The sequence below is a fragment of the Trichothermofontia sp. genome (genome assembly GCF_053493415.1).
This window is the reverse complement of sequence record NZ_JBRCAD010000189.1, coordinates 1-44,613: the sequence shown is the minus strand read 5'-3', so window position 1 is coordinate 44,613 and position 44,613 is coordinate 1. Positions and strand designations below refer to the sequence as shown.

Here is a 44,613-nt window from a genome sequence, read left to right as displayed (position 1 = left end):
GACCACCAGTGAGGGTTCCAGGGGTTCGCTATAGTTCCAGAACTGCTCAATCGCGGGTAAGGGGGGCGCGGCTGCGATCGTTGGCGCTACGGGGGGTGCGGCATCGGTAGCCGTTTCCCCCTGGCTCCTGAGTTGGCGCAGGGCAGTGAGAATTTGCTCACGGGTGCGTCCGCGTAGTTGAAACAGCACAAAGGGATCTTCACTAAAGCGATCGCCTAGGAGGTAGTAGACTGCACCAATGTGCTTACAAGGGTTGGCCTTGTCGGGGCAAGAGCAGCGGCTACGAATTTCGGAGAGGGTGAAGGGGAACAGGGAGAGGCCGTTTTGGGTAAAGACTTCCTCGATATTGGCGGGCATTTCCCCCGCGAGGAGTTTGGCAGCAAAAATCGCCCGCTTGGACATGCTTTCGATCACATAGCCCCATTCCTCGTCGCTGAAGGGGTTGAGAAACAGGGACACCTTGTAAGGATCGGGTTCAGTTCCCTGGACATCGGCCAGTACCTTCGGGCCAACAAACTCAATCCGCAGGACATGGCCTTCGCGGGCATAGTTGCGGGCACGTTCCAAGCGTTTTTTGAAGCGATAGGAATTGAGCAGATCCACCCACTGCTGTACCCACCAGGGCTGATCTGGGGCGGTTTCTGGGGGGGAGGGATTGGTGACCATGCCAAATTGTCTTAAGCGGGTGTGCAGGGGTTAGTGGTATGTATTCGCTTATTTTAGAGGGATTGGGGGGCGGTCTGGTGTGACGTGATCGATCGCTGTTTGTGCCCGTAGACTGAGAGCCGCACGATCAAGGGTTTGCTGAAGTTGCGTCAACTGTTCGGTGGCGCGTTGTCCCTCCCCGCTCGTGAATAAGCCTTGGATCAAAACGGCCCAAGCGAGGGCAATCTCACTCGGATGGTTCACAATTTGGGCATTTTCAAGGGCAAATTGGGCACGATCGACCGCCAACGCTGGTTGCTCCCGGTTTAAGTCAGTCTCAGCCAGCCCAATTAAGACGTAAGCCAGCATGCGTTTTGCATCCAACTGTTGCAACGTCGCGATCGCCTGCGTGATCTCGGTATCTGTTTCTGAATCCCCCAATTGATAATGGGCCAAGGCCATCAACGCCTGTGCGATCACCGCCTCACTGCCTTCCCCTTGCATTTTTGCCGCCACGGCCTGCATTTCCTCACCATAGGCTAGGGCGGCCTGGGGTTGCCCCGTCTCCAACTCAAGCATGGCCAAATAGCTGAGATAGGTACACTCGCGCCAGTGATCCTGCTGGGCTTGGGTCAACCGCCATGCCCGTTGCAAGTACGATCGCGCCTCTGGATAGCGGCCATAGTGACGGGCCACACAGCCCAACCCACTGAACAGATCGCACAGTTCTAGGCCAACCCGGTTTGCCAATGTCTGGGCCTCCAGGAGCAGCGCTTCTGCCCGTCGCATATCCCGGCCAATTTCCGCCAAACACGAACCGCTATAGGCCAACATCTGGGCCGCGATCGCAGGACTCGCCACCCGACTCACTTCAGCGGCCTGGAGGGAATGCTGATGCACATCGGTAAAGTTACTGCGATCGAACTGCAAGCTCATTAAGGTTTCCAGGGCGATCGCTGCGGCCTGGGCTACCCCCAACCGCTTGGCCTCATCCAGCACCTGCTGCACCTCATACTCCAACTGCATTGCCCGATCGCCCGTCACCCCCGCCAGGAAACCCACCCGCAGCAAACTGGCTTGGAGAACCAGGCGCGTCTGGGGCGGTAGCCCTTGGCAATGGTGCAGCCCCTGTTGGGCAAGCGCGAAGGCTTCCGCATAGGCAAATAATTTCAGACACCGTTCTGCTGCGGCAAGGGCCGCCGAGGCTGCTAGGGCACGATCGCCGCCCAAGGCCGCGTGGTGGGCAATGGTACTGGCAAGACTCTGGTCGGGGGGGGCCTGCTGGTCGAGTTTATGCGCAATCTGGGCGTGGATAAGTTGCCGTAGTGGTTCCGATAGCTGGGCATAGACCACCTGCCGCACGATATCGTGGGCAAAATCATAGCCCCGTTCGGTCTCCCCAGCCGTGCTGGGCCGAATAATCGCCTGTTGCTCCAATTGGGCGATCGCCGCTAGTAACTGGGTCGTTGGATAGTCGGCCACATAGGCCAGCATCGAAGGTTGAAAATTACGGCCCAAGGCAGCAGCCCACGGCAAAATTGCTCGCGTTGCACTATCCAGTTGCTGGAGGCGATCGCGAATCAGGGCTTCAACTGTAGGGGCCGGTTGATTAGGGTTCCAGGTGCCATCGGTACCGCCTTGACGCGATTCGCCTGGGGCAATGCTCCGCGATCGGGCAATTTCCAGGGCAAAAAGAGGATTCCCGCCGCTATCGATAAACACCTGGTTGACCACCGATAGGGATAAAGCGGCGGCGGGGATTGCCTGGGTACTGCGAATTAACGCGGCAGTTTGCTCGCGATCGAGAACCTGCAATTCCAGGGTTTGCAACCATTGTTCCCGGCGTAGCGCTTGGATGACTTGTGAGACCGCCGCATGATCAACTAATTCCTGCGGGCGGGCGGAAAAGGCAAATAAAACGGGCAAGGGCCGCAGTAAACGGATGGCATAGTGCAGCAGGGCAGCGGAAGCGTCATCTAGCCACTGGATATCATCCAGAAACACTAACAGAGGTCCCTGAGCTGCCCATTGTTTGAGCAGATGGACGACGGCATCAAATAAATGACTCAGGTCAGGCGATGCGTGGGGCGGTTTGCCCACTTCGGGTAGTAAAAAGCCGAGTTCAGGGGGAATGTCTGTGGTTGCGGTCATCGCCCCCGATCGTAACGCATCAATCCAAACGCCATAGGGTCGCATCTGCTCAGCCGCAAAACCATGTCCCCACAGCACCTGGGCATGATGGGTGGCCGCTAGACTGCGTAGTTCTTCCAGGAGGCGGGTTTTGCCAATCCCAGGTTCGCCGCATAAGAGCAATACTTTAGGTTGAGCATCTAGGGAGCGATCGCCGGAAGTTGGGTGAGGCATTCCCGGTAAAACGGTACTGACCCATTGCTGAATCAAACCCCATTCGTGTTCGCGGCCCACTAGGGGTGATGGGGCTGAACGGGAGATAGGGGCTGGTAGCGATATTGACGGAAGCGTAGGCGCAAGGGGGCGATCGACAAGGGGGCGATCAACATTAGGCGATACGTCAGGGATTTCCGCCTCCATCAGGAGGGCTTCATAAAGCTTGCGGGTGGCCCCACTGGGATCAACCCCTAACTCTTCCCGTAACATTGTCAGGCACTGGTGGTAAACCTGTAATGCCTTGGCCCGATCGCCATTCAACCCATGTAAGCGCATGAGGGTGGCATAGGTCGCTTCATTGAGGGGATCAGCCCGGAGACGGTGTTGGGCATAGGCGAGGGCGGTGGGGTAATCGTGTTGGGTTTCAGCGACCTGGACGAGTTGCCCTAAGGCCCAAAGGTAGCGATCGCGCAGACGTTCGCGATCGGGCTGTAACCAATCCTCTTCCCAATGCGGGAGCAGATGACCCCGGTAGTGTTCCAGGGCTTGTGCCAACTGGGTGCGCAGGGTTTGGGGATTCGCCGGTTGTTCGGCAGCTTTGGTAGCGGTTTCAAACTCAATGACATCGAGACTAAAGTTCCGGCTGGGTAACCATTGCAACGTTTTGGTATCAACTTGAAGATAGTCGTCTGCGTGGGGCAGGCTATGGCGTAGGCGGCTTAACTCTTTGCGCAAATTAGCCCGTGCTTGCTCGTCGGTTGAGTCTGGCCACAGGTGAAAGGCGATCCGTTGTCGGGATTGGGCGGTTTGACGATTCAGAAGCAGGTAGGCCAAGAGAGCCTGCGATCGTCCGCTACTGAGGGTAGTCACGGGACGATCCTCAAATACGAGGGAAAATCCCCCCAATAGTCTGATCCTGAGTAAAGACATGATGAGGGTAGATCCAGAACTATGGGGCCGTGTTCCTTATGCCTTGTCGAGTTTGTGGGGCATGAGCAGGAGGGTATTTAGGGTTTGGGATCGGGTAGCTTTGCCGTGTTATTCGTTACCAGATGCGAGGTCGCAAGGATTCGTCATTCTCTCGCGTATTGGCAATGCACCCGGTGCGTCCCATCATCGGAAACTCGGTGAGTTGGTCTACCGCTACTTGAATTCTGCGCACGAGCTGAGTGGCCGGTTGCACGTCTGGGCCGAGTGACGCGCTGTGCTTGCCGGATGATTAGCGACTCAAATTAGATCCATCAATAATCAATCTGTCAAGTACTTGACAATAAACTTAACAATGCGTTACATTGTGTAACAACAGGACAGACAACACCCCTTACTCACAGAGGCAACGACGATGTATACTACCCAACTCGACAACGGCATTCTCAACAACTACGCTAAAGAGCCGGAAATGTACTATGCCACGTACCCCTCGGCGTTCCAGCAACAACGGTATGCGCTGCAAGGCGGTCTGGCGACGTTGTTTGTGACGGCCCTGGTGCTGTTCTCTTTTGGGATTCACTAAAGGTTTTCGCTGATTTGACTACTCCTTATTGGTTTCTCCCTATTTCGGTTTTTGGAATTGAGGCTTGATTGCTCTGGCTGTTTCAGTCAGGGCTTTTTTGTTGGGCATGGCCGGTCTTGTTACGACTGGCAGCAGGATGGGGATGGAAGCTGGCTGCCTAGGCTAAAGATCAGCGCCATGCCTGCTGTGCGACTGGTTATTGTTGAGAGGGGGTATTGATGCCAATCCGTATTTACCGGTGGCTGAAACCTGGGTGTACGAACACCTAGGCCAAGTAGTTGGTTTCATGGCGTTGCTTGGCCAAACGGTCGGTGGGTTCTTTGTTGATCCGGCCATGCAAGGCCGAGGAGTAGGTCTTGCCCTGATGGATTATGCGGTGCAGCTTAAAGGCGCACTAGCCGTGGATGTTTTTGCGCAAAATACGATCGGGCGGCATTTTTATAATCGCTACGGTTTTATCGAAATGGGGGGCAGCCAACATCCTGAAACCGGCATGACTTTAGTACATCTACACTATGGTAAACCTGTCTGTCCGAGCGAAACTTTATGTTTGATGTACTAGTAGCTCGAACAGTAAATTCTGCAACGTTCGTAGTGCTGGCTTTAGCCGGCAACGACTAAAGTCGTTACTACCAACGTTGCGAAACTTTATGTTTGCTGTACTAGTCGTGCGCAATCTCCTGCGATCGCAGCTTACTGGGCTTGAAAACGATCGAGTAGTTCGGCCCGCGACAAAGAGCAAAGGCGTATAGTCTTCGGATCGATCATGGCGGTTCGCAGCAGGCTTGGCAAGTGGTAAACCCCCGTAGGCCAATCGGGTTGTGCGATCGCCCCCAGTCCGGTGAGTTGGGGTTGGGTGATGGCACTGGCGAGAATCCACAGTTGCGGCAGATCTGTCTCTAGCAACGCGGCTTGCTGCTTTTTGGCCTGTCCTTGCTGCTGGGCTTGGATCAGGAACAAGGTCAAACCGAATACGCGTCATCAGCGTGTAAGAGACCGACTTAAGGACAGCAGTTACGCTTGGATAACCATAAAAAAATTTTTTTCAAAAAACATTTCGTAGGGGCGGGTTGCACCCAAATCGATGGGGAAAACGCAAAATCTACCTGAACCCGCCCAGCCTCAGGATACCGATGGTTAACCCAAAATCTAAAAAAACGCGATCGTCTTGATGTACCGCGCTCTCTAGGCAGGGCAGGTTTATCAAGATTGATTTGCCTCGTTGAAATATTCTGGAAAACCTGCCCCTTGTATGTTGAGGATTAGGTAACCCGTCTGCCCCTGGGTAAAGAATACCGCTTTGTATTGATGTCAGTAAAGCGACCCGCGATGTCCATATCCTGCCGCAAGCCCTGGCCTGCCAGTCTCCGAATGCAGTCAACGGCATTGGCCCGGTCACTGCGGCGCGTTGTTTAGCCGAATTGCCGGAACTTGGCACCTGGAGCGATCAACAGATTGCTCGTTTAGTGGGGGTTGCCCCCATTAACCACGGCCGAACGGCCAAGGCTGGCCGTCACTTTGCTATGCTTACGATTGCGGCGGCAAAAACTTTCCCCAGTCTCTTGACTTTCAACTGACTTTCAACACAATCGCTACAGCGTGCCCCCACATTTGTTATGTTTTCCTGGCCATGCTTGACCTCACCAAACTGGCGCAACAACTCCAGGGCCTCAGCCAACACCTGTCCCAGGAGGCCACCGCTGCCCAGAAACGCCTGGATTTAGCGCTGCGATTCTTGCAACAGGCCCGCGATCGCCAAGCCGAACTGGTGCAAACCCATCAGGAATGGCGCGATCGCCTTGCCTTCACCGCCGCCGTGCCCGTCGAGCCATTGACCACTCAGGTGGCAATTCAGCCCCCGCCCCCTCGCCATACTGTGATCGCCACCGACGGCTCCCAGATTGCCCCCAGCCACCACGAGATTGCCTATTGTTATTTACTGAATATTGGCCGGGTCGTATTGCACTACGGCCAGAACCGCCAACCGTTGCTCGATAGCCTACCGGAGGTGTTTTACCGAGCCGAGGATTTGTACCTGTCCCGCCAGTGGGGCATTCGCACTGAGGAATGGATGGGGCATCGCCGCACCGTCTCGGAAGTGACGGTTTTAGCAGAATTGGCCACTGCACTGACGATGGTTGAGTCGGGGAATGGGGTTGGCGAGCAGGCTATCAAGTCGGGGAATACCGATCGCGTCCTCAACTCTCCTGATCAAGCGAGTAACAACGAGAAAATTCCACCCCGCCTCGCAATGGTCGATGGGTCGCTGATCTACTGGTTTCTGGACCCATTACCGGCAGAAGCCCGCGCCCTGATTTTGCCGCCGATCCTGCGGGCCTGGGAGCAACTCCGTCAGCATCGGGTTCCCCTCATTGGCTACCTGAGTGCTTCCCGGAGTGGCGAAAGTACGAATTTCCTCCGCCTACAAGCCTGTCCCTATCCCAATCCCGACTGTTTTAAGCATTGTTACCGCGAAGCCGAGTCTGCCAATCCCGCGAACCGCGTTCGCGCAGCGTCTCCCCAAGAGCATCGCCAACTTGCCCTGCCCCTGAAGCAACAGCCCCCCTGCCATTGTTTTGATCCCCTGCGGGACACGGCCCTCTGGGCTGCCCGCCTTCAGCCGGGACAACGGGGACCCCTGTGGCGCAGTTCAGCACGGATTTTGGAGCAGTATGGGGCGCAAACGATTTATTTCTGCTATGTCCATGTGGGGACGGAAATTGCCCGCATCGAGTGTCCCGCCTGGGTGGCGGAAGATACCGAGTTATTCAATTCGGCCCTGAGTTTGACGATCGCCCAGGTGCAAAAGGGCTATGGCTATCCCGTCGCCTTGGCCGAGGCCCATAATCAAGCGGTGGTGCGGGGGGGCGATCGTAGCCGGTTCTTTGCCCTGCTGGAGCAAGAAATGATTCGGGCGGGCCTGCGCAACATAGGAACGTCCTACAAGGAAACCCGAAAGCGGGGCAGTATTGCCTAGGACAGCGAGTAATCCTACGATCGAATCTGCACCGGCATCACCAGGTAGGTCATTTTCAAGGCCCCCAGGGGCGTCACGATCGCGGGACTGGTGGCTTGATTGCACTGGAGTTGGATTTCCGTCGAGGGCAACGCCTTCAGCGCATCCTGCAAATACTTCACATTGAACGCAATCTCCAGATCCTCCCCTGACACCTGGGCCGGGATCTTCTCCTCCCCGCTGCCCACATCCGGCGCTTCCACCGACAGCGTGATCTCCTGATTCGTACTGTCGATCGTCACCTTCACCACATTGTTCTTCTGATCCGCCAACACCGCAATCCGCTCCAACGCCCCCACCAACAGCTTCCGCTCCACCGTAATCTGGCGGCTAAACTGCTGAGGAATCAATTGACGATAGTTGGGATACTGACCCTCCAAGGTCCGCGTCGTGAGGTACTGATCCCCCCACTGGAACACCGTCTGGCCCTGATCAAAATACAGCGCGATCGGCCCATCCGCCTTACTAGCGTCAACCATCCGCTCCAGGTCCCGCAGCGCCTTCGCCGGAACCGTCACCGCAAACTCATCCACCGGCGACTTAGCCCCAGCCTCATCCTCCGGATTTTCCGTTTCCACCACCGCCAACCGATGGCCATCTGTGGCCGCAAACTCCAACCCATCCTGCAATACCTTGAGGTGGACCCCCGTCAACACCTGCTTGGTTTCATCCGTACTGGCCGCAAACAGCGACCCCTGAAGTCCCTGCACCAATGCCTCCGCCGGTAGCGGCACCGCCTCCCCCGTCTGCATCAGCGGCAACTCCGGGAAATCCTCCGCCCCCAAGCCCCGCACCTCATAGTGGCCAAAGCGAGAGGATAACCGCGCCGTCGTCGGCTGGTCACTGTCGATTTCCAGCGTAATTTCACTATCAGCAGGCAAGCGCGACACAATATCGCCCAACAACCGGGCGGGGAGCGTAATCTCCCCCGGAGCCTCTACCTGAGCCGCAAAACTCGTTTGAATCCCCAAGCTCAGGTCAAAGGCCGTCAAACTCACCCGTTGGGTCGCCGCATCCGCCGCCAACAGCACATTCGCCAACACCGGATGGGTAGGCCGCGACGGCACCGCTCGACTCACCAGGGACAAATGGGTGCTGAGGTCACTTTGGGAACAAACCAGTTTCATGGGGACTCTGCCTAGTTCAAGACGTTGAGGGCAAGGGAATTGGCGAAAAGGACTGGGGAAAAGGCTGGGGAAGTTGGGGAAAACGCGCAGCGCGGGCGGGCGGAATGTTTCGTCGTCGTTTAGTTGGTATTTGTGCGATCGGGTTACTTCGCTAGAGAGAACTGGACTGAGATCCTAGCATCCCCGTTTCACTCATTCCAACCTTTGTACGGTTGTACGGTTTCAGTTTGTCTTGTGCGCGTTTAAAAGATCGCTGCTGTTTTTTTTAAAAAATTAATCTAGTAGTAGTAGGGCCTGTGGAAACTGTGGATAAAAATTTGAAACCCTTACACTGTCAATATTACAGACGATCTCAGCCTGTGGAAAAACTGTGGAAAACTCAGCGACTTTTCCACAGCGTATTTATACCTAGGTAAGTTTCCCACAACTTTGCCCCGTTTTCCCCAGGGTTTTCCCCAGGGTTTTCCACAGAAAATTGGGGGTTTTCCACAGGCTGATCCCCCCTTTACGTTTCTTGACGAGGAATTGTCACAAGATTTAACTCAAGGCCGGGAGGGAAATCAGTCTGGGGTAAGCTGGATGGGCTAGCCCAATTTTGCTGAGGGGGAGGTATTATCCCCATGCGCGATCGCGACCCGAATCTGGTGGATACAGCAGCCCTATTTGACGCGGTAAAACAGGAGGATGTGAACCGTGTACGGGCTTGTGTGGCAGCGGGGGTGTCGGTCAACGCCATCGATCAGAAGGGCACTACGCCCCTTATGTTTGCGGCTCAGCAGGGAAATTTAGCCGTGGCACAGACCTTGATTGCTGCCGGCGCGGAGGTCAACCAGGTGCGATCGACCTTTGGCCTGACGGCCCTGATGCTGGCTGCTGCGAATTACCAGCCCCAGATGGTGCAGTTGTTGCTGGATAAGGGGGCTGAGGTTAATGTTCAGAGTCAGGATGGGAGTACGGCGGTGATGGTGGCGGCGTTACGGGGGGACGCCGCGTCGGTGCAGCTTCTCGTGGCGGCAGGGGCCAAGGTCAATGGCTGGGATAAACAGGGGGATACGGCCCTGAATCTGGCGATCGCTAAGGGCCATACGGCGGTTGTCTCGTTACTCCTGGCGGCGGGGGCAGACCCGAACCAACTCAGTGCTCAGGGGTTACCCCTTAATCTGGCGGTGGAGATGGGAAATTTGGATTGTGTGCGCCTGCTCTTAGATGCGGGGGCTGATCCCCATGCGGCTGACGAGGAGGGGGAAACGGCGTTGCATCTGGCGGCCCTGGAGGGGCAAACCGCAAGCCTGGAATTGCTCTTGAATCGGGGGGCACCGCTCCATTGCCGTAATTATTTGGGCGATACGCCGTTGCTGTTGGCGGCTGTCCAGGCGCACCGGGCGGTGATGACGTTGTTGTTGAGTCGAGGGGCTAATGCGAACGATCGCAATCTGGATGAGTCGGTGTTGGTGATCGTGGCGATGCAGGGGCACTCGGATTTAGTTAAACTACTGCTTGAGCATGGGGCTGATCCCAATTTGCGCCTCAAGCAGGGAAAAACTTTGCTAATGCAGGTGGCGGATCTGGGGGATGAGGAGATGGTCGCGTTGCTCTTGGCCCACGGGGCTGATCCCAACCTTCAGGATGAGGCGGGGGCAACAGCCTTGATGTGGGGGGCACATCGGGGGCATGTGGCGGTGGTTAAGAAATTGCTAGCTGCCCATGCCAATGTGGCGTTACTCAATCAGATGGGGTATACCGCACTGAAGTTAGCGGAATTTAATGGGTATGAGGAAGTGGTGCAACTCTTAAAGGCGTTTGGCGCAGTTGGGTAGGGCTTTATCGCCCTAGTACAGTAAACATAAAGTTTCGCAACGTTGGTTAACGACTTTAGTCGTTGCCGGCTAAAGCCAGCACTACGAACGTTGCAGAACTTACTGTTCGAGCTACTAGTGGTGATAGTAGTGACGCTAGCGTTACGATATCTCGTAGGTTATCGATCGCTGTCTATGTCTCCCATTACTGCGGTTAGCAAAGCCATTACCAACCTTAATGAAGCCTAGTGTCAATTTAATTTGACGTTAACGGCCAACCTGCTAACGTTTGCACTCTAACCTTTGCCATCAATCCTCGCCCAATACCTATGAATGCCTATACTCTCGACTTCAGTCCAAGTGGTCTGCGGTTAGGGTGGTTGCTGAATCCCCGCGATCGTCAAGCTGACATCTACCGCCCCCAAGAACCGCCAGCAATTCTGATCGCTCCTGATTGCCTCACCGGAGAGCTGGTCCGCCCTGGCTTTATACTCAACCTTGCTTGGCTTTGGTCTTAATATCCCCATTCTAAGCGACCTAAACTTGCTTTAAGGTTAACTCGATATACTACGGATAAGCCGATCATCCGATGGTGTTATTTCAAGGATAAGGGCATGGTAACGCGATCGACCTCGAATTCCTCTCCATCTGGCTTTTCGGAGTCGGGTGCGATATCTAAGACGGTATCTAATGCGACTAACGATCGGGGTTTCCCTACGGTCTTTAATTTCCCGGGTAGTCGTGAGCGGGAAATTATTCAGGTGTTGGCCCGTAATGGTTGGCTCTATATGCAGCAGTTGCTTACGGTCGGTAAGGCGGATCAGGAAACGATCCCACCGCCGGAATTAGTGTGTCAAATTTTGGTGGAATTGGGTCCCGTTTATGTGAAACTGGGTCAACTTTTGAGTACCCGGCCTGATCTATTAAGTCCTGCCTATGTGACGGCACTGAGCCGCCTACAATCGGAGGTGCCGCCAGTTAGTTGGGCACAAATGGAGCGACAAATTCGCCAGTATTTACCCCAATCTCCCACAGATATCTTCACCGAAATTGATCCCCAACCGCTGGCGGCTGGCTCGATCGCCCAAACCCATAAAGCGGTACTTAAGAATGGGCAACAGGTTGTTCTCAAGGTACAGCGACCGGGGATTGATCAGGTGGTTGCGAGTGATATGGCGGTGTTGCAGCAGTTGGCCGATCGCCTGAGTGGGACGGATTTTGGGCGACGCTATGGGGTAGCCAGTTTAGTGGAGGAATTCAATCTGGCCCTGACGAATGAGTTGGACTTTACCCAGGAGGCGATGTATACGGATCAGTTGCGACAGAATCTAGCCAAGGCCAGTTGGTTTGACCCGAAAAAAATTTGTATTCCCGTAATTTTTTCGGAATATTCCAGTAGTCAAGTCTTGGTGATGGAATATTTAGATGGAGTGCCAATTTTACAGGCGGAATTGACCGGCAAAGAGTATGGGGGAAGTGTTAAGAGGGAACGGGATGCGATTACCAGTTTGGTGTTTCGGGCTTTTATTCAACAATATTTAGTCGATGGTTTCTTTCATGCTGATCCCCATCCTGGTAACTTGTTTTATCTCAAAGATGGCCGAGTGGCGGTGTTGGACTGCGGCATGATGGGCAGCATGGACCCGCGTTTGAAGTCGCTGCTGGTAGAATTGATGTTGGCGATCGTGGAGGTAGATTCGGAGCGGTGTACGCAACTCACGACCCAAATTACGTCGCCCCTTGATCCGTCGGTGCCGATTAATTTGAAGCAATTACAGGAAGAGTACGATCGCTTATTGCGACGGTATTATAATTTACGCCTAGAAAATGTCGATATGGGGGAAGCCTTGAATGCGGTTCTCCAGGCAGCGCGACGCAATAATTTAGCCTTTCCGAGTAATATTGGCTTACTATCAAAATCGGTGACCAATTTAGAGGGAACGGGGTTATTGTTTAATCCTGATTTGAATTTATTAGCGGAAATGAAGCCCCTTTTGCCGGATATGATCTGGCAGCAATTACGGGGATCGAATATGGCCTTGCTTCGCAGTGCCTTAGAGTTAAAGGGGTTATCCCTGGAGTCGCCCCGTCAGTTTGGCTTTTTGCTCAGTCGCCTCAGTTCCCAAACGTTGCAAGTAAATATGATGGTTCAGGGTTTAGACGGGTTACGGCGTACGATCGATGATGCGGCGAGCCGTCTATCCTTTAGTTTAATTCTGGGATCATTGATTATGGGAGCGGCGTTCATTTCCAGTGGTCAGCAAACCCCCCAGTTGCAATTGATTACCAATATCTTCTTTGCCGTGGCGAGTATTTTGGGCCTGTGGGTGATCATTAGTACGCTGCGATCGGGCGGAATGCGTTAATGCTAGAAACATTGCTTTTGTAGGGGCAGGTTGCGTCAGAAATCCTAGGTAGAGACGATAACCTGTATGAACCTGCCCTCTTAGACGTCAAATGCATAACCCTAGGGGATGGGCGGGTCTATGAGAATTTATGCATTGACCCCAAAACTGTAGAGACGATAACCTGTATAAATCTGCCCTCTTAGATGTCAAATGCATAACCCTAGAGGATGGGCGGGTCTATTGAAATTTATGCCTTTATCCAAAAATTTTGGTGCGACCCGCCCCTACAGTTGGTCTTGGAGTTAATATGATCTCCTCTAAGGAGAAGTCCCTTTATCAAGATCATCAACCGCATCTGTCAGGAAAATTCGCAAATCTGATCCTGATCCCTCTATCCGAAATTGTGGTATTGTTTCTAGTAAGTTTACTAGACGAGAGCTAGGACAGTATTGCCTTGCAATTGATCGAATGGGAGTTTTGTAGTTGGCCAGGAAATACCGAGATAATTGATCAATGGAAATACCCTGATCTTGACTACCTCTAGCTAAATACCGAATGAGTATGACTAATGCCCGTTCCAAATCGCTTTTTGAGTCAATCTGAGATGGCAAATCTTGGAGGAAGGAAACATCTCTCTGCCGAAGCTTGGGGATAGGTCGAGTGTTTGATTGATCTTTAGAAGCAGGAGGATGGGTATGTGATTGACCAAATTCTGTTCGGATCATTTTTGCAATGTGGTAGTCAACCTTCCAGCGCCGCTTGACTCGATAGGATGATGATTTTTGGGGTGAGATGGGTGAAGGATACGGTACTGTATCTTGCATCAAGGCAATGTAAAAATCAGTGAAATCTGGCTTTTCATAGATAGAAAATAGCCGACTTTCCCGCAGAAATCGCTTAATAGCTCTAGGATTGCATTGCGAACCCAAGCAGTCTTCAAGAGATGCGCCAACTTCTAAGAAGAATTGTTGCTCCACCCTTTCCCAACTGATCCAGGGATTACCTAGATTCTGAATAATTCTGGTTAGTTTTTCAAGAATCTCGTCAGTTGACAAACGTTCAAACGGATCTGAACTGTTGTCGTCCATTGTGGGTTGAAACCTGAAATCAATAGCGAGACTAATTCATAAGTTAAACGCAATGAATTAGCTCTTGAGAACTCATCATAAGCGAGTCAGAACTGGGATGGAAGTGAGTTAAACGTGTGGCTTACCTCACCGAAAAAATACGGAATTGTACTGATCGCGATCGCCTCAAGACCTTATACATCCCATCACACAGCCTGATGTTCGGTTCTCACACCCACAGCCGAACGATTAAAATCCCAAATCAGCCTTCGCGGACTCCGCTGCCTTGAGTACCGCTGTTGTTGGCATCTCCTCCCAAGGCACATCGCCAATCTCCGCATAGAAAGTTTCATCATAGGGACGGGTTTGCACCACCACGGGCATGGGCACGGCATGACCCAGGACAAGAGCTTGCTGTTTGGAGTCCAGTTTTGCCAGGACCGATCGCAGATTTTGTCCCCCCGACACCCCGGTAAAAATCGCCTCGATATCCTTTTCGTCGTTCAAGAGGGCCGTAATCCGCGTCCCCACCTGGGACATGACCTCGGCATCAATGCCCGATGGCCGCTGATCGACCACCAGTAGCGTCACAAAATATTTGCGCATTTCACGGGCGATCGTACCGAAAATCGTTTGGCGGACGGTGGCCGGGTCCAGAAACCGATGGGCCTCTTCGATCGTGATCACCAATTGGCGCGGGCGATCGCTGGGATTTTTGGTTTGTAAAAATCGCTCACTTTTGCGCACATAGGCATGGTGAATGCGACGAGCGATGACGTTCGTTGCCAGCATATAGGAGAGCATATTGGATTGCGATCCAAATTCGATCACCACATGCTTACCTGCTTCCAAACTTTCGAGGATTTGACCAATATAGTTTTGGGTACTGGTATTACGAATATATTTCAAATCATCTAAACGATTGAGTTTTCGTTGCAAAGCCATGATGGAGGACTTACTGCCCATTTTGGTTTCACAAAATTCCTGAATTTCACTATTAGTCATGGCCAATAAGCGCGTAATCCAATTTTTGCCAAACTCGTTGCGTAGGATAATCGCATTTTCTAGACTGGCTTCTGAGAGGTTGAGTTCATCTCGAACCAGCATCAAATCTTCGACCTCAAATTGGTCATAACTGATATATAACTCCTGGGCATCGCGCACGCCACGTCGCTGGGTGGAATCGGGATCAAGGGTGTAGATCTGCACCTGACCGGGGAAGAGTTGCCGTAACCCCTTAACGGTACTGAACTGTTTCCCCTCACTGGCGGCTTCCCAACCGTATTCGGAATGCATATCAAAAATTAGGTTTACGGCTGCCTGTTTGCGGATAATCCCCGATAGCAACAAGCGCGTTAAAAAGGATTTACCGGTTCCGGATTTACCAAAGACCCCATTACTGCGTTCAACAAAGCGATCGAGGTCTAAACACACGGGCACATCCATATCGATCGGTTTCCCAATCGCGAAATTGCGGCGATAGGGATCATCCTCCCAGCCAAAGACAATGCGAAAATCCCGTTCGCTGGCCTCGAAGACCTGACTGAAGTGATTGGGGATGGTTTTAACAGGCATTAACTCGACTTCAACGCTGGTTTGGGCCGCATAGGCGGCAAGGGTAGCCTGCTCTTTTTTCGTCGATCTTTTGGTTTTTTGAGGGGCGATTACAGCTTCAATAGCGGCATCTGTGGCCACCGTATTTGAGAGCATCAGCATAGGGGCCAAATTAATCGTGCCATAGGTGCTGCTCCCGGCGAGGACTTCCCGCAGGAAGTTATTGTTAGGGTCGGGGGGATTGGCTAGAATGCGTTGGCTGGTGGTGCCCAGAGCGACATCGGTCATCAGGCAAAAGAAGCGCGATCGCGTCCCCTGGACGACTAAAAATTTGCCTACCCGCACATCTTCTACGGAAACGTCAGCATGAAGTCGGACTTCTAATCCCTGACTGAGGGAACCTTGAACAACTAAACCGAGTGGCTTTTCTGCTTTCATAAACGCTAGCCTAGCAGGTTTTTGCAATCAGATCAGTCCCCCTCCATCAGGGCACGTGGCCGCGATCTGCGGACGAGCGCGTCTTCCCCTGTACCTCCCATTAACTGCTGCGCTCCCCCTAAGCCCAAAATCCAGACCATCACCACCAGCCAGTGAATGAAGACCGGTGGCCAGAGTGATCCGGTTAAGCCATAGGCAGCGGTACAAACGATACCCAATAGAGTTGTCAGGCTTAAAAAGATCGGATCAAAAAAGGTGGGATAACCTGCTTTATAGGTGGAGTAAGCGGCTAACGGATGATAGGCAACAAACAATCCCAAACTAAGCGCTGCCCACGCTAACCAGGAGAGGAGGGGCACCCCTTCTGTGATATGGGGAATTAAACCAATGCGGAACAGGATTTCCTCCCCCAAGCTGGGTAGAAAAAAGAGACCGATCGCCCGCAGTAACCAGCCCCGCACGGTAAACGGTACGGGCTGCCGCCTGAGGAACCCCGATCGCCACCCCACGGGTAACGCGATCGCGCTATACAGCAACAACCCCACCGCCGCGATCGTCCAGGTTTGTGGCGTGAGGGGACGAATCCAAGCTTGGGTCAGCCGATCGAGAGCCGTACCCAGCCAGGGAAGCTGACCAAAGAGCAGCGTAGGCGCGATCGGCTCAATATTGGGGTCCCAGCCACCGACCTGGTTGGGCCGTAAAAACCACAGGTCTGCCCCTTGCTCCAGGAGTAGGCGACTGATCTCATCCTGTGCCCGCCGTGGCATCATTGATTGCCAACTGAGCAACCCCATCACCAAACGGCTATCACTCACAAACCCATTGCGAGCATTGACCCCCGCCAGGGTCTCAGCATTTTGTCGCCAGTCGGGTCGAACGGTGCCATAGGGAGCCAGCTTTTCAACCAGAGCACGGCCAAGGCGGACCAACTGCTGAAAGTCCTGGGTGGCTGGGGCATCCGGATGGGCCGCCAACCATTGGAGCAGTGTCGGATCACTTTCCACCTGGTGCTGCAAACGGGCCAGGGCAATAAACAGGGCTTGGCTGGAGTCCTGCACACAGGAGGTTGCTGGGGTCACGGCTGCCACGCCGGTGCCATCCCCCGTGCGATAGCGGGCCATCATCACCTGGGCCTGGATCAACAGTTCCCGCAACAGTGATAGGGAGGTGTCGTTAATGACAATGGGGTGATTCATGGCTGCCAGCTTGACCACAATATCGGCCACCGGACGGCTACCCAACCAACCCCGCTGGAGGTTGCCCATGTAGTTCTCCCAGGTGTGGGTTGCGGCAATGATGCCGTTGGGGTTATGGGCATAGACCTGCTGGTAAGTGATCGCGAACTGAAGTTCCTGGGTAAACGGATCACGGATGACCTCAGCCAGACCAAAGGAAAAATGCCCCGTGACCGTTGCCCCTGGTGTTGGTTCACCCTGGAGACCGCCAATACCGCCAAAGCTATGGATGACGAGGGCCTTGTCCCCTTCCTGCCAACGGGCGATCGCCGCCGCTGGTGGCTCTGCCTGGGAACTGATCAACACCGACTGGGCTGTGCCCTTGCGCTGGGGGGTATCCTGCCAATTGCCCCGCCGGATGTATTGCAACCCGGCCCGTTGTCCGACTAAGACCTGATCGGGGTGCAGGCGAAACAACGATCGCGGTCGCAATGCCTCAACCGTAAAAAGACCCTGGGCATCGCGGGCACCATAGATATACCACCCGGCTTCCCCTAGGGGTGATTCTGCCAATTGGTTGGGGGTAGACAGGAAACGATCGCTGCGATCGCGCGGTTGCTGGGGAATACGCACATAGCCTTCGGGGCCGTCAAAATCTTGCGAGGCTGGGTTGTAGTGGCGGACACGGAAAATTTCACTCCCACAGGTGGGCAGAGTGGGGCAATCGTTGGGCGGGGGATGATTGGGCTGCTCGACGGGGTCAAGGATCTTCACCAGCGCATAAAAGCGCCCTGTCACCAGGGTTGGCTCCCGTTCTGTTTCCAGGATGACTTCCCCGACAGCACCACTCCGTCGCACGGTTAGATTGGCGAGACTAACGATCACGTCATCATTGGGACGGGCACCCGCCAGGGATTGGAGGGGACCCACCTGACGGCGACCATTCAGGCGCGCTGGCACCACGTTACCTAAACGGGCACTGCGATCGGCGGCGGCGGTCAATTGCACATCCGTCGTGACGGCCTGTCGGTAGACCTGGGGACCGGGACGTGCCACCCATTGCAAGCGCACGGTTTTGCCCTGAAGATCCTGGGCTGATTCCGGAACCTGGTACAGTTCCACCCAAACCCAATCGTTCACCTGATTGGGATGGCGCTGTTCTGGGCTGGGCAAGATTAACCGGCCCACCCATTCGCCCGTCGGTCGGTAGTAGGGAGGACCCAGATCCTGGGCCAGTGGGAAAAAGTTGGGGCGGTTGAAGGGAGCCGCCAAACTCAGGGCATAACTAGAGGGACGCGGTGGCAGAGTTGGTCGAGGGACAAGGTGCCAAAGAACGATCGCCAAGAGGCCGCCGAGAATGGCTAATCCAATGAAGTGTAGTATCCGATGACGTTGAAGAAGCTGGAACACGCCGACTGTCTACCCCACTCATGTTTGCTCCAGCCTAACAATAAGGGGTGGGACGGTGGCTGTCGAGGGTCAGTCGATCGTAGATTGAACGTGGGATCGCTGTCTCGGCGTTCTCAGGGGCAGACAAGAGCCGTCGATGACCAATTCGGGGATTGCCGTCTCGGCGTTCTCAGGGGCAGGCAGGATGCCTACCCCACAGTTGTCTTGCGATCGACGACGACGGGAGTGGGCTACCTAGCGATACTCATCCCCACAGTCACCAATCAGGCGATAGAGATCCTGAGATTTCTCCAAGACCGCTGCAATGCGATCGTAATCCTCCGTATCCAAACTGAAATTAAACACTTGGGCATTTTCCGTCAAATGCTCGGATACGCCTAGTCGTACCCCGACAATGACCCCCGCCACCGCTGGTTGTTCCAACACATACCGCACGGCCACATTGGGAATTGTTACCCCATGTTTCTGGGCAATTTTCTGTAAGACCACCAGTAACTTTTGGAACAGTTCCCAATTGCCCCAGGCATCGATCATGTTCTTGTACTTGCGCAGGGATGCCGTATTCAATTTGGCCCGATTGGGTTCCGCTGCGCCCACATATTTCTCCGACAGTAACCCCCCGCAGAGGGTGCCATAGGCTAATAACTTCACATCGTATTGTTGGCAGAGGCTAGCCATTTTTTGCAGGGGACGCCGATCGATTAGCGAGAACTGTACTTGATTGGAGACGATCGGAAAGCCTTGATCCAAAATGGTCTTGGTGTGTACTGTATCAAAATTGGTTAGGGCAATCTGTTTAATCCAGCCCTCTGTCTTCAGATCGGTGAGGATACGCAACGCTTCCAGATAATTACGATCGCTATAATCCCACCAGTGAAATTGCAGCAAATCCAGCGCCTCCACTGCCATCCGTTGCCGCGATCGTTGGATATTTTCCTCCACAACCCGCCGTGTCATGGGCATAGGCCGGGGTACCCATTTGGTAAATGCTTGTACCTGCTCCAGTGCCCCCTCCCCCCGTTCGGCCCGCAGGCGCCGCCGAAACTCGCCAATAAAATCCTCCGCTGGACCATAGTGATCCGCCAGATCCCAGGTTGTAAAGCCAGCTTCAACGTAGGGAAACATCGCCGCGATCGCGGGTTGCGCCGCGATCGGACCGTGGGCACCGGAGACTTGCCACATGCCATTTAGGACTCGACAAATGGTGAGATCGTCCGTTAAGGGAAAGTGGCTGGATTCTGGCAGAGACATGGCATCTGAATGTCTGAGGGTTTGGGTGTCTTAGTGGGTGGGTGAGGGAGTAAATGTTTTATCTACAGGTTGCCTAGCTGTGGTCTCAGTCGGTGGTGACCTTGCCCTAGATAATAACCGGAAAATCCCGATAAAATTTAGCAGCCCGCTGGGAGGGAGCATGGGTCTATCTGTCCACTATCGGGCAACTGCCATGCCCGATTGCCCATCTTGCAAGGACAACTGAACCATAAGGACAACTGACCATGTGGACTGCGATCGCTCAACACATTACCCAGGTAACTGGAACGCCTTTGCCCCAGCCGCAAGCGCGATCGCTGGGGGGAGGCTGCATTAATCAAGCGTATTTACTCAGCCAGGGAGAAGCACGATACTTTGTCAAGCTCAACCACGCCGCCAAGATCGATATGTTTGATGCCGAGCAATTGGGACTAGCGCAACTGTTGCAGACCCAAACGATTCGGGTGCCACGACCGATCGCCTGTGGGGTGACGGGGGCGCAGGCTTACTTGGTGCTGGAATACCTGGACCTGGGTGGAGCGGGGACCCCGGCAAGTTGGCGAACGATGGGCCAACAGTTGGCGGCCCTGCACCAATGGCGATCGTCCCCAGGGGAAGCCTACTTTGGCTGGGACCGGGATAATACCATCGGTGACACGCCCCAACCTAACCCCTGGACACCGAATTGGACGACTTTTTTCCGAGACCATCGCTTGGCCTTTCAGTTTCAGTTAGCGTCGCGTCGGGGGGGGCACTTCCCGCGTCAGGCGGAACTATTAGAGGCGGTTCCCCAACTGCTGGCGGATCATCACCCCCAACCCTCCCTTGTCCACGGTGATCTCTGGTCGGGTAATGCGGCGATTACGACTGAGGGTGAACCCGTGATCTTTGACCCGGCAACCTATTGGGGCGATCGCGAAGTCGATTTGGCCATGACTGAGCTATTCGGACGTTTTCCAGCCCCATTTTACGAGGGTTACAACGAAGTCTTGCCGATTGCCCCCGGTTATGATCGTCGGCAAGTCCTTTACAATCTGTATCATCTTCTCAATCACTTCAATCTTTTTGGCGGGGGCTATGGCTCCCAGGCTAACCGCATGATTGATCAGCTTCTCAACCGCCGTTAGGGGAAGAACGGGGCACCCGGATTATTTTTTTGCCAAATTGTTTAAAATGAGTAAACAGACTACCGGTTAAAAAATAAGTTTCTGTTATTATTTGAAATATCTGAGGGTTGCACAGCTTGCCCATCAGGGGCCTCTTACCTAAAAAAGCCCCAATCCGCATTGCGAATCAGGGCGTTAAAATCAGGGTGCATCTACCACTCCACTCTTCTGATTGCGCCACTTCTATCCGGAAATCCCCAGCAAAAATATTTTCAACAGGCGGCAACCGTAATGGTTGCGACAAAGTCGATCGCGATTCCAGGGCAGTATGGTGGCAGTGAAACCGGGATGGCCTGCGATCGCGGCTGAAAGCAGGTAGTCGCCTTGCCCCTTTCGCCGGTGGAGACGCTACGCGCACAGGAGAATGCCGAAGGTTTATCCGTCTTACCGCCTGATGATTGGCTTGACACTCGGGGTGGGGGTGGGCGTATCGGCCTGGCTGGCGGTTGTGGTGAATCAATGGGAACTGGCGCGGCGGCAACAGCGTTTTCAGCGCCAGATTGAAAACCTGACCACGGCCCTGCAACGCAGCCTCAACCGCTATACGGATGTGCTGGCATTTTTAGGCGATTACTATGCGGTGCAGTCCCCCGCCATCGATCGTGCGACTTTTGCGGCCTTTGTGCAGCGATCGCTCCAGAATCATCCTGGTATTCAAGCGCTGGAATGGGCACCCCTAGTGACCGATCAGGAACGTTCTGCCTACGAACATCGCCTCAAGGCGGAAGGGTATCTGGGTTTTCAAATCACGGAACTGGGCCGCGATCAACGGTTACGGCAGGCGGGGGGGCGACCTGAGTATGTCCCGGTCACCTATGTGGAACCTTGGGTGGGGAACGAGTCAGCCCTAGGCTATGACTTGGCTTCGGACCCGATCCGGGCCGCGGCGATCGCCCAGGCGCGGGAGACGGGCACCCTTCAGGCCACCGGGCGGATTCGCTTAGTCCAGGAAAAACGTAACCAGTTTGGTTTTCTCGTTTTTCAACCGCTGTATCAACCGATTGTCGCGCCCTCGAAAAACACGCGATCGCAAAATAGTTGTGGGGTCGGCATCCTGCCGGCCACCCAGATAGCCGAGACGGCTAGCCCACGTTCAATGTGTGATCCACTGATTGCACTAACCCTAAGACCGGGTGATCAACCAGGGCCGAGTTTACGTCGTGTCTCCGCAGGAGAGTCGCAGTTTACGGGCGTTTTAGTCGGTGTCTTTCGGATTTCCGATGTGGTGGAAGAGTCCTTGCAAGGGTTGCAATACGAGATTGACTTTAGCCTTTACGATCGCAGCGCTCAGGGGCGTTCTCAATTTTTGGGACGATACGAGGCCAAGCAGAAGCAAGTGACCACCGGGGAAGCCCCTTTCGCCTTGAACCCAAGGCAATTATCCCTATGTCCCCAGCCCGCCACCTGTACCCAGGTACTCGTGGTGGGGCAGCGACAGTGGACGATCGAGTTTACGCCTTCCGCTAATTATGTGGTTGATACCCACTATGGCGCGATCGCAATTTTGATCGTTGGGCTACTTTTCACCTTGGGATTAGTGCTATTTTTACACCAATTAAATCGGGAATTAGAGCAAAGTCAAAGCTTAAGCCAACTCCGCAACCGCTTCTTTTCGATGGCTTCCCATGAGTTACGCACACCCCTCAGTACAATCCTGGTTTCGAGTGAATCGCTTCAGCTTAACTATGCGGCTCTCAGTGATGACCAAAAGCAAGCCAGTATCCAACGGATCTATGGCACTGCCAAACGGATGCACCAACAGATTGCCGATCTTTTACTGTTGACCAGAGCCGAGGTTGGTAAATTAGACTTTCACCCTGAACTCCTGGAGGTGGAACCGTTTTTGCAAGCCATCCTGGAAGAACTACAACTCGGTATTACCCAAACCATTACAGTTGATGGAATAGCCGGCGTTACCAGAGCCTTTCTGGATAAAAAACTCCTACGATCGCTGGTGACTAATCTCCTTAGCAACGCGGCTAAATATTCTCCCCCCCAGTCTGAAATTAAAGTCTCCTTGACGAGCGATACCCAGGGGTTGACCCTTCAAATCGAGGATCAGGGTATCGGGATTCCTAAGACGGAGCATATCCATTTGGGTAATGCTTTCTTCCGGGCCAGTAATGTGGGCACGATCACGGGATCGGGATTGGGTTTAGCGGTGGTCAAAGCCAGTGTGGAATTACACCAAGGGGCGTGGACGATCGCCAGCCAGGAAGGGAAAGGCACGACTATCACGATACGCCTACCGTTGGAATAGGCGAATTATTTGCCACTCCAATGAACCAGCCGTTTTTCCAAAACCAGAAAGAGCATATTGAGGAAATAACCCAAAAATCCAGTGACCAGAATAGAGGCATACATATCCTGGACATTCAGAATCTGTTGTGCATCAATAATGCGTTTACCCAAGCCTTGCTCAGTGCCAATAAACATCTCTGCAACAATCACAATCACTAGCGCAATACTAATCCCACTCCGGAGGCCAATAAACGTTTGTGGGAGACTCTCTAAGAGCAAAACATCCTTAAAAATACGCCAGTGATTGGCCCCCATCACCTTCGCAGCTAGGATACGGGACTGCTTAGCATTCATTACCCCATAGGCACTGTTAAATATAATCAATAACAGGGCACTAAAGGCGGCAATCACCACTTTTGAGAAATCGCTAATCCCAAAAAAGAGAATAAACATGGGAATTAGGGCACTGGCCGGTGTAGAGCGGAAAAAGTCGATCAAAAACTCAACGCTGCGATAGAGCTTTTCCGAGCTACCCAACGCAACCCCCACGGGAACACCAATAACGGCTGCCAGTAAAAAGGCGCTAAACGTGCGTAACACCGTTGCCCAAAAGTCGGGGAGCATGGTGCCGCTAAACATACCGCGCACTAGGGTACCCAGGGTGGCGATCGGGGTGGGCAAAAGGACCGGGTTTACCCAACCCGAAACGGCAATTAACCACCATACGCCAAACAAGACCAATACGCCCACCAGGGGTAAGCCGCGATCGAGCCAATCGCTTAGAAATTGCCAGCCGGAACGGGAGCGATCGGAACGTACAATTGTAGCCATTATTTCCGCATCTCCTGACGAAAAATATCTAAACAGTGACGGCTCACCTCAATGAATTTGGGCGAGGTCAGGGTATCGGGGGTACGGGGACGGGGAAGCGTAAAGGGAACGGCCTCAACCAAATGGGTGGGCCGTTTACTGAGGAGCAAAATCGTATCTGCTAAAAAAACCGCTTCTTCAAGGTTATGCACCACCATCAGCATGGGAATACCCGTTGCCATGAAAATTTCCTGAAGCTTATCGCGCACAAAGAGGGTTGTCTCGAAATCTAGGGCTGAAAAGGGTTCATCCAAAAAGAGGACCTCCGGATTAGCCACTAGGGCACGTAAAATAGAGACTAATTGTTGCTGTCCCCCGGAAAAACTATAGGGATAACGCCGCAGATCCAGGCGAATATTGAAGGTTTCAATCAGTTGGTTAATGCGATCGCGACAATCCCGATCAGATACCCCCTTGATTCGCAGGGGATAGGCAATATTATCGTAGGCACTCAGCCACGGAAACATGGAATCTCGATAATTTTGGAAAACATACCCAATGCGGGCACGGCGGATCGGCTTACCATGAATCTGAATATCCCCACTATCGCAGGGAATCAGGCCACTGATCATATTGATGAGGGTAGACTTACCACAACCATTCGGCCCAAAAATTGAAACCAACTGATTATTGGGTAGATCCAGATTAAAGTTCTGGTAAAGCGGTGCCCCTGCAAAGGATTTACAGAGATTCTTGACCGAAATAAACGACGCTGGCGGCGCGATCGTGGATAGTGTCGTCGGACTATTCATCACTAGAACCTGGTGATTTTGCGCTGACTCACCCGTGCTCCTTTTGAGGAAGGGTTGGGGAGGATGGAAAGGCTACTGCTTTGACAACTATAGACGCTACTACAAACTTAGAGACGCTTGTCGAATCGTCAGAGCGCTATCGCTGATAGTTGCGGTTTTAATCGCGATCGTCCTTTTGAAAAGAGCTTCTTAAGTAGGCCGATAGAGAAGTTCAGAAACATCCACGGATTTGGCAAAAACCTCTTTAGCCGTCATGAAGTCAAAAAATTTCTGAAAATAGGCCACATCTTCTGGCTTAAATTCGTCGTACAAGGTATATCCCACTAGGGGAACCTTATTGACCAATTCACCTTCGATCGCGGTGTAACCGACCAAATATTGACGCACCTCATCCGGCTGATTACGGATATCCGCGATCGCCCGCCGATAGGCTTGGGTATAGAGTGCGGTTGTGGCTGGATACTGGGTCAAAAACTGACTGCTCATGGCGGCGGCTCCCCCAAACCAGGGGGCACGGGGGTCACCCAAAATATATTTCGAGACAACCCCATTCTCTAAAACGCGGGTAATTCCCTTCAGGTCGCCGACGGTTCCCGTTGGCTCTAGGGTATAGGCGGCATCAATCTGTCCAGATTCGATCGCAGCCACATGTTGCCGAATTTCCAATGGTTGGACTTGGGGATCGCTGACCCCTGCGGCTTCAAGAATGGCCTCGGCGATCGCCAGATTTTGCGCCCCTGGTCCGGTTGCAAACGTCTTGCCTTTAAGATCGCTGATGCTTTGAATGGGGCTATCCTTCGCCACAATCACCTGATCAAGCACATACTCAACGTTGCTAGGGTTCGCAGCCAGGATCTTAAAGAGGCCCGGTGAGGTAATTTCTGCCAGGCCCAAGACCCCACTGGCGACGCCATTGCCGGTGCCTTGAATCCGTCCGGCGATCAGGGCTTCTGCTGCCTGGTTCGGGGAAGCAAACTTTACCACTTCAACATCTAGGCCGACTTCCTGAAAATAGCCCTTCTTATCAGCGACAAAGAGGGGTAAACCAGAGGCTACGGGCCAAAACCCGATCGCGATTTTACCGGGATTCTCACTACTGGTCGCGCTAGGAGAGCTGGTTGTAATTTGCGTTTGGGATTGGGAACAACCATGAGCCGCGATCGCCAGCGCAGCCCCAGCACCCAACCGGAGAAAATGCCGTCTCTGAATTTTCATCACTTTAACCTTTACAACGAGGTAGAATTAGGATTAAAATTGCATCAAATGCTACAGATTTTGTTTGCAATTACGATTAACCGTTAATCGCTAGGTAAACCAGATAGGTGAAACGGTGAAACAGATAAGTGAACCAGAGTGTCCATAAAGGGTATGCCCTAGCCTAGAAGAGCCAGGGAGAAATTTCCGGGGAAACTTTGTGGAGAAATCGGGGAAAATATCCAGGTTCTCTGAACATTTGTCTGGGTGGCAGACAGGCTACCTACCCCACAAGAGCTAGTCAATCTAAAATCCCAAAATCTAAAATCTCATCTAGCAGGCAGGCTGCCTACCCCACAACGGTCTTTTTGATCGATGGATACCCTTGACCCGTTTAATCTCATTAATCTAACGGCTTCATCCGATAGCCAATACCATGCACCGTCTCAATCAAATCCTTAGGGGCACCCGCCGCTTTCAGTTTGGCCCGTAAATTTTTAATGTAGGTTTTGATCGTGTCTTCTTCCGGCGAATCTTGCCACGTCCAAACCTGTTCAATAATGGCGCTGCGACTCAAGACCAACTTGCCATAGCGTAGAAGGGCTTCAAGCAAGGCAAATTCCTTTGCCGTGAGGCGAATGGGCGATCGCCCGTAAGCAACCTCATAGCTACTCGGATTGAGCGACAGATCCCCCCAACGCAGGATCGAGGCACTGCTGCCTTGACCCCGCCGCAGCAGGGCGCGAATTTGCGCCAAAAGCTCCTGCAAGTTAAACGGTTTCACCATGTAGGCATCGGCTCCGGCATCTAACCCCATCACCTTATCAACGCTGGTATCACGGGCTGTCAACATCAGGATTGGGACAACATACCCACGATCGCGCAACTGCTGGCAAAGCCGCATCCCATCTACCTTGGGCAACGTCACATCCATAAGGACTAGGTCATAGACAAACTGTTGCAGCTTTTCCCAAGCTAACTCCCCATCGTGTGCCCAGTCCACGACGTACTGTTGCATCATGAGCGCTTCGGTCAACGATTCTGCCAGTTGGCGATCGTCTTCGACTAACAGAATCCTCATCCCTGGATCAGGTGCCTTAGTCCCGGCTAATAGTAGGGTTAGGTCAATGCTGTTGGGATCAGCTTACCACCTCTCCTGGCAGTCCTCAGGGCAGGTCCTGCGCTCCCGGTGAGCGATCGCCTGAACCTGACGCCAGTCCCCTTCACCGTTAGGGGGATTGTGGGGTAGGCGTCCCGCCTGCCCGCCGCCGCGATCGCCGCCTTGTTCTAACTGCTGAGAATTTGAAGACAGGTTAAGAAACTACAGGGAAAATGTTACCCCTCGGCCCAAGCAAGTGTGACGCCGTGCCTGCTTGCCTACCAAAACAGGTCAGCAGAGGCAACTATTGATGAGGTTAGCGATCGCGCGTAACTCAGCCCAACTCCTTACCATGCTTGCAGTTCTATACCTCACCTCAATCCAGCCGACCAACGAATCCTTATCCCAAGCAACTCCATTCCGTACCCACACCTATGAAATATTTACATTATGTTGCAACTCTTAATGTGTTAGCTCTCAATTGCGGGATACGCCTTGGTAGACTGGGAAAGATGCGCAGTGTTCTTTACCTTTGGGCAAAGGAAACAGATGGTAGATTCTCTCAAGAAAACCGGTTTAACAGAAACAGCTTCGGCTCAAGAATCCTTCCAAGAACTCCGGCCTGGGATTAAGGTCCCTGCCAAGGAGACGATCCTGACGCCCCGCTTCTACACTACCGACTTTGAAGCGATGGCCGAAATGGATATTTCCGTCAACGAACCGGAACTGCGGGCCATTCTCGAAGAATTCCGTGCCGACTATAACCGGCACCACTTTGTCCGGGATGAAGAGTTTAATCAATCCTGGGATCACCTGGATGGCGATACTCGGCGGCTATTTATCGAATTTCTGGAGCGCTCCTGTACCGCTGAATTCTCCGGCTTCCTGCTCTACAAGGAACTCAGCCGCAAGCTCAAGGATAAAAACCCGGTTCTGGCCGAGTGTTTTAGCCTGATGTCCCGTGATGAGGCTCGTCATGCGGGCTTCCTCAACAAGGCGATGTCGGATTTCAACCTGTCGCTGGACTTAGGCTTCCTCACCCAAAACCACAAGTACACGTTCTTTGAACCCGAATTTATCTTCTACGCCACCTACCTGTCGGAGAAAATCGGCTACTGGCGCTATATCACCATCTATCGCCACCTGGAAGCCCACCCCGAAGATCGCATCTATCCCATCTTCCGCTTCTTTGAGAACTGGTGCCAAGACGAAAACCGCCACGGCGACTTCTTCGATGCGATCATGCGGGCACAGCCCCAAATGCTGAACCAGCAACGCACCCTCTGGCAAAAGCTAAAGGCAATTCCCAAGAGCCTGTCACCGAAGGCTTGGAGCCGCTACTTCATGGTGATTCTGGTGCCGCCGAAGCTCTGGTGTCGGTTCTTCCTGCTGTCGGTGTTTGCCACCATGTACCTCAATGATGTGCAACGGGCTGACTTCTACCGGGCGATCGGTCTCGATGCCCGCGAGTACGACAAGTACGTGATCGAGAAGACCAACGAAACCTCAGCACGGGTATTCCCAATTATCCTGGATGTGGATCATCCCGAATTCTACGATCGCTTGGAAACATGCTGTGCAAACAACGCCAAACTGGGTGAAATTGCCAACTCTGACGCTCCGGCCCCCGTCAAGGCGATACAGAAGCTACCGCTCTACCTGTCGAACCTAAACCAACTCCTGCGGCTTTTCCTGATCAAGCCCATCGAATCCCCCGCGATCGGCAGCGTCCAATAGTCGCCCGCTCAAGGCTCCCATCTCTTGTGGGGTAGGCATCCTGCCTGCCCCTAATCATTTGCTTGTAACCTGCTCGTAGTAACGACTTTAGTCGTCACTACAACCGCATGCTAGTGTCAGCTAAGCGCGATCGCGGGGAGTTGCGTCCTAGAAACTTGAAAAGGCAGCACAGAAACCTTCACCCTGTGCTGCCTGCATTTTTTGATTGTCTTTGGTTTTGTGACTACTCTCGCTTCGGTCAGAGTTGCGCCCCTGAGATGCCGAAAGGGTCTTACCCCCATCAACATACCAAATTTCCATACCAAGCCATAAACCAACCTTCTCCCCTCACGGGGAGCAGCGGCTAGGGCAGTTAAAGTGTGGGAACGGCCAGCTGCTTGCAAATACCTAAGGGCTACTTCCCAACCCCTAGGACCTGGTTCTTGAGGCTATTGATCTCGCGCAGTAGCTCTTCCCGGTTGCTGGCCCGGAGCAAATAGCGCCAGGTAAACCAGGCCGCATAGCCAATCCCAATTAGCTCAAACGTCGGGGCGAGTAGGGGCACGTCATTGAGCGCATCCAGCACGGCCAGCGTGACCTTCACAGTGATAATCGCTGTCAGGATCAGGGCGATCGTGACGATCGGTCGCCGATACTCCCCAAAGAATTCACCCACGTACTCAGGCAGCTCCGATAGGATCGCTTTTACCTGATCCCGAATTTGCTGCCACTGGTCTTTGCTTCCAGCAGCGGATAGTTTAGCCAATGTTCCTGGCTCCTCAACACTCACGTCTACTTGCTTTTTTTCGGTGTCAGTGCCGACACCTTCGGTCATCTCAGGATTCATAGCTCACTTCCGAATGACGACTCAGATAGGGACGACTGGTGTCACCACCAGTCCAACTACGTCATGAAACACCAGCATAACGCGTCTCATGCTTCAAGATATACCCTCACTGAAACTACGGCAGAACTTCTGAAATGGCAAGATCCTAGTGAACAACCCCTAACCTAGCGGGGTTGCAAAACCGTGTGAAGGTCGAGTTCTCGATAGGGCATGGCCACCAGACTCGTTGGCGCTTGACCCAAATTGAGGCGCTTTTGGCGTAGCAGGGCCACCATGACGGAGGCCGTCAGACAACCTTCGAGAACATCACCGGTCAGCCGTGCCAGGGGAATGTGCCAAGGCTGAGTACCCAGAACACCGAGCATCCCCGCTGCGAGCTGTACCAGTAGCCAACTGCTGATCCCCGCGATCGCCGTTACCCCAATCCAGATCCCGGCCCGGGGCACCCAGCGTCGTAGCACTAACCACTGGGCTAACCCCGGTAAAATCGTTGCAATACCGGTCACACCGCCGCCGAGTGTGGTGGCTACTAGCCACAGGCGAGCACGGGGTAGAAAGGGCCGCAGCACCCACCATTGGCAAAGCGCGATCGCCCCTCCCAGTAGGAGCATTCGTAGCGGCATGACCCCCGGATTATGCCCCCCGATCCAAGTCAGGCACTCAGCCGCCAGCCGCCCAACTAACCGCCCGACTAGGGTCGCGAAAGTCCACTGTAACCAAAAGCCGAAACCAGGTAATTTTCTGGACATGGGTAAGCAACTTACAGGGGGACGGGGCCACATCACCTCTAGTCTAATCCACTTTTCCCCATCCACTCAGCGCTGTCAGAAAATTGCTCAACGCTCCACATAGCCCTGTAGATTTTCTGGCTCGAATTTGCGTAAAATTCCCGTCGCTTTTTCAGTGAGCAGAGGGGTTCCTTTGACCACCACTAAATACCGACCTGCATTAAGGTGGTTGCGATAGGGCAAGGCATCCCCACTGCCTAAAATCAGTCCGGCTCCCCCACCTGCAAACAGGCTTCCTAGTGCGCCTGACAAGGCCCCTAAGATGCCTCCCACGATATGATTGCCAATTTCACCTGCCCAGGCAAAAGTGTCTAAATTAGTAATCAAACTAAAGGTTACCCCCGCTGCAAACCCGAAAGGAATTAGCCAGAAAGCCATTAATTTTGCCTGTTTTTGGGCCTGCTCAATGGGATCAAGTAGACCGAGCTCATCCGCACTTTTATAGCCGCGACCCACAATACTAATTTGCTGCATGGGTAATTCGGCAGCTTCCAGGGCGGAGTAGGCTGCCTCAGCCTGGATGCGATCGCGGAGGACAGCAACAAGATAATTCATACGCAACCGTGACGCTCTGACAGAATCTAACCGAAATAGACGTGACCAAAACAGACGGGCTGCCAGCGATCGGCGATTTAAGGAGCCGATGCTGAGAGTTCACCCGACTGAGACTCCATCCTAGCGCTATTCTGAGTCACCACTGGCGGGTTGGCCCTTACCTCTTTCGAGGTTGCTCCATCCGGATACTTGGCCCTAGGCTACGCGGAGAAGGCCTCGACTCAGACCCTCGAACACCTGATCAACTAGGCGCTTCTCTTCCGCACTGATCGACTCTTTGTCCAACAACGCAGCCATGAGTAGGGCTTGGTCAGCGCGGTTAATGCGGTGGGTCAGGAAAATCTGTTCAACGATTTGAGAGAGGGATAGGCTTTGCATGGGGGGGACGCACCCGTGGTTTGCAGTTTGATGATCCTAGTATCGGCCTGATCGTGGGGAATCGCCGTGATAGGGGAGGTCTTCCCTTGTGATTCGTGCGCTCTCGGTGCGTGATGGGTCTAACCCAGTAGGGGTGACAGCGATCACGGTCCAGACCCCCTACTCCTAGGGCGCGGGTGCGCAAACGTGGGTGCGCAAATGCCGTCAAGACTGGGCGCCCGGTAAATTATTGCAATTTGTATCAATTGGGACGGCCCCTGTCTGATTTCTAGAAGAAGTGGTACAGTGTGCCCAAAAATTCCCAATCCCAATCCCAATCTACTCCCATGTCTGAAGTTGACGATATTAGAACCTATCTGCGCGAGATTGGCCGTGTGCCCCTCCTCAGCCCAGAGCAAGAAGTGATCCTGGGCAAACAAGTCCAAGCGATGATGCCCCTGCTGGACAAAAACAGTCCCACGCCAGAGGAAAAACGAGTCATCGATCGCGGCCAGCGGGCCAAAGACAAAATGGTACAGGCCAACCTGCGGCTAGTGGTGGCTGTGGCTAAGAAGTACCAACGACGGGGCTTAGAACTGTTGGATCTGATTCAGGAAGGCAATTTGGGCCTGAGTCGAGCGGTCGAAAAGTTTGATCCGATGAAGGGCTACCGCTTTTCCACCTATGCCTACTGGTGGATTCGCCAAGCCATGACCCGCGCGATCGCCCAGGACTCGCGCACCATCCGCCTACCCGTCCATATCACCGAAAAACTCAATAAGGTGAAGAGTGTCACCCAGACCTTAACCCAGGAACTTGGGCGCAAGCCGACCCTGCCCGAACTTGCAGAGGCACTGGAGGTGAGCCAGAAGGACCTGGAGGGCCTGATGACCCACCAACGCCGTTCCATCCCAATCTCCCTTGATCTGCGGGTTGGAGCCGATCAAGATACCGAATTAGGGGATTTGCTAGAGTCTGACCAGGCTTCTCCTGCGGAAGTGATGGATTTCACCCTCATGCGGGAACAGATTTCTGTCCTGCTGGAAACCCTCACCGAGCGGGAGCGCGAAGTGGTGATTGCTCGCTTTGGCTTGCAAGATGGCAAACGCCGATCGCTCGCCGACATTGGCGGACATCTCCACCTCTCGCGAGAACGGGTACGCCAGTTGGAACGCAGTGCGCTCAACAAGCTAAGGCGACAACTCCCCAACCCCGAACAGGTCCGCCTAGGACTGGCCGGGTAGGTCATTCTTTTCGCTTCAATTGTGCCTCAGGGTGCCCCTTGTTGAGGGCTTCCCTCAGGTTGGGCTTCAGACAAACACTACCCTAAGCAGGGCTTTGCCTGATGCTAGTTGCATGAGTATTAATTCCCAATCTACTCATAGGGCTAGACAAACCCTATTTTTAGATTATCATAGACGACTGCTTTACGGTCTGCTCACGGTGTCAAAGTGAGGGGGCGGTTTTGTGGTTTGACAGAATCATGGGCAGAACCTGGATTTGACAGGAATACGACTAGGGGCATTAGGGCAGTTGCATGACCGATCGATAGTGGGCTTCGAGTTGTCTGACTGTTGGCGACGAGCGGGCGTAACTCCACTGGCTCTGGTCTGACAAGGCTTGGCGGAGCGCTGCGGTGTCCACGCGGGTTACCTGTCCCTGGGTGACAACGGGTTCGCCTGCCACCCACGCGGCCTGTACCACTTGGGTGGGACGACCATAGACCAGGAGGCCGATCGCATCGGTGTGGGGAAGTAACGACAGATTTTGCAGGTCATATAGGACCAGATCGGCTTGTTTACCCACGCTGAGGGAGCCGAATTCAGCCGCCATGCCCAGTCCCGTTGCCCCCCCTAGGGCGGCCATTGCGATCGCCTGGCGGGGGGTGATCCAGTGGCGATAGTCGAGGTCGGTGGTGTTGTGCAACAGGGTGCCTATCTTGATCGCTTCTAATAAATCCTGGCCGTCGTTGCTGGCGGCACCGTCACAGCCAAAGGCCACATTCACGCCCGCTTGTCGATACCGTAGGATGGGGGCAATCCCACTCCCTAGGCGGAGGTTACTGAGGGGATTGTGAACAACGGTGGCGCGGGTAGTGGCCAACAGGTCAATATCGGCCTCGTCGAGCCAAACGCAGTGGGCCAGGGAGGTGCGATCGCCCAAAAAGCCAAGGTGTTTGAGATGGGTGACAGCACTGTAACCGTATTTTTCCTGGGCGAGGAGCTGTTGGGCTTTGGTCTCCAGGAGGTGGGCATGGCGGCAAAGCTCGTAGCGATCGCTCAGGGCTACACAGCCCGTAATCAGGGCATCGGAACAAAGTTGCAGACCCGTGGGGGCTAGCATCAGGTGAATGCCCGCAGTCGGGTTATGAAATTGTTCAATGGCAGTTTGGATGAGGTCCAGGATGGCTTGGGTCGAGTAAGGATTGGCGGTGGAAAGGGGCGCGCCATGCCCCTGGGGGAGACTAGTGGCCAGGGGCTGATCCTGAATGAGGGGGCCAATAAAGGCGCGAATGCCAACGTCTTGATAGGCTTGTATCGCCGCTGCGATCGTGGCTAATTCTTGGCCAGGGATCAGGACCAGGTGATCCACAACGGTCGTGCCCCCGGATAACAAGGTTTCTACAGCAGTAGCGAGGGCACCCCAGTAGATTTGCTCCGGGGCCAGGGGGGCAAAGTCATATAACTCCGCGATCCAGAGTTCCAGGGGGCGCGGGGGGATGCTGCCCCGTTGCCAAATCTCGGAGGAATGGGTATGGGCGTTGACAAACCCCGGTAACAAGAGTTGGTCACGGCCATCCACGGGTGTGCCGATGAGGGGTAACTGGGGCGCGATCGCGTGAATTCGACCAGCAACAACTTGTACATCGAGCGTGCTATAGCCAGCTTCTGTGGGCACGAGGGCCTGCTGAATTGTAAAGTCCACAACTGTTGAGTCCTTTTTGAGCTTGCAAAGGAAGATAGCAACCGTACTTTCAGCAGTGTCTTTTCACCCGTCGCTTACGGGGGTGATTACTGGAGTGCCTTACCCGCTTGTTAAAGTGTCGATGCTGTTTTCCCAATTGGCTTCATCAAAGGGCACGATCTCAAACTGGGGGACGACATCTCCATCCAAACAATGGACATTGACATCAAACTGGTCCGGGTGCGATCGTGGGCGATAGAACGCGTGGATGCCGCAGGTCCGACAAAATAGGTGTTTGGCAATCCCCGTATTAAAGGTATATGTGCTTAGATTATCTCCCCCTTGCAGGAGGGTGAACTGTTCCGGTGGCACAATCAGGTGTAGAAAGCCTTTCTTCCGGCAGATCGAGCAGTTGCAGTCGTAAACGCGGCGATCGTCGGCCACGGTCACTTGGAAGCGTACAGCTCCGCAGTGACAACCACCGGTATAGGTACTGGGTGTATGGGGCATAGTGAAGGATGGGGGCTATTGAGTGTAGGATAGCTGTCTGGGGTGTTGGGGGGGCAAGCAGGATGAGTGCCCCCCCAACCGTTTTACGTCCGCGTCGTGTTTCCGTAGGCGAATCGACTGCGTTTGAAGCCTACTGCGGTAACGACTGAATAAACGTCTGCATTCGCGTCAACAACGCTGGCTGAATTTCATGGCCCATCGTCTCGTAGGTTTCATATTCTACCGGTACGCCCCAAGCTTGCAGGGCATGGTAAGCCTGTTCGGCAGCGCGGAGGGGCACCACCTGATCCTGACAACCGTGGAGTATTAAGACAGGGGGGTAGGACACACCAGTCGGGCGATCGGTCGGGTGCAAATAGCCACTAAAACAGACCAAGCCTGCTAAGGGCAAATCCAAACCCACATCCAGGGTCATCGCTCCGCCTTGGGAGAACCCACTGAGGATCGTCCGTTCTAGGGGGATGTGGGTTGATCCTTCCAGGGTTTGCAGCCAGTCCCGCAGTTGCTCCCGACTTTCGGGTAAACCCTGGTAATCTGGACTTTCTAGGTCGTACCACATCTTGCCGGCGAAGCTATAGGGGTGGGGATAGGGTGCTTCTGGAAAGATGAATTGATAGTGGGGCAGGTTGGTGAGGGGGGCGATCGGTACTAAATCCTGGGCATTGGCACCCCAGCCATGCAACATCACGATCAATCCTTGGGCGGGCTGATCAGTTTGGGGGGGAATCGTAATCGATTGGAAAGACAGAGGGTAACTCCTGCGAGGGGTTTGACGGTAAAAGGGGACTGAGCTGCTGGAAGAAGGCTGATGGGAACTGAGCCGAACCATTGCCGCATTCAAGCCTAACCGGTTTAAAGCGGTGCTTTGATTGATGACCTAGAGACCAGCGATAAAGGTGGTCATCCCTATCTACGATATATTGAATGTGCGATCGCTGGCGAGGCTGAAAAGCGATCCGTTCAAGTGTGATAGCGCTAACAAGACGCCGACCCAACTCGTCCATCTGCCTGGGGGGGTACGATGCCCTGGTTCGTCAAGATTGAAGCCGGTATTGTGGACAAAGCAACCTTTGATCAGTATGTCCCGGCCCATAAACAGTATGTGCAAACCCTGATCGATCGCGGTCACCGGGCCAAAACCGGTTATTGGGGTAATGCCCGTGGGGGAATGCTCCTGTTTGAGGCGGCTTCGATGGCGGAAGCTGCGGCGATCGTGGCCCAAGATCCCCTCATCCAAAACCAGTGTGTGACCTATGCCCTGTATGAGTGGCGGGTAGTGGTGGGGGATCTCTAGCCAGGGGCAATTTGGGGGACATTAGAATTGAGACGGGTAGCTCTGGGGGGAGCCGTCAGGGCGTTTTAGCGGGGAGTGCTGTTCAGAAATCGTGGCATTGGGGTCGGGGCGGTGAGGATACTGGGCCATTGGTCAGCACTGTTTGTATCCAGCTAAATAGGGGGGGTAAGTAACGATTAAAGCGATCGCCTTGCAAATAGAGGGCATCAATCATGCAACTGCCACAACTTGGCGCCGTGAGCATGGCTTCAATCCGTGCCCACTCAACCCCGGCCCACGGTAAGTGTCCGATCGGGGCTGCCAGGGTATGGGTCAGTTCAGGTTCGGTTAGCCACTCAGGGGCGACAAAGTTATTTGAGTCAGGTTCAGAACGTCGCCAACCCACGCGATCGCCAAAGGCTTGTGTTGCGGCTACGGGATCGGGATATTGGGCGCTGACCTCTGCCCACAGGTGTTGTTGAACGCGCCAACCAAAACGACCGCCACTGGCCTCTGTCCAAAGGTGATCTAACTGCTGCATCAAGTCGAGTGGAATATTCGTGGGTTGGGGTGCCCCGAAAATGTCCCCGTTGGGGTGGAGGAAGGGGTGCAGAATCCTGCGGGTGGCTGTGTCTGCTGCTTGCCAGTTTTGATTTTTGAGATGGACAGCGATTTCCCGCAAATCATCGCCTGGACTGGGGCTGACTTGATTAGATTGTGGGGTTGCTTTTGGCTCCTCAGCAATAACCGGAGTTGGCCCCATGCTGGCTGCCAGCATGAGAACAATGGCGCTCATAATGGGCTGGGTTAGCATCCATTCACCTCGTCTGCAATCAAAGAAAATTTTTATAGGGATAGTTGCTGGATGAGGGTATCAAGATGGGGTAAAAATTCTTCGAGATCGGCTGCATTCCTGAAGGAACCCGTCATCTCTCCCCCGTTTACCCCCGTCACGAACACGTAAACCATTTCGCCATCCGTTGCCATATAACCGACCGATCGCTCAAAGAGGTCACCACTGGGATGGGTTGTTGTGTGGCCATAGCGCAGCCCGGATAGTGGGCCGACGGCGATCGCTGTTGGGGGGATTGCTGTGACCGTGAGCGTGGGATCAGCCCCCTGTCGATCCTGTTGAATAGCCGCCATGTGGTCAGCGACTAAGGTCTGAAGGAATGGGATTTCTGCACCGGTCATGGGAGGACGGCTGCCTGGTTGCTGCACGGAATGGACGGGATAGCGGATTGCCGCGATCGTGCCCAGCAGTTGGCCATTGGCTTGTACACACAACAAGACAGGGTTATCACAGGGAGACACCTGCCAGCCTGGGGGAGCCGAGGGGGTGCCCAGGATGGTACTCCAGTTCAGGCTAGGTTGGGGGGATTGGCTCAGGACCGGGGTGATGTTCCCGGCTGGTAGGGGCGCTGGCTGGGGAGCCATTGGCAGGAACACTGCACAGGCTGCCAAGGTGTTGCTTAGAACTAACAGGCCTGCCAGGAAGGGCATCGACATTGCTATCGGCATAGGTTTTCCCAAGTTGGGGAGGATGATTCAGGGTGAGGTTTACGCTTGCGACCTTAGCCCGGTGAGCGAGCGGCTGACTACCTCCGGTTGGGTGTCGTTGTGGGGGATAGTGCGTCATCCTATGGGGTGAGGTCATGACAGGCGGCTTGCTTAGTGATCGAGGGGTTGCTTGATTGAGTAACGCACCCCTGTATCACAGACAGATCACCGCTCAATGGCGGGTATGGGTGTTGCTAGACCGAGCTTTGCCCATGACTGCTGGTAATCCGCATATTCTTAAGAGGTAGATTGCAGTCCCGCGATCGGGCTTCTCACAATAAGGACTATGACCTACACACGACGATGAGTGAAGCGATGCTTGACAGCTCGCGCATCTGGTTAATGACGGGGCGACTGGCTGCTTCGCTTTTTTCACCCTAAGACTGTCTTGACTTTTCTGCACTACTAAGGAGAAGACCGTGAGGATTGTCATGTTAGGGGGGCCAGGGGCCGGTAAGGGAACCCAGGCCCAGCGTCTATCCCAGCAATTTCAGATTCCGTGGCTATCGACGGGAGATATCCTGCGCCGTGAAATAGCAGTCCAGAGCCAGTTAGGCCAACAGGCCCAGCCCTATCTAGAGCGGGGTGATCTTGTCCCCGATGAACTCATGATTGCCTTTATCCGCCACCGATTGCTCCAACCGGATGCTACCCACGGCTGGATTCTGGATGGCTACCCCCGAACCGCCTTCCAAGCCGAGGAGCTAGACTTCCTGTTAGATGAACTGGCGCAACGGCTGAATTGGGCAGTACTGCTCGAGGTTGCCGATACCCTGTTGATGCAACGATCGCTGTCCCGATCACGCCTGGATGACGCACCCCGTATTATCGAACGCCGGATGCAGACTCTCGTTGAGCAAACCCTGCCCATGCTGGACTATTACGAACAGCGGGGACGGCTCCTCCGCGTCGATGGCAGCCTGCCCCCGGATCAGGTCCAACAGCAACTTCTGGCCCAGCTTGTGCTGAACTAGTACCGTAAACATTCGGACCGGTATTGGCCGTCCAGGGGACTGTGGGGTGGGCCTAACCGCTCAGTCTCCAGGGTTGGCTGCCAGGGACTCTAGGACGGCGAGGACAGCTTTCGGCTGTAACTTATCCTTAAACCACACCGTTGGCACCGGAATTTGGGTCGGGTTAATCCCCGCTTTCTCTAGGTTCAGGCGTTCGGAAATGGCGAGAATCAGGCAAACCTGACCCGCTTGTCGCACCTGGGAAAATTTCTTGCGCAAATACTCCGGTCGCCAATAGCCCACAATTTCCAGCAGGACCGTGCGCCCGTCGGGGTGTACTAGACGAAAGTCGGGAATCATGACGCTGCCTGGGATCGGAATCAGGTCAACTTCGCGTTCGAGTCGCCAATCGGTTTTTAATTGCTGCCAACGATCGACAAAGGCTGCTTCGAGCATACTGTCGTAGGGTTTTCCGGCAGGGTAGTGGCTCACGAGGCCACAGTCGGCGGTGAGGCTAAAGCGTCCGGTACGGGGGCGCTGGTTATAGGTATCTCGGGTTTGTAGCGTTGCGTGGAGGTGCCATTTGCGCACATGGAGAAGGGCAGGCAGCAGCTTGGCGATCGCCAGCCCATAGCGGGTACTGGGTTTGAATAAACTGGTCGGACCATCGATCGTGATCGTGAAGCCGTGGTCCGCATCTCCCTCAATATAGGCCATGAGTTGGAAAAGTTTCAGGTAGCGAAACAGGAGCTTATATTCCCCCGGATCATTACGATGGGCCGTAATCGTTACCTGGGTGGCCCGGTAAAAGATCCCCTGTACCTGGGAGAGGTTATACCGCTGGAGCAGGGTATCTGCCGCCGGGGCCTCAAAGTCTGTCAAAATCCGATTCTCTGGTAAATCAGCATACAGACCCGTCCGCACTTGGTCACTGAGCACCTCCTGACCTAGCTCGGCACTGAGGGTGGCGGCCAACTGATCGAGGACGATCGCCGTATTGGGGAGACTTGGCACCGTAGCCGCCGCTTGGGCAAAAACCCGTTGGCGCAGGGCCAGTGGATCGAGGGGACTGACGACGGTAAAGGTACAGAAACCAGATTTCAGCAAATGGACTAGCCCTCGCTTGAGGCGATAGTCGGGGCTGCTGCCTTCTAACTCAGCCAGTTGACGATCGAGGTCCTCCTGGGATTGACCCTGGCATTGCTGAAAACACGCGATCAAGGTTTGGGCGATCGTCCGGTGTTTCGTATCCAGGGAGAGGCGTTTGGGGACGATCGTTTCCCCGGCATAGCGATATAGCAACAGTTCCGAAGGCAGCATTGTGGGCGTAGTCCCTCGCCTAACGCTGGGACGGTTGACCGGGCAGGGGGGGTAGGCCAAATTGTCGCCAGGTTCGGTGGAAACTGCTGGGCTGGACTAAGGCCCAAATCAGGGCGAAGGCCAGGACCGCACTCGTCATGGCCGTGGTCAAGGAGAACACCTGCGCGATCGCGCTCGGTTGGGTGGGGGTGAGGCGCTGCTTGATCTTGGCTGTATTGGTAACCAATGGGGCCTGGGAGCGGGCCGGACGGCGGGATGGGGTCATGGTACTGCGGCCCCGTCCGGTACGGGACGAGAGGAGTTGCCCTTGCCACTCCGACTCAGGGGTGGGCAGCGGGGTTTTAGGGGTTCCCATATTCAGCATCCCGGCCTGGACGGACTCGGTTTGGAGCATTCCCTGGAGTTTTTGCACCACATTCGGGGGGCGCTGCTGCGATCGTGCCCACTGAAGCAGACTAGCCACTGGAACCGTGCAGAGATTAGGCTCCTTGAGATGATCCACCCGCCGCCGCAGGTTTTGATCATTCGAGACCACCACCACCAACTGGTTTGGAACCGTTTGGGCTAGCCCATAGGCCGCCGCCGCCGTTTCCAGCAATAGGCGAGCCTTTTTGCTCAATTCTCGACCACTACGGGTGCCTTGCAGGTGGGGATGACTAGCGGTTGCCGTTGTCACCTGCCACCCACTGTGGCGATAAAACCGGCGGAACTCACGGGCGGTTAATTCCTGGGCTGGCTCCACGGCGCGATCGCAGAGAAATTCCAGCTCATCCAAAACCACTTGCGGTAGATAGCAGGTTCCCACCTTAGCGTAGTCTTGCCATTCACGGGTTTTGCCCGCCAGTAGGGCACTGGTATCGATCAGTAAACAGATAGAGGGCAGGCTTGGCATAAAATTCGGTGTCCTTAAGCATCCCTGAGCAGCCAGCAGGGTATCGAGTGATCCCAATTTCCCGGTCCAAGCAGGGCACAACGCCTAGCTGACCGTCGGCGATCCAGCGCAAGCAGTTGGGCAAGACAAGGCGCTAGGTCAAGTAAATACACGCTAATGAGGAGTGGGGATAGGGCAGTCAGCGACCTAGTGCTCGCAGGGCTACGCTGCTAACCGGCAACCCAGCGATTCTCAGTATGACAGTCACTTATCTATCTCGGCTTACACCCCGATCGCCGCCTATCCTGAAAAAAGGATAGCTCTCTTCTGAATTTTAAGTTAGGGGTTGGGGCGAGGGCAACCCCAGGGAGTGCCCCCTGTACGGTTGGGAGCGGGCGATGTTATAGCCATCGTCATTCAGGTTAGGACAAGGGGCGTAAGCCCCTTGTTGATCACAGCCTTGGCCATGTCCGAATGCGTGTGACTACCGCTATCGCACGGGCTTGAAAAGCCAAGCAGTGGGGGCGTTGACGACTACAGTCGTCACTACACCCTGAGAGGCTGGGGGGCAAGCGGGCCTCACCAGGGGCTACCAATGACGGTAAAGGCGGCCCAATAGTACGGATGGGAGAGGGCCGCATTTTCAAAGGCGGCCACTTCGGGGGGCAGCGAGACTTGCAACTGTTGTTGAATCGGGTCATTACGGGTTAATTTAGCCCGACCTGTGAGCATGGCCACCTGGGCTTGGCGCAGGGCTTCGGCCTTAATCGGTGCTTGCTTGAGATCGGCATAAAACTGGCGCATCAGGACCAACGTCGCCACGTCACTGACATACCAAAGGCTGGCGATCGCCGACTCCACCCCCGCTTCGACAGCCAACCCCGCAAACCCCAGTTCCACCTGGCGATCGCCGAAGGCCGTGCGACAAGCACTCAGCACCAGCAACTGGACGGGGGGATGATCCAGATTCAGCGCCGGGATTTGATTCAAGCCCAAGCGTTGATCCCAAAATTGGATATAGGACTTCTCCAAGGCGCCTGGCTGAAATTCGGCATGGGTGGCGAGGTGAACGATCGCAAAGGGCTGGCGCTGCCGCTGCCGGACTAGGGTATTGGGGGTAAAGTCCTGGTTGAGAAAGACCACCCCCGGCCATAGGACTTGGGCGATCGCGCCTAATTCCAGGGGCACAGCCGGTAGGCTACTCTGTTGGGAAAATTCTGATGCCCCCATTGCCAATACCTGCGCCGATCGCAAAGGGTGATAACCCGTCGCCAGGAGGTTAAACGCAGGAATTAGGGAAAAGTTATAGTTTTCGACTAAAAACTGCTGCCCATCATGGAGCACCGCAAAGGGGACCGTGCGCAACCCCGGCCCCACGCACAGCAGTAGGGTATCAACTCCCTGGGCCTCCAGTTCTGCGGCAAAGGGAGCAATAAGCCAGTCATGCAATTGCTGAGCCGGTGGCAGGTAAACATTGGGCGAAGAGGCGGGATCAACAACCTCCAGGCGGAGGGTTTGCAGGGTGTCGGCCAGGGTCTCGGCATCGGCAGCGGGAATCGTTTCGTGCAGAATTTTGCCAGCGGGCGTCACCAGAATCGTTTCCAGGTGATCCGGGCGTGAGGCCGCATAGAGGAGAGCCGGGGTTTGGCCCGTCTGTTGCTTCAGTTCAGCCAGCTTACGGGCAATATCCGCCGGTCCCAGACTGGGGCTAGGGAGGATGCGACTCAACTGCTGATCGTACTGCTCAGTCCACTCCTGCTCGATCGCCTGAATGGCCTGTTGGCTGCCTTCTCCCCGTGTGGTGGGTTGGGGCACGGGACGCGGTTCCCGGGGCGGACGGGGCGGACGCCCATATTGTTTCGGGGACGCCTGGGGTAACGGCAGCAACAGACTGGGTTTGGCGGGGGCAGGGACGATCGTCGCCGTAGGCTGGGCTAACATCACTGCCGAGTTGACCCATGCGGTGGCCCTTGGCAGCGGACTGAAGGCTAGCGCCAACCCCATTGCCAGCCCTACGGATAGGGGTGGGTGGGGCAATTTGATGACCACGGACCTTTTCATCAATAATGGCCTTCTCATACAACAACGGCCTACTGAATAGGAATGTGCTTACTTTTAACACCCATCCCACCGGAGCAACCGGAATGAGGCGGACGACAGCCGGGGAAGTGGTATCCAGCTTAGGCCGTGTGTGCAACTCTAATCACCGGGTCCCTGCCAGGAACACCGGGCAATGTGCAACACTAGACATTGATACCGCTGACTTACCTGCTGGAAAATTTCCCCACAGAGCTTATGACCTGGGGCGCACTGTTACAACCCGACCTGGTTTTGGGAGGGACTATCCTCCAACTGAGCCTCGATCGCTTGAGCCAATATCAACTCAAGGGCTTGATCCTGGACGTAGACGATACGTTGGTTCCTTTCCAGTCTACTGATCCCTCGGATGCCTTACAAGCTTGGATCGCGTCCCTACGCCCCCACCTCAAACTGTGGTTGGTGAGCAATAACCTGAATGCCGCCCGCATTGGGCGGATTGGGGAAGCCCTCGATATTCCCTACTCCCTGGGTGCCACGAAGCCGTCGCGACGGAAGTTACGGCAGGCCGTGCAGGCAATGGATTTGCCCGTGGAGCAGGTCGCAATGGTGGGCGATCGCCTGTTCACCGATGTGCTGGCGGGGAATCGCTTGGGCATGTTTACCATTTTGGTCGAACCAATGGTTGATCCGGGGGAAGCCCTGCGCCGCTCGCCGATGCGATCGTTTGAAGTGTGGCTCTCGCAACGGCTAGGGGTTTCCCTAAACCTAGAAGCTGGCTCCCTGTCTGGCCTCGGCAGCCATGATTGAGGTGGAGCGCTCCTAGCGATTGACCCTAATGCCCCGGAAGATTAACACTACCGCACTTCCATATTTCGTTGAGTGAGGTACAGACCAGGGGCTTATGCCCCTGGTTGACCAGGCTTGACCGGACTGCATGCGGGAGGGAACGGCTGTAAAGATTGCGCTTGGGCCTTGACGCGGGGCATGACGCCTGAAGCCTAAGTGGGGCGGCAGGGGTGTGATGCCCCTTGGGTTCACCGTCGCCAGATCGCATCCGCAACCCGACAGACCGCCTGCATGGCTTGGCAGTCGTGGATACGAATCAGATCCGCGCCACCCGCGATCGCGGCACAACAGGCGGCAGCGGTTCCCCAATCCCGTTGTTGGGGATCGGGTTCATTAAGAAGGTGGCCAATAAAGCTTTTCCGCGAAGGGCCGATCAGGAGAGGATAGCCAAGAGCGCGTAACTGGGGCAATTGGCGCAGGATGTGTACATTTTGTTCAACGGTTTTGGCGAACCCGATCCCTGGGTCAAGGATGAGGTGGGAACCCGGCATCCCAGCGACCTGGGCGGCTGCCACCTGGGTTGTTAAAAACATCGTGATCTCACCGATTAAGTCACGATAATCCGTTAACTGTTGCATAGTTTGGGGGGTGCCTCGGAGATGCATCAGGACGATCGGCACCTGTAAAGCCGCAGCGGTGGCCAGCATCTGGTCGTCAAAGGTGCCCGCCGAAATGTCGTTGATGAGATCAGCCCCAGCGGCGATCGCGGCCTGGGCCACACTGGCACGGGTGGTATCAACGGAAATTGGCAGACTGAGCGGTTCATAGTCCCCCCAGCCCGATCGCAGGGCTGTTATCACGGGGATCACCCGCGCTAGCTCTTCGGCTTCAGTAACGGTCACCGCCCCCGGTCGGGTCGATTGGCCGCCAATATCGAGGATATCGGCCCCTGCTGCAACCAGCCGGTGGGCTTGGCTAACAGCGGTTTCCAGAGAATTAAACTGGCCGCCATCGCTGAAGCTATCTGGCGTGACATTCAACACCGCCATCAGGTAAGTGCGTTGGCCCCACACGAAAGTACGATCGCGCAGCGACAGGCTCGGTAGGGAGGGGGGGGCGGTAGGG

38 protein-coding genes and 1 pseudogene are annotated in these 44,613 nt (G+C 54.6%); 14 read left to right on the top strand and 25 right to left on the bottom strand.

The features are described from left to right. Together ACWIUF_RS16760 and ACWIUF_RS16755 are read right to left on the bottom strand one after the other, a co-directional pair. Nucleotides 1-666: SWIM zinc finger family protein (locus tag ACWIUF_RS16760; protein WP_448573667.1), on the bottom strand; the 666-nt coding region annotated here is incomplete at its 3' end. 48 nt (nucleotides 667-714) lie between these two features. Next, nucleotides 715-3,861 (bottom strand): ATP-binding protein, encoded by a 3,147-nt coding sequence (locus ACWIUF_RS16755; protein WP_448573666.1) that lies wholly within the window; start codon nucleotides 3,859-3,861, stop codon nucleotides 715-717. Nucleotides 3,862-4,333: 472 nt separating this feature from the next. Here ACWIUF_RS16755 and psb34 point away from each other — a divergent pair, with 472 nt between their 5' ends. Together psb34 and ACWIUF_RS16745 are read left to right on the top strand one after the other, a co-directional pair. Further along, nucleotides 4,334-4,504, top strand: a complete 171-nt coding sequence (gene psb34 / locus ACWIUF_RS16750; RefSeq protein WP_448573665.1) for a photosystem II assembly protein Psb34 — start codon at nucleotides 4,334-4,336, stop codon at nucleotides 4,502-4,504. 238 nt (nucleotides 4,505-4,742) lie between these two features. Further along, entirely contained in the window at nucleotides 4,743-5,066 is a 324-nt protein-coding gene (locus ACWIUF_RS16745; protein WP_448573664.1) for a GNAT family N-acetyltransferase, read from the top strand. Between the two features lie 131 nt (nucleotides 5,067-5,197). Here the strand turns inward: ACWIUF_RS16745 and ACWIUF_RS16740 are convergent, their stop codons facing one another. Then, a complete protein-coding gene (locus ACWIUF_RS16740) occupies nucleotides 5,198-5,470 on the bottom strand; it encodes a hypothetical protein (RefSeq protein WP_448573663.1) in 273 nt (90 codons plus the stop codon). A 407-nt stretch (nucleotides 5,471-5,877) separates the two neighbouring features. Between ACWIUF_RS16740 and ACWIUF_RS16735 the strand changes: the two are divergent. Continuing rightward, nucleotides 5,878-5,992, top strand: a pseudogene (locus ACWIUF_RS16735) (transposase); the annotation flags it as partial. A 142-nt stretch (nucleotides 5,993-6,134) separates the two neighbouring features. Further along, entirely contained in the window at nucleotides 6,135-7,481 is a 1,347-nt protein-coding gene (locus ACWIUF_RS16730) for a DNA double-strand break repair nuclease NurA (protein ID WP_448573662.1), read from the top strand. Between the two features lie 14 nt (nucleotides 7,482-7,495). Here ACWIUF_RS16730 and dnaN read toward each other — a convergent pair whose 3' ends face one another. Next, entirely contained in the window at nucleotides 7,496-8,647 is a 1,152-nt protein-coding gene (dnaN, locus tag ACWIUF_RS16725) for a DNA polymerase III subunit beta (protein ID WP_448573661.1), read from the bottom strand. A gap of 620 nt (nucleotides 8,648-9,267) precedes the next feature. Between dnaN and ACWIUF_RS16720 the strand changes: the two genes are divergently transcribed. The 3 genes from ACWIUF_RS16720 (at nucleotide 9,268) to ACWIUF_RS16710 (ending at nucleotide 12,809) form a co-directional block, all read left to right on the top strand. Further along, the gene (locus ACWIUF_RS16720) at nucleotides 9,268-10,464 is read left to right on the top strand and encodes an ankyrin repeat domain-containing protein (RefSeq protein ID WP_448573660.1); all 1,197 of its coding nucleotides are present in this window, start codon (nucleotides 9,268-9,270) and stop codon (nucleotides 10,462-10,464) included. 308 nt (nucleotides 10,465-10,772) lie between these two features. Continuing rightward, complete coding sequence (locus tag ACWIUF_RS16715; protein WP_448573659.1) at nucleotides 10,773-10,961, top strand: Uma2 family endonuclease; 189 nt, start codon at nucleotides 10,773-10,775, stop codon at nucleotides 10,959-10,961. A 96-nt stretch (nucleotides 10,962-11,057) separates the two neighbouring features. Then, a complete protein-coding gene (locus ACWIUF_RS16710) occupies nucleotides 11,058-12,809 on the top strand; it encodes an ABC1 kinase family protein (protein ID WP_448573658.1) in 1,752 nt (583 codons plus the stop codon). Between the two features lie 299 nt (nucleotides 12,810-13,108). Here ACWIUF_RS16710 and ACWIUF_RS16705 read toward each other — a convergent pair whose 3' ends face one another. From ACWIUF_RS16705 to ACWIUF_RS16690, 4 genes are all read right to left on the bottom strand, one after another. Then, nucleotides 13,109-13,879: a hypothetical protein gene (locus ACWIUF_RS16705; protein ID WP_448573657.1), complete on the bottom strand. Its 771-nt coding sequence runs from the start codon at nucleotides 13,877-13,879 to the stop codon at nucleotides 13,109-13,111. A gap of 228 nt (nucleotides 13,880-14,107) precedes the next feature. Continuing rightward, a complete protein-coding gene (locus ACWIUF_RS16700; RefSeq protein ID WP_448573656.1) occupies nucleotides 14,108-15,850 on the bottom strand; it encodes a helicase HerA domain-containing protein in 1,743 nt (580 codons plus the stop codon). A gap of 32 nt (nucleotides 15,851-15,882) precedes the next feature. Next, a complete protein-coding gene (locus ACWIUF_RS16695; protein ID WP_448573655.1) occupies nucleotides 15,883-18,435 on the bottom strand; it encodes a CPBP family glutamic-type intramembrane protease in 2,553 nt (850 codons plus the stop codon). A 234-nt stretch (nucleotides 18,436-18,669) separates the two neighbouring features. Next, nucleotides 18,670-19,686, bottom strand: coding sequence for an aldo/keto reductase (locus ACWIUF_RS16690; RefSeq protein ID WP_448573654.1), 1,017 nt, complete (start codon nucleotides 19,684-19,686; stop codon nucleotides 18,670-18,672). Nucleotides 19,687-19,931: 245 nt separating this feature from the next. On the opposite strand from ACWIUF_RS16690, the gene ACWIUF_RS16685 reads away from it, so the two are divergent. Both ACWIUF_RS16685 and ACWIUF_RS16680 read left to right on the top strand, forming a co-directional pair. Next, entirely contained in the window at nucleotides 19,932-20,813 is an 882-nt protein-coding gene (locus ACWIUF_RS16685; protein WP_448573653.1) for a fructosamine kinase family protein, read from the top strand. Nucleotides 20,814-21,216: 403 nt separating this feature from the next. Beyond that, nucleotides 21,217-23,112 carry a CHASE domain-containing protein gene (locus ACWIUF_RS16680; protein ID WP_448573652.1) on the top strand — a complete coding sequence of 632 codons (1,896 nt, stop codon included), beginning with the start codon at nucleotides 21,217-21,219 and terminating at the stop codon, nucleotides 23,110-23,112. A 5-nt stretch (nucleotides 23,113-23,117) separates the two neighbouring features. On the opposite strand, the gene ACWIUF_RS16675 is transcribed toward ACWIUF_RS16680, so the two are convergent. The 4 genes from ACWIUF_RS16675 to ACWIUF_RS16660 form a co-directional block, all read right to left on the bottom strand. After that, nucleotides 23,118-23,924: an ABC transporter permease gene (locus ACWIUF_RS16675; RefSeq protein ID WP_448573651.1), complete on the bottom strand. Its 807-nt coding sequence runs from the start codon at nucleotides 23,922-23,924 to the stop codon at nucleotides 23,118-23,120. Next, complete coding sequence (locus ACWIUF_RS16670) at nucleotides 23,924-24,715, bottom strand: ABC transporter ATP-binding protein (RefSeq protein WP_448573650.1); 792 nt, start codon at nucleotides 24,713-24,715, stop codon at nucleotides 23,924-23,926. Before ACWIUF_RS16670 ends, ACWIUF_RS16675 begins: the two co-directional genes overlap by 1 nt. Nucleotides 24,716-24,904: 189 nt before the next feature. Beyond that, nucleotides 24,905-25,930 carry an ABC transporter substrate-binding protein gene (locus tag ACWIUF_RS16665; RefSeq protein WP_448573649.1) on the bottom strand — a complete coding sequence of 342 codons (1,026 nt, stop codon included), beginning with the start codon at nucleotides 25,928-25,930 and terminating at the stop codon, nucleotides 24,905-24,907. A 382-nt stretch (nucleotides 25,931-26,312) separates the two neighbouring features. Next, nucleotides 26,313-26,990, bottom strand: coding sequence for a response regulator transcription factor (locus tag ACWIUF_RS16660; RefSeq protein WP_448573648.1), 678 nt, complete (start codon nucleotides 26,988-26,990; stop codon nucleotides 26,313-26,315). 567 nt (nucleotides 26,991-27,557) lie between these two features. On the opposite strand from ACWIUF_RS16660, the gene acsF reads away from it, so the two are divergent. Beyond that, complete coding sequence (gene acsF, locus ACWIUF_RS16655) at nucleotides 27,558-28,745, top strand: magnesium-protoporphyrin IX monomethyl ester (oxidative) cyclase (RefSeq protein WP_448573647.1); 1,188 nt, start codon at nucleotides 27,558-27,560, stop codon at nucleotides 28,743-28,745. A 394-nt stretch (nucleotides 28,746-29,139) separates the two neighbouring features. Here the strand turns inward: acsF and ACWIUF_RS16650 are convergent, their stop codons facing one another. The 4 genes from ACWIUF_RS16650 to ACWIUF_RS16635 form a co-directional block, all read right to left on the bottom strand. After that, nucleotides 29,140-29,571: a CAAD domain-containing protein gene (locus ACWIUF_RS16650; RefSeq protein ID WP_448573646.1), complete on the bottom strand. Its 432-nt coding sequence runs from the start codon at nucleotides 29,569-29,571 to the stop codon at nucleotides 29,140-29,142. Nucleotides 29,572-29,735: 164 nt separating this feature from the next. After that, nucleotides 29,736-30,320: a hypothetical protein gene (locus ACWIUF_RS16645; protein WP_448573645.1), complete on the bottom strand. Its 585-nt coding sequence runs from the start codon at nucleotides 30,318-30,320 to the stop codon at nucleotides 29,736-29,738. 87 nt (nucleotides 30,321-30,407) lie between these two features. Further along, a complete protein-coding gene (locus ACWIUF_RS16640; RefSeq protein WP_448573644.1) occupies nucleotides 30,408-30,914 on the bottom strand; it encodes a hypothetical protein in 507 nt (168 codons plus the stop codon). A gap of 195 nt (nucleotides 30,915-31,109) precedes the next feature. Continuing rightward, a complete protein-coding gene (locus tag ACWIUF_RS16635; protein WP_448573643.1) occupies nucleotides 31,110-31,292 on the bottom strand; it encodes a hypothetical protein in 183 nt (60 codons plus the stop codon). A 326-nt stretch (nucleotides 31,293-31,618) separates the two neighbouring features. Between ACWIUF_RS16635 and ACWIUF_RS16630 the strand changes: the two genes are divergently transcribed. Next, nucleotides 31,619-32,515: a sigma-70 family RNA polymerase sigma factor gene (locus tag ACWIUF_RS16630; RefSeq protein WP_448573642.1), complete on the top strand. Its 897-nt coding sequence runs from the start codon at nucleotides 31,619-31,621 to the stop codon at nucleotides 32,513-32,515. A gap of 280 nt (nucleotides 32,516-32,795) precedes the next feature. On the opposite strand, the gene ACWIUF_RS16625 is transcribed toward ACWIUF_RS16630, so the two are convergent. From ACWIUF_RS16625 to ACWIUF_RS16615, 3 genes are all read right to left on the bottom strand, one after another. Then, nucleotides 32,796-34,196 carry an amidohydrolase gene (locus ACWIUF_RS16625; protein ID WP_448573641.1) on the bottom strand — a complete coding sequence of 467 codons (1,401 nt, stop codon included), beginning with the start codon at nucleotides 34,194-34,196 and terminating at the stop codon, nucleotides 32,796-32,798. A 99-nt stretch (nucleotides 34,197-34,295) separates the two neighbouring features. Then, nucleotides 34,296-34,685, bottom strand: coding sequence for a GFA family protein (locus ACWIUF_RS16620; RefSeq protein WP_448573640.1), 390 nt, complete (start codon nucleotides 34,683-34,685; stop codon nucleotides 34,296-34,298). A gap of 130 nt (nucleotides 34,686-34,815) precedes the next feature. After that, nucleotides 34,816-35,412, bottom strand: coding sequence for an alpha/beta hydrolase (locus tag ACWIUF_RS16615; RefSeq protein WP_448573668.1), 597 nt, complete (start codon nucleotides 35,410-35,412; stop codon nucleotides 34,816-34,818). A gap of 294 nt (nucleotides 35,413-35,706) precedes the next feature. On the opposite strand from ACWIUF_RS16615, the gene ACWIUF_RS16610 reads away from it, so the two are divergent. Continuing rightward, the gene (locus tag ACWIUF_RS16610) at nucleotides 35,707-35,979 is read left to right on the top strand and encodes a YciI family protein (RefSeq protein ID WP_448573639.1); all 273 of its coding nucleotides are present in this window, start codon (nucleotides 35,707-35,709) and stop codon (nucleotides 35,977-35,979) included. A gap of 82 nt (nucleotides 35,980-36,061) precedes the next feature. On the opposite strand, the gene ACWIUF_RS16605 is transcribed toward ACWIUF_RS16610, so the two are convergent. Both ACWIUF_RS16605 and ACWIUF_RS16600 read right to left on the bottom strand, forming a co-directional pair. Beyond that, the gene (locus ACWIUF_RS16605; protein ID WP_448573638.1) at nucleotides 36,062-36,772 is read right to left on the bottom strand and encodes a GUN4 domain-containing protein; all 711 of its coding nucleotides are present in this window, start codon (nucleotides 36,770-36,772) and stop codon (nucleotides 36,062-36,064) included. 32 nt (nucleotides 36,773-36,804) lie between these two features. Further along, nucleotides 36,805-37,479 carry a hypothetical protein gene (locus ACWIUF_RS16600; protein ID WP_448573637.1) on the bottom strand — a complete coding sequence of 225 codons (675 nt, stop codon included), beginning with the start codon at nucleotides 37,477-37,479 and terminating at the stop codon, nucleotides 36,805-36,807. 458 nt (nucleotides 37,480-37,937) lie between these two features. Here ACWIUF_RS16600 and ACWIUF_RS16595 point away from each other — a divergent pair, with 458 nt between their 5' ends. Next, nucleotides 37,938-38,492, top strand: coding sequence for an adenylate kinase (locus tag ACWIUF_RS16595; RefSeq protein ID WP_448573636.1), 555 nt, complete (start codon nucleotides 37,938-37,940; stop codon nucleotides 38,490-38,492). A gap of 60 nt (nucleotides 38,493-38,552) precedes the next feature. Here ACWIUF_RS16595 and ACWIUF_RS16590 read toward each other — a convergent pair whose 3' ends face one another. The 3 genes from ACWIUF_RS16590 to ACWIUF_RS16580 all read right to left on the bottom strand — a co-directional run bounded on the left by ACWIUF_RS16590 (nucleotide 38,553) and on the right by ACWIUF_RS16580 (nucleotide 42,711). Further along, a complete protein-coding gene (locus ACWIUF_RS16590; RefSeq protein ID WP_448573635.1) occupies nucleotides 38,553-39,791 on the bottom strand; it encodes a DUF790 family protein in 1,239 nt (412 codons plus the stop codon). Between the two features lie 19 nt (nucleotides 39,792-39,810). Continuing rightward, the gene (locus ACWIUF_RS16585; RefSeq protein WP_448573634.1) at nucleotides 39,811-40,683 is read right to left on the bottom strand and encodes a PIN domain-containing protein; all 873 of its coding nucleotides are present in this window, start codon (nucleotides 40,681-40,683) and stop codon (nucleotides 39,811-39,813) included. 558 nt (nucleotides 40,684-41,241) lie between these two features. Next, nucleotides 41,242-42,711 carry a CHAT domain-containing protein gene (locus ACWIUF_RS16580; protein ID WP_448573633.1) on the bottom strand — a complete coding sequence of 490 codons (1,470 nt, stop codon included), beginning with the start codon at nucleotides 42,709-42,711 and terminating at the stop codon, nucleotides 41,242-41,244. A 246-nt stretch (nucleotides 42,712-42,957) separates the two neighbouring features. Here ACWIUF_RS16580 and ACWIUF_RS16575 point away from each other — a divergent pair, with 246 nt between their 5' ends. Next, the gene (locus ACWIUF_RS16575) at nucleotides 42,958-43,509 is read left to right on the top strand and encodes a YqeG family HAD IIIA-type phosphatase (RefSeq protein ID WP_448573632.1); all 552 of its coding nucleotides are present in this window, start codon (nucleotides 42,958-42,960) and stop codon (nucleotides 43,507-43,509) included. A gap of 227 nt (nucleotides 43,510-43,736) precedes the next feature. On the opposite strand, the gene folP is transcribed toward ACWIUF_RS16575, so the two are convergent. Next, a partial coding sequence (gene folP, locus ACWIUF_RS16570) for a dihydropteroate synthase (RefSeq protein ID WP_448573631.1) occupies nucleotides 43,737-44,613 on the bottom strand: 877 nt, incomplete at its 5' end.

Excerpts from the sequence above, each read along its gene's own strand:
- ACWIUF_RS16575 (WP_448573632.1), top strand. The coding sequence starts at position 42,958 with ATGACCTGGGGCGCACTGTTACAACCCGACCTGGTTTTGGGAGGGACT.
- ACWIUF_RS16585 (WP_448573634.1), bottom strand. The coding sequence starts at position 40,683 with ATGCCAAGCCTGCCCTCTATCTGTTTACTGATCGATACCAGTGCCCTA.
- ACWIUF_RS16670 (WP_448573650.1), bottom strand. The coding sequence starts at position 24,715 with ATGAATAGTCCGACGACACTATCCACGATCGCGCCGCCAGCGTCGTTT.
- psb34 (WP_448573665.1), top strand. The coding sequence starts at position 4,334 with ATGTATACTACCCAACTCGACAACGGCATTCTCAACAACTACGCTAAA.
- ACWIUF_RS16710 (WP_448573658.1), top strand. The coding sequence starts at position 11,058 with ATGGTAACGCGATCGACCTCGAATTCCTCTCCATCTGGCTTTTCGGAG.
- ACWIUF_RS16690 (WP_448573654.1), bottom strand. The coding sequence starts at position 19,686 with ATGTCTCTGCCAGAATCCAGCCACTTTCCCTTAACGGACGATCTCACC.
- ACWIUF_RS16630 (WP_448573642.1), top strand. The coding sequence starts at position 31,619 with ATGTCTGAAGTTGACGATATTAGAACCTATCTGCGCGAGATTGGCCGT.
- ACWIUF_RS16620 (WP_448573640.1), bottom strand. The coding sequence starts at position 34,685 with ATGCCCCATACACCCAGTACCTATACCGGTGGTTGTCACTGCGGAGCT.
- ACWIUF_RS16660 (WP_448573648.1), bottom strand. The coding sequence starts at position 26,990 with ATGAGGATTCTGTTAGTCGAAGACGATCGCCAACTGGCAGAATCGTTG.
- ACWIUF_RS16665 (WP_448573649.1), bottom strand. The coding sequence starts at position 25,930 with ATGAAAATTCAGAGACGGCATTTTCTCCGGTTGGGTGCTGGGGCTGCG.
- ACWIUF_RS16675 (WP_448573651.1), bottom strand. The coding sequence starts at position 23,924 with ATGGCTACAATTGTACGTTCCGATCGCTCCCGTTCCGGCTGGCAATTT.
- ACWIUF_RS16600 (WP_448573637.1), bottom strand. The coding sequence starts at position 37,479 with ATGCCGATAGCAATGTCGATGCCCTTCCTGGCAGGCCTGTTAGTTCTA.
- ACWIUF_RS16705 (WP_448573657.1), bottom strand. The coding sequence starts at position 13,879 with ATGGACGACAACAGTTCAGATCCGTTTGAACGTTTGTCAACTGACGAG.
- acsF (WP_448573647.1), top strand. The coding sequence starts at position 27,558 with ATGGTAGATTCTCTCAAGAAAACCGGTTTAACAGAAACAGCTTCGGCT.
- ACWIUF_RS16715 (WP_448573659.1), top strand. The coding sequence starts at position 10,773 with ATGAATGCCTATACTCTCGACTTCAGTCCAAGTGGTCTGCGGTTAGGG.
- dnaN (WP_448573661.1), bottom strand. The coding sequence starts at position 8,647 with ATGAAACTGGTTTGTTCCCAAAGTGACCTCAGCACCCATTTGTCCCTG.
- ACWIUF_RS16680 (WP_448573652.1), top strand. The coding sequence starts at position 21,217 with ATGCCGAAGGTTTATCCGTCTTACCGCCTGATGATTGGCTTGACACTC.
- ACWIUF_RS16650 (WP_448573646.1), bottom strand. The coding sequence starts at position 29,571 with ATGAATCCTGAGATGACCGAAGGTGTCGGCACTGACACCGAAAAAAAG.
- ACWIUF_RS16685 (WP_448573653.1), top strand. The coding sequence starts at position 19,932 with ATGTGGACTGCGATCGCTCAACACATTACCCAGGTAACTGGAACGCCT.
- ACWIUF_RS16610 (WP_448573639.1), top strand. The coding sequence starts at position 35,707 with ATGCCCTGGTTCGTCAAGATTGAAGCCGGTATTGTGGACAAAGCAACC.
- ACWIUF_RS16605 (WP_448573638.1), bottom strand. The coding sequence starts at position 36,772 with ATGCTAACCCAGCCCATTATGAGCGCCATTGTTCTCATGCTGGCAGCC.
- ACWIUF_RS16590 (WP_448573635.1), bottom strand. The coding sequence starts at position 39,791 with ATGCTGCCTTCGGAACTGTTGCTATATCGCTATGCCGGGGAAACGATC.
- ACWIUF_RS16730 (WP_448573662.1), top strand. The coding sequence starts at position 6,135 with ATGCTTGACCTCACCAAACTGGCGCAACAACTCCAGGGCCTCAGCCAA.
- ACWIUF_RS16635 (WP_448573643.1), bottom strand. The coding sequence starts at position 31,292 with ATGCAAAGCCTATCCCTCTCTCAAATCGTTGAACAGATTTTCCTGACC.
- ACWIUF_RS16720 (WP_448573660.1), top strand. The coding sequence starts at position 9,268 with ATGCGCGATCGCGACCCGAATCTGGTGGATACAGCAGCCCTATTTGAC.
- ACWIUF_RS16700 (WP_448573656.1), bottom strand. The coding sequence starts at position 15,850 with ATGAAAGCAGAAAAGCCACTCGGTTTAGTTGTTCAAGGTTCCCTCAGT.
- ACWIUF_RS16645 (WP_448573645.1), bottom strand. The coding sequence starts at position 30,320 with ATGTCCAGAAAATTACCTGGTTTCGGCTTTTGGTTACAGTGGACTTTC.
- ACWIUF_RS16640 (WP_448573644.1), bottom strand. The coding sequence starts at position 30,914 with ATGAATTATCTTGTTGCTGTCCTCCGCGATCGCATCCAGGCTGAGGCA.